54 protein-coding genes (2 of these 54 running past the window's edge) are annotated in these 55,148 nt (G+C 70.4%); 33 read left to right on the forward strand and 21 right to left on the reverse strand.

What is annotated here, in order from left to right:
* Together ACZ601_RS28885 and ACZ601_RS28890 are read left to right on the forward strand one after the other, a co-directional pair.
* Positions 1-310 carry the 3' portion of an SDR family oxidoreductase gene (locus ACZ601_RS28885; RefSeq protein WP_469543360.1) on the forward strand. 632 nt of this gene lie to the left of the window's left edge, so 310 of the gene's 942 nt are visible here — the last part of the coding sequence; its start codon lies off the left edge, out of view; it ends in the stop codon at positions 308-310.
* A 7-nt stretch (positions 311-317) separates the two neighbouring features.
* Positions 318-947 carry a nucleotidyltransferase domain-containing protein gene (locus ACZ601_RS28890; protein WP_469543363.1) on the forward strand — a complete coding sequence of 210 codons (630 nt, stop codon included), beginning with the start codon at positions 318-320 and terminating at the stop codon, positions 945-947.
* 7 nt (positions 948-954) lie between these two features.
* Here the strand turns inward: ACZ601_RS28890 and ACZ601_RS28895 are convergent, their stop codons facing one another.
* Positions 955-1,566 (reverse strand): TetR/AcrR family transcriptional regulator, encoded by a 612-nt coding sequence (locus ACZ601_RS28895; protein WP_469543365.1) that lies wholly within the window; start codon positions 1,564-1,566, stop codon positions 955-957.
* Positions 1,567-1,667: 101 nt separating this feature from the next.
* Here ACZ601_RS28895 and ACZ601_RS28900 point away from each other — a divergent pair, with 101 nt between their 5' ends.
* Positions 1,668-3,191, forward strand: coding sequence for an MFS transporter (locus ACZ601_RS28900; RefSeq protein WP_469543368.1), 1,524 nt, complete (start codon positions 1,668-1,670; stop codon positions 3,189-3,191).
* Between the two features lie 74 nt (positions 3,192-3,265).
* Here ACZ601_RS28900 and ACZ601_RS28905 read toward each other — a convergent pair whose 3' ends face one another.
* Entirely contained in the window at positions 3,266-4,054 is a 789-nt protein-coding gene (locus ACZ601_RS28905) for an SDR family NAD(P)-dependent oxidoreductase (RefSeq protein WP_469543371.1), read from the reverse strand.
* Between the two features lie 135 nt (positions 4,055-4,189).
* Between ACZ601_RS28905 and ACZ601_RS28910 the strand changes: the two genes are divergently transcribed.
* A complete protein-coding gene (locus ACZ601_RS28910) occupies positions 4,190-4,783 on the forward strand; it encodes a TetR/AcrR family transcriptional regulator (RefSeq protein WP_469543374.1) in 594 nt (197 codons plus the stop codon).
* Between the two features lie 40 nt (positions 4,784-4,823).
* Here ACZ601_RS28910 and ACZ601_RS28915 read toward each other — a convergent pair whose 3' ends face one another.
* The 4 genes from ACZ601_RS28915 to ACZ601_RS28930 form a co-directional block, all read right to left on the reverse strand.
* Positions 4,824-5,324 (reverse strand): GNAT family N-acetyltransferase, encoded by a 501-nt coding sequence (locus ACZ601_RS28915; protein ID WP_469543377.1) that lies wholly within the window; start codon positions 5,322-5,324, stop codon positions 4,824-4,826.
* 45 nt (positions 5,325-5,369) lie between these two features.
* Complete coding sequence (locus ACZ601_RS28920; RefSeq protein ID WP_469543379.1) at positions 5,370-5,780, reverse strand: hypothetical protein; 411 nt, start codon at positions 5,778-5,780, stop codon at positions 5,370-5,372.
* 288 nt (positions 5,781-6,068) lie between these two features.
* Entirely contained in the window at positions 6,069-6,689 is a 621-nt protein-coding gene (locus ACZ601_RS28925) for a Scr1 family TA system antitoxin-like transcriptional regulator (RefSeq protein ID WP_440575065.1), read from the reverse strand.
* A gap of 182 nt (positions 6,690-6,871) precedes the next feature.
* Positions 6,872-7,402: an NUDIX domain-containing protein gene (locus ACZ601_RS28930; protein ID WP_469543382.1), complete on the reverse strand. Its 531-nt coding sequence runs from the start codon at positions 7,400-7,402 to the stop codon at positions 6,872-6,874.
* A 217-nt stretch (positions 7,403-7,619) separates the two neighbouring features.
* Here ACZ601_RS28930 and ACZ601_RS28935 point away from each other — a divergent pair, with 217 nt between their 5' ends.
* Positions 7,620-8,093, forward strand: a complete 474-nt coding sequence (locus ACZ601_RS28935; RefSeq protein WP_469543384.1) for a YxiG-like protein — start codon at positions 7,620-7,622, stop codon at positions 8,091-8,093.
* Positions 8,094-8,524: 431 nt separating this feature from the next.
* Here the strand turns inward: ACZ601_RS28935 and ACZ601_RS28940 are convergent, their stop codons facing one another.
* Complete coding sequence (locus tag ACZ601_RS28940; RefSeq protein ID WP_469543386.1) at positions 8,525-9,388, reverse strand: hypothetical protein; 864 nt, start codon at positions 9,386-9,388, stop codon at positions 8,525-8,527.
* 387 nt (positions 9,389-9,775) lie between these two features.
* The gene (locus ACZ601_RS28945) at positions 9,776-11,443 is read right to left on the reverse strand and encodes a DUF6119 family protein (RefSeq protein WP_469543388.1); all 1,668 of its coding nucleotides are present in this window, start codon (positions 11,441-11,443) and stop codon (positions 9,776-9,778) included.
* Positions 11,444-11,721: 278 nt separating this feature from the next.
* Here ACZ601_RS28945 and ACZ601_RS28950 point away from each other — a divergent pair, with 278 nt between their 5' ends.
* Entirely contained in the window at positions 11,722-12,111 is a 390-nt protein-coding gene (locus ACZ601_RS28950) for a hypothetical protein (RefSeq protein WP_469543390.1), read from the forward strand.
* A gap of 562 nt (positions 12,112-12,673) precedes the next feature.
* On the opposite strand, the gene ACZ601_RS28955 is transcribed toward ACZ601_RS28950, so the two are convergent.
* Together ACZ601_RS28955 and ACZ601_RS28960 are read right to left on the reverse strand one after the other, a co-directional pair.
* Entirely contained in the window at positions 12,674-12,856 is a 183-nt protein-coding gene (locus ACZ601_RS28955; RefSeq protein WP_069742837.1) for a DUF397 domain-containing protein, read from the reverse strand.
* Complete coding sequence (locus tag ACZ601_RS28960; RefSeq protein WP_469543393.1) at positions 12,853-13,716, reverse strand: Scr1 family TA system antitoxin-like transcriptional regulator; 864 nt, start codon at positions 13,714-13,716, stop codon at positions 12,853-12,855. Before ACZ601_RS28960 ends, ACZ601_RS28955 begins: the two co-directional genes overlap by 4 nt.
* A gap of 239 nt (positions 13,717-13,955) precedes the next feature.
* Between ACZ601_RS28960 and ACZ601_RS28965 the strand changes: the two genes are divergently transcribed.
* The 3 genes from ACZ601_RS28965 (at position 13,956) to ACZ601_RS28975 (ending at position 16,087) form a co-directional block, all read left to right on the forward strand.
* A complete protein-coding gene (locus ACZ601_RS28965; RefSeq protein WP_469543396.1) occupies positions 13,956-14,318 on the forward strand; it encodes a hypothetical protein in 363 nt (120 codons plus the stop codon).
* Complete coding sequence (locus tag ACZ601_RS28970) at positions 14,315-14,845, forward strand: hypothetical protein (RefSeq protein WP_469543399.1); 531 nt, start codon at positions 14,315-14,317, stop codon at positions 14,843-14,845. The genes ACZ601_RS28965 and ACZ601_RS28970 overlap by 4 nt, the downstream gene beginning before the upstream one ends.
* Before the next feature lie 222 nt (positions 14,846-15,067).
* Positions 15,068-16,087, forward strand: coding sequence for a hypothetical protein (locus ACZ601_RS28975; RefSeq protein WP_469543401.1), 1,020 nt, complete (start codon positions 15,068-15,070; stop codon positions 16,085-16,087).
* Here ACZ601_RS28975 and hemC (ACZ601_RS28980) read toward each other — a convergent pair.
* Positions 16,074-17,006 carry a hydroxymethylbilane synthase gene (gene hemC / locus ACZ601_RS28980; RefSeq protein ID WP_469543403.1) on the reverse strand — a complete coding sequence of 311 codons (933 nt, stop codon included), beginning with the start codon at positions 17,004-17,006 and terminating at the stop codon, positions 16,074-16,076. The genes ACZ601_RS28975 and hemC (ACZ601_RS28980) overlap by 14 nt on opposite strands.
* A 98-nt stretch (positions 17,007-17,104) precedes the next feature.
* On the opposite strand from hemC (ACZ601_RS28980), the gene hemC (ACZ601_RS28985) reads away from it, so the two are divergent.
* Positions 17,105-18,019 carry a hydroxymethylbilane synthase gene (hemC, locus tag ACZ601_RS28985; protein WP_469543405.1) on the forward strand — a complete coding sequence of 305 codons (915 nt, stop codon included), beginning with the start codon at positions 17,105-17,107 and terminating at the stop codon, positions 18,017-18,019.
* Positions 18,020-18,202: 183 nt separating this feature from the next.
* Here hemC (ACZ601_RS28985) and ACZ601_RS28990 read toward each other — a convergent pair whose 3' ends face one another.
* Both ACZ601_RS28990 and ACZ601_RS28995 read right to left on the reverse strand, forming a co-directional pair.
* Positions 18,203-18,622 carry an HIT family protein gene (locus tag ACZ601_RS28990; protein WP_469543408.1) on the reverse strand — a complete coding sequence of 140 codons (420 nt, stop codon included), beginning with the start codon at positions 18,620-18,622 and terminating at the stop codon, positions 18,203-18,205.
* 170 nt (positions 18,623-18,792) lie between these two features.
* Positions 18,793-19,335 carry an SMI1/KNR4 family protein gene (locus ACZ601_RS28995; RefSeq protein WP_469543410.1) on the reverse strand — a complete coding sequence of 181 codons (543 nt, stop codon included), beginning with the start codon at positions 19,333-19,335 and terminating at the stop codon, positions 18,793-18,795.
* A gap of 110 nt (positions 19,336-19,445) precedes the next feature.
* On the opposite strand from ACZ601_RS28995, the gene ACZ601_RS29000 reads away from it, so the two are divergent.
* A complete protein-coding gene (locus ACZ601_RS29000; protein ID WP_469543413.1) occupies positions 19,446-19,631 on the forward strand; it encodes a hypothetical protein in 186 nt (61 codons plus the stop codon).
* Positions 19,632-19,638: 7 nt separating this feature from the next.
* Here the strand turns inward: ACZ601_RS29000 and sodN are convergent, their stop codons facing one another.
* The gene (gene sodN / locus ACZ601_RS29005) at positions 19,639-20,034 is read right to left on the reverse strand and encodes a superoxide dismutase, Ni (protein ID WP_469543414.1); all 396 of its coding nucleotides are present in this window, start codon (positions 20,032-20,034) and stop codon (positions 19,639-19,641) included.
* Positions 20,035-20,213: 179 nt separating this feature from the next.
* Here sodN and sodX point away from each other — a divergent pair, with 179 nt between their 5' ends.
* Positions 20,214-20,672 carry a nickel-type superoxide dismutase maturation protease gene (gene sodX / locus ACZ601_RS29010; RefSeq protein ID WP_469543417.1) on the forward strand — a complete coding sequence of 153 codons (459 nt, stop codon included), beginning with the start codon at positions 20,214-20,216 and terminating at the stop codon, positions 20,670-20,672.
* Here sodX and ACZ601_RS29015 read toward each other — a convergent pair.
* Complete coding sequence (locus ACZ601_RS29015; protein WP_440575054.1) at positions 20,576-21,205, reverse strand: CGNR zinc finger domain-containing protein; 630 nt, start codon at positions 21,203-21,205, stop codon at positions 20,576-20,578. The genes sodX and ACZ601_RS29015 overlap by 97 nt on opposite strands.
* Before the next feature lie 76 nt (positions 21,206-21,281).
* Here ACZ601_RS29015 and ACZ601_RS29020 point away from each other — a divergent pair, with 76 nt between their 5' ends.
* The 3 genes from ACZ601_RS29020 to ACZ601_RS29030 all read left to right on the forward strand — a co-directional run bounded on the left by ACZ601_RS29020 (position 21,282) and on the right by ACZ601_RS29030 (position 23,488).
* The gene (locus ACZ601_RS29020) at positions 21,282-22,058 is read left to right on the forward strand and encodes a class I SAM-dependent methyltransferase (RefSeq protein ID WP_469543422.1); all 777 of its coding nucleotides are present in this window, start codon (positions 21,282-21,284) and stop codon (positions 22,056-22,058) included.
* Between the two features lie 168 nt (positions 22,059-22,226).
* A complete protein-coding gene (locus tag ACZ601_RS29025; protein WP_469543425.1) occupies positions 22,227-22,715 on the forward strand; it encodes a SigE family RNA polymerase sigma factor in 489 nt (162 codons plus the stop codon).
* A complete protein-coding gene (locus ACZ601_RS29030; RefSeq protein WP_469543428.1) occupies positions 22,712-23,488 on the forward strand; it encodes a hypothetical protein in 777 nt (258 codons plus the stop codon). The genes ACZ601_RS29025 and ACZ601_RS29030 overlap by 4 nt, the downstream gene beginning before the upstream one ends.
* Before the next feature lie 73 nt (positions 23,489-23,561).
* Here the strand turns inward: ACZ601_RS29030 and ACZ601_RS29035 are convergent, their stop codons facing one another.
* From ACZ601_RS29035 to ACZ601_RS29045, 3 genes are read right to left on the reverse strand one after another with little or no spacing between them, the layout of a single operon-like run.
* On the reverse strand, positions 23,562-24,323 hold the full coding sequence (locus ACZ601_RS29035) for an amino acid ABC transporter ATP-binding protein (RefSeq protein ID WP_440575050.1): 762 nt from the start codon (positions 24,321-24,323) through the stop codon (positions 23,562-23,564).
* A complete protein-coding gene (locus ACZ601_RS29040; protein WP_440575049.1) occupies positions 24,320-25,270 on the reverse strand; it encodes an amino acid ABC transporter permease in 951 nt (316 codons plus the stop codon). Before ACZ601_RS29040 ends, ACZ601_RS29035 begins: the two co-directional genes overlap by 4 nt.
* Before the next feature lie 29 nt (positions 25,271-25,299).
* Positions 25,300-26,265: an ABC transporter substrate-binding protein gene (locus ACZ601_RS29045; RefSeq protein ID WP_440575048.1), complete on the reverse strand. Its 966-nt coding sequence runs from the start codon at positions 26,263-26,265 to the stop codon at positions 25,300-25,302.
* Positions 26,266-26,791: 526 nt separating this feature from the next.
* Between ACZ601_RS29045 and ACZ601_RS29050 the strand changes: the two genes are divergently transcribed.
* The 4 genes from ACZ601_RS29050 (at position 26,792) to ACZ601_RS29065 (ending at position 30,048) form a co-directional block, all read left to right on the forward strand.
* Complete coding sequence (locus ACZ601_RS29050; protein WP_469543433.1) at positions 26,792-28,048, forward strand: NAD(P)-dependent malic enzyme; 1,257 nt, start codon at positions 26,792-26,794, stop codon at positions 28,046-28,048.
* Positions 28,049-28,262: 214 nt separating this feature from the next.
* Positions 28,263-29,234 (forward strand): zinc-binding dehydrogenase, encoded by a 972-nt coding sequence (locus tag ACZ601_RS29055; RefSeq protein ID WP_469543436.1) that lies wholly within the window; start codon positions 28,263-28,265, stop codon positions 29,232-29,234.
* A 32-nt stretch (positions 29,235-29,266) separates the two neighbouring features.
* Complete coding sequence (locus ACZ601_RS29060; protein WP_311303269.1) at positions 29,267-29,476, forward strand: helix-turn-helix domain-containing protein; 210 nt, start codon at positions 29,267-29,269, stop codon at positions 29,474-29,476.
* Positions 29,476-30,048, forward strand: coding sequence for a Clp protease N-terminal domain-containing protein (locus ACZ601_RS29065; protein ID WP_469543439.1), 573 nt, complete (start codon positions 29,476-29,478; stop codon positions 30,046-30,048). The genes ACZ601_RS29060 and ACZ601_RS29065 overlap by 1 nt, the downstream gene beginning before the upstream one ends.
* A 93-nt stretch (positions 30,049-30,141) precedes the next feature.
* Here ACZ601_RS29065 and ACZ601_RS29070 read toward each other — a convergent pair whose 3' ends face one another.
* Both ACZ601_RS29070 and ACZ601_RS29075 read right to left on the reverse strand, forming a co-directional pair.
* Entirely contained in the window at positions 30,142-31,167 is a 1,026-nt protein-coding gene (locus ACZ601_RS29070) for a PadR family transcriptional regulator (RefSeq protein ID WP_469543440.1), read from the reverse strand.
* Position 31,168: 1 nt separating this feature from the next.
* Positions 31,169-32,026, reverse strand: coding sequence for a DUF4097 family beta strand repeat-containing protein (locus tag ACZ601_RS29075; RefSeq protein ID WP_469543443.1), 858 nt, complete (start codon positions 32,024-32,026; stop codon positions 31,169-31,171).
* A gap of 185 nt (positions 32,027-32,211) precedes the next feature.
* Here ACZ601_RS29075 and ACZ601_RS29080 point away from each other — a divergent pair, with 185 nt between their 5' ends.
* Complete coding sequence (locus ACZ601_RS29080; RefSeq protein WP_469543445.1) at positions 32,212-33,057, forward strand: hypothetical protein; 846 nt, start codon at positions 32,212-32,214, stop codon at positions 33,055-33,057.
* Positions 33,058-33,090: 33 nt separating this feature from the next.
* Here ACZ601_RS29080 and ACZ601_RS29085 read toward each other — a convergent pair whose 3' ends face one another.
* A complete protein-coding gene (locus ACZ601_RS29085) occupies positions 33,091-33,273 on the reverse strand; it encodes a DUF6104 family protein (protein WP_018535226.1) in 183 nt (60 codons plus the stop codon).
* A 1,046-nt stretch (positions 33,274-34,319) separates the two neighbouring features.
* On the opposite strand from ACZ601_RS29085, the gene ACZ601_RS29090 reads away from it, so the two are divergent.
* The 13 genes from ACZ601_RS29090 to fxsT (ACZ601_RS29150) form a co-directional block, all read left to right on the forward strand.
* Complete coding sequence (locus ACZ601_RS29090) at positions 34,320-34,931, forward strand: CU044_2847 family protein (RefSeq protein WP_469543449.1); 612 nt, start codon at positions 34,320-34,322, stop codon at positions 34,929-34,931.
* Between the two features lie 56 nt (positions 34,932-34,987).
* Positions 34,988-36,997 carry a VMAP-C domain-containing protein gene (locus ACZ601_RS29095; protein ID WP_469543451.1) on the forward strand — a complete coding sequence of 670 codons (2,010 nt, stop codon included), beginning with the start codon at positions 34,988-34,990 and terminating at the stop codon, positions 36,995-36,997.
* A 207-nt stretch (positions 36,998-37,204) separates the two neighbouring features.
* The gene (locus ACZ601_RS29100) at positions 37,205-38,227 is read left to right on the forward strand and encodes an AAA family ATPase (protein ID WP_440578312.1); all 1,023 of its coding nucleotides are present in this window, start codon (positions 37,205-37,207) and stop codon (positions 38,225-38,227) included.
* A gap of 7 nt (positions 38,228-38,234) precedes the next feature.
* A complete protein-coding gene (locus tag ACZ601_RS29105) occupies positions 38,235-41,708 on the forward strand; it encodes an SAV_2336 N-terminal domain-related protein (protein WP_469543455.1) in 3,474 nt (1,157 codons plus the stop codon).
* A 191-nt stretch (positions 41,709-41,899) separates the two neighbouring features.
* Positions 41,900-42,121 (forward strand): FxSxx-COOH cyclophane-containing RiPP peptide, encoded by a 222-nt coding sequence (gene fxsA / locus ACZ601_RS29110; protein WP_469543458.1) that lies wholly within the window; start codon positions 41,900-41,902, stop codon positions 42,119-42,121.
* Positions 42,122-42,446: 325 nt separating this feature from the next.
* Entirely contained in the window at positions 42,447-43,583 is a 1,137-nt protein-coding gene (locus ACZ601_RS29115; RefSeq protein WP_469543460.1) for an FxsB family cyclophane-forming radical SAM/SPASM peptide maturase, read from the forward strand.
* Positions 43,580-44,971, forward strand: coding sequence for an aKG-HExxH-type peptide beta-hydroxylase (locus ACZ601_RS29120; RefSeq protein ID WP_469543462.1), 1,392 nt, complete (start codon positions 43,580-43,582; stop codon positions 44,969-44,971). Before ACZ601_RS29115 ends, ACZ601_RS29120 begins: the two co-directional genes overlap by 4 nt.
* Positions 44,972-45,051: 80 nt before the next feature.
* Positions 45,052-48,045, forward strand: coding sequence for an FxSxx-COOH system tetratricopeptide repeat protein (fxsT, locus tag ACZ601_RS29125; RefSeq protein ID WP_469543465.1), 2,994 nt, complete (start codon positions 45,052-45,054; stop codon positions 48,043-48,045).
* A gap of 85 nt (positions 48,046-48,130) precedes the next feature.
* Positions 48,131-48,544 carry a CU044_2847 family protein gene (locus ACZ601_RS29130; protein ID WP_469543467.1) on the forward strand — a complete coding sequence of 138 codons (414 nt, stop codon included), beginning with the start codon at positions 48,131-48,133 and terminating at the stop codon, positions 48,542-48,544.
* Positions 48,541-49,479: an AAA family ATPase gene (locus ACZ601_RS29135; RefSeq protein ID WP_469543469.1), complete on the forward strand. Its 939-nt coding sequence runs from the start codon at positions 48,541-48,543 to the stop codon at positions 49,477-49,479. Before ACZ601_RS29130 ends, ACZ601_RS29135 begins: the two co-directional genes overlap by 4 nt.
* A 5-nt stretch (positions 49,480-49,484) precedes the next feature.
* Positions 49,485-51,494, forward strand: coding sequence for a hypothetical protein (locus ACZ601_RS29140; protein ID WP_469543472.1), 2,010 nt, complete (start codon positions 49,485-49,487; stop codon positions 51,492-51,494).
* On the forward strand, positions 51,484-52,773 hold the full coding sequence (locus ACZ601_RS29145; RefSeq protein WP_469543475.1) for a CHAT domain-containing protein: 1,290 nt from the start codon (positions 51,484-51,486) through the stop codon (positions 52,771-52,773). The genes ACZ601_RS29140 and ACZ601_RS29145 overlap by 11 nt, the downstream gene beginning before the upstream one ends.
* A protein-coding gene (gene fxsT, locus ACZ601_RS29150) for an FxSxx-COOH system tetratricopeptide repeat protein (protein ID WP_469543478.1) crosses the window boundary here: on the forward strand, positions 52,763-55,148 show its 5' portion. The gene runs 1,004 nt beyond the window's last position; the window shows 2,386 of its 3,390 coding nt (coding positions 1-2,386); its start codon is at positions 52,763-52,765; the stop codon falls past the right edge of the window. The genes ACZ601_RS29145 and fxsT (ACZ601_RS29150) overlap by 11 nt, the downstream gene beginning before the upstream one ends.

Here is a 55,148-nt window from a genome sequence, read left to right on the forward strand (position 1 = left end):
GACCTACGACCTGACCGGCCCGCGGGCGTTCACCCTCGCGGAAGCGGCAGAGGAACTGAGCCGGGCCGCCGGGCGGACCATCACCTATGTGCCGGAGACGCGGGAGGAGGCCTACGCCTCACGCTCGGGGTACGGGGCGCCGGACTGGGAGGTGGCGGGCTGGGTGACGTCGTACGAGGCCATCGCGGCCGGCGAGATGGCCACGGTCTCGGACGCCGTGCAGCGGCTCACCGGCCGGCCTCCCATGGACCTGGCCACCTACCTGAGGGAGCACCCGGACAGCTACCGGCACCTCCTCCTTCCGGGCTGAGGGCGCCGTGCGCACGGAAACCCCGTGGGGCCCCTGGGACCCGCTGTCCCTCCCCGAAACCGTCGGCCTGCTCGCTCCGCTGCCCGGCCCGTGGTGGATCGCGGGCGGGTACGCGGTCGAGCTGGCCGTCGGCCGCGCCTACCGCGAGCACGCTGACATCGATGTGCTCCTGCTGCGCCGGGACCAGCTCGCCGTCCAGCGGACGCTGCCGGGCTGGGAGTGGTGGGCCGCCGACCCGCCCGGCACGCTGCGGCCCTGGAACCCCGGCGAGATCCTGCCGGCGGACGTCCACGACATCTGGTGCCGGCCGGGGCCGGACGAGCCGTGGCGCCTCCAGTTCATGCTCGACGACGTGGCGGGCGACGACGTGTCGGGCGACGACTGGGTGTTCCGGCGCGACCCCAGGATCAGGCTGCCGCTGGACCGGCTGGGCGCGGTCTCGGGGGACGGCGTCCCGTACGTCGTGCCGGAGGTCCAGCTGCTGTACAAGTCCCGGTCCCGGCGACCCAAGGACGAGCAGGACTTCGCGGCCGTGCTGCCCGTCCTCGGTGAAGGTCAGCGCTCCTGGTTGACCGAGACGATCACCCTGGCCGAAGGCGCGGACCACCCCTGGGCGGTCCGGCTGCGGGCGGGCTGAGTCCGGCTCAGCTCACGTACGCACCCGCCCTCGCGGCTGCCGCGGCGGCGTCGGCGGCCCGGTCGGCGGCCGCCGCGTCGAGCGGGTCGCCGCTGGCCAGCAGTCGGTAGTAGAGCGGCGCGGAGACGGCACGGATCACCTCGTCCGGATCGGTGCCCGCAGGAAGCTCCCCGCGCTCGACGGCCTCGGTGACGCAGCCGGACCACTCCTTGATGCGGATCGCGTAGAAGCGGTGCAGCGCCGCCGCCGTGCGCTCGTCGCAGGTCGCCGCCGCGATCACGGAGCGGAACAGGGCGCCCTGGCGTGCGTCGGTGAGAGTCCTGAGCACGAGCCGGGCGTTGGCCCTGAGGTCCTCGTCCAGTGAGCCGGTCGCCGTGCGCGGGGAGGACTGCTCGGCCATGTCGTCCAGCAGATCCGCGATCAGCCCGGTGGGGCTCGACCAACGGCGGTAGACGGTCGTCTTGCCGACCTCCGCGCGGCGGGCGACATCGGCGAGATCCAGGCGGTCGAAGCCGTGCTCTGCCAGCGCGTCTCCCGCCGCGCGCAGGACGGCCTCCCGGACCCGGGCGGTGCGCCCGCCGGGCCGGACCGTGCCGGGTTCCACACCCTCAGACGTCATAACGGGTCTCCAGTTCCATTAATACCCTCTCCTCTGCTACGGTCGTCCCATCTTAACGGAACCACGGAACCGTTAACACCTCCATCCGAGGAAGGCCGACCATGTCCGCACCCAGCCAGACCCCGTCCCGCGCACCCCTTGGTGCCACGCCGCAAATGGACGCCGCTCCGCCGGACGCAGCTCCGCCGCAGAAGGACGCCGCTCCACCGTCGCAGCCCCGGATGACCGGCCGGCAGAAGCTCGTACTCGCTCTCCTCCTCGGTGCCCAGTTCATGATCGCGGTGGACTTCTCGATCCTGAACGTCGCACTGCCCGTCGTCGGTGAGGGCCTCGGCTTCGCTCTCGCGGACCTCCAGTGGATCGCCACCGCGTTCGCCCTGGCGGCCGCCGGGTTCACGCTCCTGTTCGGCCGGGTGGCCGACCTCGTCGGCCGCAAGCGCCTGTTCGTCGGCGGCATGATCGTCCTCGGCCTCTCCTCCGCGCTGGGCGGGCTGGCGACCTCCCCTGAGGTGCTGCTCACCGCCCGGGTCCTCCAGGGTCTCGCCACCGCGGCCGTCACCCCGGCCGGACTCGCCCTGCTGACCACGGCTTTCAAGGAGGGCCCGCTGCGCGAATGCGCCCTGGGCCTCAACGGGGCGCTGATGTCCGCCGGGTTCACGGCGGGCGCGATCCTCGGCGGGCTGCTCACCGATCTGCTCTCCTGGCGCTGGGCGTTCTTCGTCAACGTGCCCGTCGCCGCACTCGTCGTCGCCCTGGCCCCGTCCGTCATCACCGACTCGCGCCCGGCCGAACGGCCCCGGCTCGACGTGCCCGGAGCCGCGACCGTCACCGGCGGCCTGCTGCTCCTGGTCTACGGACTCACCCAGGCGGGCGCGACCGGCTGGACCACGCCCAGCACCCTGGCCGCGCTCCTGGCGGGCATCGCGCTGCTCATCGGCTTCTGGTTCGTCGAGAAGAGGGCCGCCGCGCCGCTCGTCCCCGTCCACATCCTCAAGCGCCGCAGCGTGATCTGGGGCAACGCCACCGGCCTGATCGCCTTCGTCACCGAGACCTCGCTGGTCTTCCTGCTGACGCTCTACCTCCAGGAAGTCCTCGGCTACTCGCCCCTCGCGACGGGGCTCGCCTTCGGCATCCTCGGCATCGGCACGGTCATCGGCGGCACCCTGGGCGGCCGGGCCGTCGGCCGGTTCGGCAACCGCACCACCATCGTCACCGGCGGCGTCGTCCAGGCGGCGGCCACCCTCTCCCTGGTCGCGCTCGGCACCTCCGGGACGTGGATCTGGCTGCTCCTGGCGGCCACGTTCATCGGGGGCATCGGCAACATGCTGATGATCGTCGGCTTCATGGTCACCGCCACCTCCGGACTCCCGGACGAGGAACAGGGCCTGGCCACCGGCCTCGCCACGATGACCCAGCAGGTCGGCATCACCCTGGGCATCCCGGTGATGAGCGCCGTCGCCACCGCCCGGATGTCCGCCCTGGGGGACACGGGCCCCGACGGGGTCCTCTCCGGGGTCGCGGTCGCGATCCTCGTCAACTCCGCGCTGGTGCTGGCCGGGGCCCTGCTCGCCGGCGCCTTCCTCGGCGGCCGACGAGCGGAGCGGGCGGCGGTCACACCGTCCTGATCGCGCCGCCGACCGGGCCTTCCGGGCACACCGTCCTGATCGCGCCGCCGATCAGGACTCTCCGGTCCCCCTGGTCACACTGTCTTGATCGAGCCTCCGTCGATGATGTGGTCCGCGCCGGTGATGCTGCCGACGCCGGGGGAGGCGAGCCAGGAGACGAGTGCGGCGACCTCCTCCGGGTCCACGAGCCTGCCGGTGACCATGCCCACGGCGGCCGGGAGACCGGCCAGGAGCTGCTCGTGCTCCACGCCCATGGACCTGGACAGCTCGGCCCCGTACCCGTCGGGACTCTCCCACATGGCGGTGCGGACGGGGCCGGGCGAGACGGTGTTGACGCGCACCCCCAAGGGGCCGAACTCCTCGGCCAGCGCCTTGCCCAGCGCGGTCAGCGCCGCCTTCGCGGTGGTGTACGGGACGGGGCCGGCGTGCGGGGTCCTGGCTCCGTTCGAGGAGATGTTGACGACGCAGCCGCGACTCTCCGTCAGGTGGGGCAGGGCCGCCCGTGTGGTGCGGACGGCGGTCAGGAAGTTCAGGTTGAACGCCCCGGACCACTGCTCGTCCGTGAAGCTGAGGAAGCCGCCCGTCGGGTCCGCGCCCGGGTCGCCGCCACCGACGTTGTTCACCAGGAGATCGAGCCCGCCGAGCTCGGCGGCGGCCAGGGCGATGAGCCGGTCGGGGGCGTCGGATGCGGCGAGATCCATGGCGACGCAGATCGCGCCGGTCTCCTTGAGCTCCGGTGTGACGGTCCGCGCCGCGCCGACCACGCGCATGCCCTCGCCCACCAGCGCGGAGACGGTGGCCAGGCCGATTCCCCGGCTTGCGCCGGTCACGACGGCGGTCTTGTCGGTCAGTTGCAGGTCCATGAGGCACCCCTCTGCCTAGATGGGTCGCGAGTGATGCAACAACCCTAGAACCTGCAACATGAATGTCGCAACTTGAGAACGACCGGCGACTGTCCCGTAGCCTGTTCGAACAGACACTGGGATGTGAGGAGCCTCGTGGACCGGAAGAGTCAGCAGCGACCGCTGCGCGCGGATACGGAGCGGACGGTCAGGGCGATCCTTGAGGCCGCCGAGCGGGTCCTCGGCGCCAACCCGGCCGCCACGATGGAGCAGATCGCCGAGGCGGCGGGCGTCGCCCGCACCACGGTGCACCGCCGTTTCAGCAGCCGCGAGGCCCTGGTGGCCGCCCTGCGGGAGTGGGCCGCCCGCCAGTTCCACGAAGCCGTGACGAGCGCCCACGCCGACAGCGCCCCGCCACTGGTCGCCCTCTACCAGGTGACCGCCAACGTCCTGCGCGTCAAGACCGGCTGGGGTTTCGCAATGGGCGCCACCACCCCGGAGGACCCCGAGGTGGCCCGCGTACACGCCGAAGTGCTCGACCAGTGCGAGCGGTTGTTCCGCCGCGCCCTGGAAGCCGGCGTCCTGCGCCCCGGCACGGACCTGGCCTGGGCGCGCCGCGTCTACTACGCCCTGATCCACGAGGCCGCCCAGACCCGGGCCACTGAAACCAGGAACGTGGACGAACTGGCCGCGCTCGTGGTCGACACGTTGTTGCGCGGCGTGGGGCAGGGCGGGCTGCTCAGCTCCTGAGAGGGCGGCGTGGCGCCGCTCATCGGTCCGGGCGAAGGGGTCAGCCCAGGCGTCCCAGGTGCCGCTCGGGAAACCTGTACTCCATGAGGAGGTTCTCGCCCTCGCCCTCCACCTGCCGGAACCCGGCCTTCTCCCAGGCGCGTACCGCCCGCAGGTTCCCCCTCGCGGGATCGACCGTCACACGCCGCCAGCCAAGATCCCCGCCCAGGTGCGCAAGGAGCACGCGAGCCGCATCCGGCCCCAGGCCCCGCCCTCTCGCCTCCGGCTCCAACACCACGTCGATGCCGCCTTCGGCCACTCCGTCCCGCCAGTACTGCGCGTACCCCACCGGGGTGTCCCCTGCCAGCACGAGGAAGGACTCCACACGCGGCCGACGCCTCCCCACATACTTCTCAGCCACCTCGGCCCGCGAGATCGGCACGCCGCCCCAGTGCTCAACGAAGTCCGGCGAAGCGAACCACCGGGCCAGCAGGTCCACATCACCCTCGGTCGTCGGGACAAGCCGGGTCAGCACCCCGTCGAGAACGACTCCATCGGCCATCGGCCACTCTCCGGTTCGGCTCGGAAGCGCACACAAGGCGGCAAGTCACGGCGTGCAGGGGGCGTCGTAGTAGCCAGGCTGTGCCACCAGGACTGAGCTGAAGAAATACCCCTGCTCTTCCTCAGGATCGTCGTCGGGGCCTTCTCCGATGGAAGCCAATCCGCCAACGCGCCGGACGACCTCCCGGGCCGGGAGCGCGAACACGTCCACGTCCTGGAAGAGCACTCGGTCCGTCTGGACGGACGGCCTCGCCAACTCGACGGCTTCGAGGGCGTCGCGGACGCAGTGGATGCTGATCATCAGCCCGCTGGGGCGGAAGACGTGCTGACCTGGCCGGTCGGACGCCGATACCGCGGCAGGATCACGGAACGAGTCCAGCGCCATGCCGGCCGCGTGCCGAGTCATACCGATCCGCAACGGGCCAACGCCGGTCGGCGGGGCGAGGTCGAAGTCCATGCCGGGCATGATGCCAAATTGGGTGCGACGCCGAGCGGTACCTTTCGTGCGAGACCATCTTGACCGCTCAACTTCCCGACTGGCTCCAGCGCGGCGCCGTTCTACGGCCTCATGCAGTTGGAAAGGTGTTCCCTGATGGTCGTGAATATGCGTGACGAATCGGGAGAACTCCGCGGCTTCGACCGGCTTCGACTGGCTTCGACTGTGTAGAACGCGATGGGGCGACTGTCTTGATCGGGTGTGCTTCGGACTGCTGCGCCGCGTCCTGCCGCCGGGGTGAAGAGGGGCCTACTGCCGGAGCGGGGTGTTGGTCCAGAAGGCGTGGGCCTTCTTCAAGAGCTCCTCGGCGGCGTCGCCGTACGATGCCGCACTGCTCAGCGCGGCGAAGGCTTTGCTGTAGAGATCGAGCTCGCTCTGATCCGTGATGTCCACGGCGGACGAGACGAGTTCGACGTGCACCCGGTCACGGTCGCCGTAGATGTTGAACCCAGGGACGGGGAACAGGTCCACCCGTGCGGTGGAAGGAAGGATCCCGAGCGTGAGCGAGGACAGATCGAGTTCTCGCACGAGGCGCTCGATCTGTTGTCCCATGACCTCGGAGCCGCCGATGTTCGTGTAAAGGGCCTGCTCCCCGAGGACGACGTCGTAATGGTGCTCGCCGTCGTACAGCACTTCCTGCCGCTGCATGCGCTTGGCGACGCCCGCCGGCACGTCGTCCGGGATGCCAAGGAAGTCGACGACCTGCCCGAGGATCACGGTGGCGTATGCCTCCGTCTGGAGCGTGCCCCAGATCATTGTGGGCACGTACGCTCTTCCCTCACGAGTGTCCCGATACCAGCGCGCGACGTCGTCCTGGGTCGCCTCGGTACCAGCAGACAGACGATCCGTCCACGGAACGGAACTGGTCATCGCATCCCTTTCTGAGTGATGCCGTCGGGACGGCTCGGTGGCGTTTGCCGTTTCGGTTGAGGATGGCGCCGAGGATCCGACCTCGTAAGGGCGGGAATCGGTCAGACCGCGTCGGTGCGGTCGGGCATCGGGAGGCAATACTCCGGGAGGACGGTCGGCCGAGGATGAGTAACGGAGCGCCTCTACTGCCAGCCGTCGAGGGAGACTTCCGGGCCGCCCGCGAGGTACCGGCGGAGGGCACTTGACGTGGTGCTCACAAAGTTCTCGGGGGTGGCGTCGATATCGACCCAGCGGACCTGGGAGTGCTTGCGGGGTTCGCGGTTTTCGGGTTCGCCGGTCCATTCGTGTGCGGCGAAGACAACCGTGAGGAAGCCATTGGGGGACTCAACGCCCCAGGCTCCGTGAATGATGTGCGCGACCTTGAGGGATACGGGCTTCACCGTGAGGCCGGTCTCCTCGTAGAGCTCGCGGACTGCCGTCTCAGTGATCGGCTCGCCCGGCTCGCTCTTGCCGACGGGCAGGTCCCACATCCCTTGGGCAAACTTGGCGTTCTCGCTGCGCTGGAGGAGTACGACGCGGTTGGTGGCCTTGTCGTGGACGATGACGGCTGCGACCAGCAGCGTCATGGAGTCGAGCGCCGGCTTGAGGGCTGGGGGGCGGTTGTCGGTCTGCTGAGCCACGGGTTCCCCTTCGGCGGGCAGGCTGTTGGGCATGTCAGGCAAGGGTTTCACGGGCGCGGCAGACCGATCGGCGGCACCGGAACGCGGTGGCGGTGCTGGCGGCGTGGCCGGCGACGGTGTGGGTCTCGCGGACATCTGAGCCCCGCGCCGCCGGACGGTCGCCGCGCTCCCGGCAACGGCTGGTGACGGCAGCGTATGAGCCATGTGAATCTCGTTGTTGAACGTTTCGTCAAGTGAGGTAGAACGCAGCATGGATACTGCCGTACTCGAACAGATGCTGGACGAGACCTTCGATCACGCGGTCGTCTACCACGGATACACCAACTACATGCGCGACTACGAGATCGTCGTCTACGCAACGGCTGATCCCCGTACCGGTATCGCGCCGGCCCACCTCCGGTACCTCTTTCGGTACTGCGTTGAGGCACGGTGCGAGACATCAGTGCCGGCGGAGACGTGGCGGGTCTCCTTGGATGACCGGCTCATCGACCATGAAACCGGTGTCGATCTTGACGGATACGTCTGGGGGGTGAAGTGGCATGCCCTGTACCCGGGGGCCAAGCCTCTGCCTGAGTCGGAGGCGACCCGCCGCTGGGCGAAGGCCGTCGGGACCGACTTCCACGAAGTACGCGTCGAGACGAACGCGCATCGCCTGACCTTGATCTTCTCCGACCTTCAGGTCAGTGAGGTCCCGGCTGGATACGCGCCCTTCGTCACCGAGTAGGGATCACGGGTCGTGGAATCACACGACCGGCGGGTGGCCGGATCGCTCAGGCTCCAGTCCTCGCGCGCCTTGCCGCACGCCCTCGTCATCACCCTGCGCTGTGCGCATCCACCCCCGGACGAAGAAGACCGCACCAGGCCCACCGGACGCCGTTGCGGGCGTCCGGTGGGCCGGGTGCGGTCGGGTAGTCGACGTGACCGGCGAAATCGCAGGTCAGACGATCTAACCGTAAATCAGGCCTTCTTGGTCTCCTAGTAATCGGCCAGGTCGGTGACCTGCGGGGATCTTCCCTGTGGGCCGCTGACCTGGCCCTTTGCTGTTGGCTGGTGATGGGGTACGACGGTCCTGATCGGGTGTCCTGCGGACTGTGTGCGGACTGCCCGCAGGGCAACAGGGTCAAAGGCTGCCTGGAGCCGACCGGGCTTACGTCATCAGCCTGGCGGCTCCACCGAATCAACAACCTCGGCGACACGGTACACACGCCATCCTTCTGCGCAACGCCACGTATAGACGTTCTCCAAGGAGAAGAAGCTGCCCAGCCAGATGGTGTGGATGTGGTCCGGGACTGTCGGCGCGTCGCTCGGAAGCCAGCCGCGTCTCAGCGCGAACCCAACACTGGTATGAGACGTGTCAGACCAGATGAAGAGGTGCTGCCGCTTGCCCGCACCTTTCTCGGCCAACTTCTTGATCTTGTTGGCGCCTGTAGTCGTGCTCAGAAAATCGTTGACGTAAGGCGAAACTGCATCGGCCGTCGCTCGGGCAACGCCAGTGGGCACGAAGCTTGATGGGAAGATGCGTCCTGCCAGGTCGGGCGAATTTTCAATCTGGTGTACGAGGTTGAGCCCGAGCTCGCGTGCGGTGTCGGCATCGCGCCAGTTGTCGGTCGAGGGCGGCCAGGCGTCCGCCTGGAAGAGATCAACGGGGTCCGCGCTGACCTTGGTTACGCCTCGCTCTTCAAGATCAACCAGGAACGCGAACACACGGCTCGACATCCCTTTGGCGATGGTTGCGCCGTGTTGGAACTGGACAGCCCATCCACAGCGCAACCCTTCATGGACCCGCCCGTCGTAGACTCGGTTGATCTGTTGCCACATCGCATTGGTGTCTCGATTCCGCTTGGACGAGACTTCCAAGACATCCGATACTTCGCCGTCCAGCCGGGGACCCAAGGCGAAGTCGACGAGCCCCGGCGCGCTCTGATCATCGAAGCGAATCCTCACCGTGCCCATCGTTACGTTCACGATGGCCTCGGCGATCAGCTCGTTATAGGTGGGCTGAATGATCTTTTTCGGCATGCTGTGGAGGATATCGGCGCGGGGCACTACCCGGCCGGCTGTCGGTCCCACTGGGGCTTTCGGTTGCGGCCTGTAGAATCTGCACACCTTGCCGCAGCAGAGGAATCCTGCCTCATCGCTTTGCCGAGCGCCGCATCCCGCCCCCGTGCCGGTGTACTGCGCCCATGAACGGGACCGTCAGCGAATTACGACGGGAACTGCATTTACCCTGTGGTAATGCTCATTTGCATGCGGTCGCCGGTGTCATCCTGTGCCGACAGCCTCCGCTGCGCTTGAATCGTCAGATATTGTGGCAGAAATCCGAGCCGAACCCTGGATTTCTCGATGTCTGCGCTCTGCGTATAGTCGTGAATGGGACCTCGCGTGACAGATCGAGAGGGTTGGATCTCATCGCATTTGAATTCGGGCGACAGTTGGAGTCACTTGCATTCTTCGCAGCTTGCGAACGAATCCTCGAAGATTAACTTTGCTGAAGGTAGGTAGATCCTGAGGGATCACCTTATTTCCCTCCACCGCGATTGCGTAGACAACCTTCTTTGGGGCCGACTTTGCTATCAACTCCATGGAGGGGTCCAGGTCAATAACCTTCTCGATAAAGGATCGGCGGTAGTCGATGTCGTCAGTGAGGATTTGGGCAGAAACAAACCCCTGCGAGAAAAGATGGCTCAATGTTTGACTGTTGCTGTACTTCTTGACGTGGATCAAGTACCCGTCGCGATGAAGGAGGTCGCAGGCTTCGATCTGGCTGCCCACCGAATTCAAGGTCTTTTTGTCCAGGCAGACAATGTCGGATCGACCATCTGATGCCGTTATGTTGTAATCTCCTTCACCGTACTTATCGTCATCATCTACGCTTTTTATCCAGTCCGCCAATTTTAGGTGGCGGGTCACGTCGTCTATGCTCGCAAGGTCTTCGTCCAACTGGCGAGCATAATTCTCAGCGAGCGCAAACCACTTCCCCAGTGTCAGTAGATATCTCTTTTCCTCTGATCCGGCTTCAAAAATAAGCCAGTTCTTCAGGGGGGTGGACTGACTGGCAGGGTTGCCATCGGAGTCAATGGCCATGACCTTGATGTCCTTGAGGGCGGTTCGCCCGAAAGATCCCCTGAAATTAGAAACGGCTTCGAGTAGTGCTTCAATGCGCATCTCTGTTAGGAGCCCCACGTCATCGCCCCGCTTGACGCGAATAGCGTGAACGTTCTCAATTGTCAAGTCGTCCGGTGGGGCAAAGGATAGAATAAAGGGATCGAGGCTCGCTACGTCCTCGTCCTGAGGTTCGCTCTGCTTTGTCGCACGTTCTTGGAACAGTTGCTGAACGAGGAGCTTCTCCAGCTCGACTGTAAGCTCATCCTTTGATCGGAGAGGTTCAAGTGCGTCGATAAAGCGCAGATCCTCTCTTGCTGCATTATCCGTTACGACATTGAGCATTTGCTTCAATACTCGGTGAACTTCCGTCAAATCGGTCTCGGTCTTGAACGCGATAGAGTCAGTCGCGACGACGGCTCCCAGGTCTGGAAAATCGAACTCCCCGTCGAGTTCGCCGACCATTCGCCGAATAAACTCACCTTCGAGTTCGACGTCGAAATCGCGAATTCCGGTGCGATTGGGAATCTGTACCGACTGGGTGCGGGCTGAGGGGTCGATTCGCCTGCTCCGAATTTCATTCAACGCAGCAGTGTTATAAGAGCGTGAGGCGAAGCGCAGGCCGAAGTTGGGCTCAATGGTTGACCACTCAAGAGTGGAACTTCCATAACCGAAGCATACGGCGAACATTCTTTCGTCCACGGGTAGGAACAGAATCAGCCTGTGCGAGATGCTTTTCACGTCGTTGAGTGGCGGGAAGACTTCTGCCAAAGAACGCGACCAAGGTGGGACGCCATCCGTTTTGGAGCTGAAGAACGCCCTGCAGCCCTCAGGCGCTCCGGCCGCAGGCTGGATCTCGGTCATTGCGGAATTGCCGGCAGTTCTGTATTGCGGGCGAAGTGCTTCCTGGGCTGACGCAGTTCCCTCTCGCAGCAGGTAGCAGTTGAAACGGAGTTTCGGTCGTTCGCTCATGATGCCCCCCAGGTTTCCTGGTCGTTCTACCATCAAGCGCCCCGTAGCAGAAGGTGGCGAGCCGAATCAGAACAATTGACCGATTTTAACTTGATCGTGCCAGTACGAAGATCCCGAAGCGAACTTGCAGGCGACTGCCGCTCGGTTCGAGGGCGCCCTGCCGTGGCGGGCGGACGGATCCGGCTCGCTGCCCTTTGCGGGGACTCGTCCAGCCGTCTTCTCCGCCCTTGTGCGCGCAACAGGCCCCCGCGTAGGGAAGTAGCTGCCACGATGGCTGCATGTCGATGCCTCCTGGAATGCCACTCCCCGCAGCGCTGATACCTGACTGCACCTCAGAGGAATCGCAGCGCGCTGCCTACGAGAGGGCGAAAGCCGAAAACGCCATCTTCGTGAGCGTCGCCCGCCAGGGCCTGCATTGGAAGGTGGTGCTTGATGTCATCAGCCGGCCACTCATCAGTGACGAAGCAGCCAACGTGCTGAAAGCTGCGATCGAGTCGCTGGTGGCTAGTGGTGTTGTGGCGGGTGGGGCCAACTTTGGGGCCGAGTACATCTCCATGTGGAAGATCGAGAGTGAGAGCAGGGCCCGTGAGATCGCTGCTGCTTTCCACGCTGCTATGTACGGCCTTCAGCAGCTACAGATCGCTGCCAACCCCACGGGCGGCACCTGAGTCCCGCCCGACTCAAGTCCGGCGAGTCGCTTGGTGGGGTGAGCATGGGGCGGAGACTTAGAGGGGCGCGGAAGGGCCTGATCAGAGCAAGACCGTGGCACGGACTAGCATTCTGCTAGCTCAGTTGCCTTTTGGTCTCACCTCATCTCGCTCGAACCCCAGGTCTGATCAGATCATGTCCCCAGATGCCTCCCTCCAGGGAAGAGCGGCTACTCCGATTCGTTCCACGCCTGCATCGGGGCGTGGATCCGCCGGTTCGTGCGGTCCTGCGTACCAGCGAGCACCTAGGTGTAGAACGCCTTCGACAAGGTCGACGCAGTGGTGGGGCTGATCGAGGCTGAGAGCATGGTGCGAGAGGGTGCGCACTGCCAGGCGGTGCGGCCGCGAGTGTTTCCTTGGCGGCGACCCTGCAGCCCCCTCCATGCGCGACTTGCCATTATCTGTGGAGGATTGCGCTGCTCTCCCGGACTCAGTGGAGAAATGCTTGAGGGGCCCCGGTACGCCCGTCAAAGACAGCAGAAGGCCCCCTCACGCAGAGAGGGCCGTCGGGGCGCTTTTGGCGTCACTTCATCGAGCTGATGAAGGCCGTCCAGGCCGGCCGGGAAGTGTTCAGCTCCGGACCGACCTCGTCCTTGTGCTTGGAGTCGCGGACCATGACCTGAGGCAGGTTGTCCGCGACCTCCACGCACGCGTCGTTGCTGGAGCCGCTGTAGGAGGACTTGCGGTAGGTCGGCTGCTCGCTCACTTGAACCTCTTCAGTACTTCGTGGATTCGGCCGGTGGAGTCGCGGGCGCTCAACGCCTCCTCGGCAAGGCGATCATAGACCCGCTGGTACTGCATGACCGTCGCTGTCTCCTCAGAGTAGCTACCCGTTCCGAAGCCTTCTGTGTACGTTGCCCGCCGGCCGCTGTTGAGGGTGAGAAGGGTGAACGATCCGCTGACGATGGCGGCCGTGTACGGCAGCACCCTCACGCTGATGTTCGGCTGCTCCTGCGCCTTCAGCAGGTGCTCAAGCTGCTCGCGGGCGACCTCGGGGTCCCCCATGTCGCAGTGGAGTACGGCCTCGTAGATGATCGCCGTCAGCCACGGCTGATGCTCTCCGCTCAGCACGCGGCGAGCACGTTCCATGCGCTGATCCACGATGTGCTGGATGCGCCGGGGATCGCCGGCTTGCCCGGCCAGTACCAGGGCACGGGCGTATCCCGGTGTCTGGAGAAGACCAGGGACTATCAGGCCGAAGTCGTAGAGCATCGTCGCCTCCGGGAGGCGACGGATGTAGGGCCTGGCGTAGTCGTTGACGTTCTCCTGGTTCAGGATGCGAACCAGGTTCACGAGGGAATCGGGATCGAGGCCAAGGGTTCCTTCGAGCTTCTGCGCCAGATCGGTGTCGGGCGGGACCTCGCCCGTCTCCACCTCGGAGATCCGGCTCTGCGACGTGTACGTGCGCTTGGCGACGTAGGTCTGATTCCAGGAGTGCGCCTTGAGCTCGTCGGCATCGCCCCTTTCCTTGACCTGCTGCTGGTGCCTCAGGCGGGCGTCCTGAACCATCCGCCCGATGTACTGCTCCAGCCCCTGGCTTGGGTCTACGTCCCTCGTCTTTGTCATATGCCGGATATCCCGATCGCCGCCCGGTACTCAACTCCTAGTGATCGTAGGGCTACTGGCGGCATCTTGGGAGGGCCGAAGGAAGGCAACGGATAGCCGGGACGCAGGAGAAGCCAGGAGCAGCTATGCCGCACCCCCCGAACGAGGCCCAACAGGCGCCAGCTCTGGACCCCGCAGCCGCTATGACCCTCGCTGACGAAACGCTGCGTCTCCAGCTCGGAACCACCACACTCCACGCGATGCAAGTCCAGGTCGCGCTTCTGGTGGAGCAGATCCGCTACTTCTTCAATGCCGGTCTTCCCGAGGACCAGGAGGAGGCCGATGCGCAGCGCCAGGAGATCCTCCAGCTCCTGGAGGAAGTAATCGCCGGGGATGACGCTGCCTGGCGTACGTGGACGCGCATGAGGGCGCTGGGCCGCGTTCTGCGGCGGCACGTTGCCCAGTACACCGACCGGAGGCTTGGCGAGGACCAGGAGCCGGGGAGAGTGTCGGCGGTAGCTCCTGCCAGTGGGGTGCCCATGGGCACCTACCGGGTTGCTGCCGTCCTGGAGATGCGGCGTGCTCAGCAGTGGCTGAACCGTTCGGCGGGAGGGCACCAATGATCGGGACGGCCGTCGTGGCTCGCGCGGTGAGCGACTACATGCACCGCCGCCCCGGGGAAGCCCTGACGCTCGCCCCGTTGTGGCAGACGCTCTCCCAGCACGCGAAGGCGGGGACCTGCCACCACCGGGGCGCCTGTCCGATCGTGACGGCCAGCCCGATCGTGCTCAACGAGCGCCAGGAAGTGCTGGTGCTCGGGGCCGGGCGCGGCACCGTAAGGATCCCCGAGGCGCGGTTCGAAGATGGTTGGGACACCCTCGCTGAAGCGGCCTCGATGCTGGCCCGGGCCCTTGGAGTCCATGAGCTGTGGACGCAGCCGGGTTGCGAGGACCCGGTCCAACTTCACGCAGCTCGCGCAGACGCTCAAGACGGTGAGCGCATGCGGGTCGCGGCCCGGTACCTCTTTCGCACGCATGCCGGCCTCTGCCACTTCGCTCCGGGCGCCCCTCAGACGTGGATGCCGCTGGCTCAGGCAGACATCGAGCTGTCCGCGCGGATCAATGTCCTCATCGCCGAGGTGCCCCTGTGAGCCGACAGGCGCCCGAGTGGATCTACCTCAGCGTTCTGGCGGGCCTCACGGTTCTGCTCGTCGTCGGAATCTGGGCAAGCCGATGAACGGCAGTCATGTGCTCACGACCTTCACCGTGACCCCTGCGCAGGCCCGCGCCGACGCGGCCTGACCCTGAAACTCCCGCCCGGTTGGTGTGTGACGGTCGCGGCCGAGCGGGTTCGTCCGAGCAGGAGAGCGCCGATGGCATCCGAACCGCACGACCTGGTGGGGGCCCTCACAACTGGCCCTCCCACATCACCGCACACCCCGCAGACCATAGGAGGAGCATTGCGCACCCCACGCTTATCGGTCCGGAACTACCTCGGCGGGCCGGCACTCACCCCCCAAGACCTCACGATGGTCTTTCTGATGCGCGAGGGCGACGACAGGGCGGCCAGCTCAATGCCCACGCGAACGGTGGGAGAGGCCGTCGAAGACGCGCAGATGATCGAGGACCTGGGCATGCGGTCCGTCAAGGTCTTCGCGGGTTCGCGCCTCCGGGACGGCCACGCCTCGCAGGCCACCTCTCCCACGGGGCTCATGGCCCGTACGATCGCGGCCGTGAAGAAGGCTGCGCCTGGGCTCGCGGTCATGACCGAGACGTGCGTGTGCTCCCACACCGACTCGGGTGAGTGCTGGCTCGCCAACGAGCGTGACGGCGGCGTGGACCTCGTGAGGACCACCGAGGTCTTGGCGGCACAGGCAGTGATGCATGCTGATGCGGGCGCCGACATCGTAGGGCCCGCGGGAATGATCCCCGGCTCGGTTCAGGCCGTCCGCGAAGCCCTGGACGGTTCCGGGCACCGTGACGTGGCGATCATGCCGCACCTCATCTTCGAGTCCGGGCTCTACCAGGGCTACCGCGCGACGATGGGGGCCACCCCTCAGTCCGGGATGCGGGCCTTCCAGATCAATCCGCGGAGGCCGGAGATGGCCGTGCACTTCGCCCTTGAGATGGTTCGTGAGGGCGCGGACATGATCCTTACGGAACCTGCGCTGCACACCGTCGACACCCTCGTCCGCCTCAAGGACAAGGTCCCCGTACCCGTGGTTCCGTTCTCCGTGTCGGGAGAGTACCTGCGCCTCACGGACCGCAAGCCGGACGGGGAACTCGACGTGAGCGGCCTGGTTGAGGCGTACACGGTCCTCAAGCGGGCCGGCGCCGATCGGATTATTACGTACGGTGCGATGGAAATCGCTCGCAGGCTCAAAGGGTCCTGATCGCCGAGAGGATGTTGGCGGCGCCCCGATTCAGCAGGTCTGCCGCAACGGTGAAGCCAAGCTTCTCCGGCTCGTCCGCCGGACCCGTGGCTTCTGCGGCAACCTGCTGAGTCCCATCGGTGGAGGTGACGGCTGCCGACAGGTGCAGCAGTCCGTCCCGCTCCACCCGTCCCCACGCGCCGACTGGCACGGAGCATCCGCCGTGCAGTTCAGCGAGCAGGGCACGTTCCGACCGCACACACGCATCAACCTCGCTGTTCCCGGTCGCAGCAAGGAGTTGTGCGGCCGGCGAGCCCGTACGTACCTGGATTCCGAGTGCGCCCTGCCCTGGCGACGGGAGGAAGAGTCGCGGGTCCAGAACCTCGTGGATCTCGGGCGCCAGCCCGAGCCGATTCAATCCGGCAGCGGCGAGAACCACCGCATCGAGCGCGCCCTTAGTGGTTCGGGCAAGCCGCCCAGGCACGTTTCCTCGGATCGGCACGACGTTGAGGTCGGGGCGGAGTGCGAGGAGCTGGGCCACGCGGCGGGGCGCGCCTGTACCCACGGTCGCCCCTCTGGGGAGATCGGCCAGGGTCGCCCCGCAGAGCACGTCACGTACGTCTTCACGCGGGCCAGGCGTGGTCAGCAGCGTTGTTCCTTCGGTAACGGCCGTAGGGAGGTCCTTCAAGGAGTGCACGATCACGTCGACTTTTCCCGTGACCAAGGCTGCTTCTTGGTTGGTGGAGAAGGCAGACCCGCCAGCCGTCTTCGCGACCTCCGCGAGCGTGGGCGTGACGCGGTCCTGGTCGCCGCCTTCGAGGATGACCTCGCGCTTGAAGGTAACTTCCGGGAACTGCCCGACCAGAGGTGCCAGCCATTCGCTGACCTGCGTCCTCGCCAGCTTGCTAGCCCTGGAGCCGATGCGCACTACGTCGCCCATTCAGGTCAACTCCTCGCGATAGCAGTTCCGTTGACTCGAAATCGTACTTGCACCAGAACCATGCAGATTCCGACACTTTGTCACCAAAGGAGAAGCTTGTGACGCTTCGCGTGGGCGCCCGCGCCTCGAAGATGTCCCTCATGCAGACGGCCCCGGTTTTATCCGCTCTCTCCGCTGCCGGCCCCACCACCCTGCGCCCCTTCGCCGAGGCGGGTGGAGATCGGTCGGTGAATCGGGCCGCACTGGAGGCGGACGGGGTTTTCTCCGAAGAGATCGAATCCGCCCTGCTGGCGGGCGAAATCGACGTCGCTGTTCACTGCCTCAAGGACGCGCCGACCATCGACACTCCCGGCCTGACAATGTCCGCTTACCTGCGGCGCGACGACATCCGGGACTGCCTGGTTGCCCGCGATCCCGATGTCACGCTGGCTACCCTCCCTGCTGGGGCGAGGGTAGCCACCGCGTCCCTGCGCCGGACCGCCGCACTGCGCATCCATCGCCCGGACATCAACGTCGTTCCGATACGTGGGCCGGTGGACGAGCGCCTCCGAGCGCTGCACGAGCCCGACAGCCGGATTGACGCGCTGGTCGTCGCCACGTGCTCCATGGAACGGCTCGGCCTGCCCCACCTGATCACCGAACGGATCAGCCCGGAGGTGATCTGTCCTCCGCTCGGCGCCGCGATCATTGCCTTCCAGACACGCGAGGACGACAGGGCCACGAGCGAGGCCATCAACTTCCTGCACGACTCGGCTACCGCCACGGAGGCGGAAGCCGAGCGCCTGGTACTCCGCCGGCTTGGTGGCTTCTGCAATGCCCCGCTGGCGGGGTACTGCCTAACGAACGGGGGACAGGACGCCGCCACCTACACGGTCCGCGCCAGATCCTTCACGGTGGACGGCGGTTCTTCGGTCGATGTTCGCCGTACCAGCAGCGACGCCAGGAAGGCGGCCCTGGCCGTCAGCCACGAGCTGACGCGCCTCGAAGCTCAGACCGTGACCGCCAAGTCTTGAAGGGAGTACTTGGAGGCCCAGACACTTACCTCTTCTGGGCCTCCAACGACCGCAAGTCAGATGGTCAGCAGAAGCATCTCGGCCGGCCCCGAGCGGCGGCCTCCCTCGTGGCTAGCTCTGTCCAGGAGAAGGGGACAGCAGATGTTCACCACTGTGGGCTCCGGCTCAGATTGTGTGGTGCGGTCAAGCCGGGTGAGTGGCCGTCATGGCGTTGGCGAGCTGTGTGACAGGGTCACCGACGATCCGGTGACGGGACTGTTGCGTGGGCCAGGTGGTGAACGCGTCGTCCGACCAGCGCGGAACCACGTGGAAGTGCAGATGAGGTATTGACTGCTCCGAGCCGGGGCCACTGGCGCTCAGGATGTTCACGCCGTCGGCCTTCAGCTCGCTCCGCATCTTCCCGGCAAGGCGCTGGACCAGCGTCATCGCGTGCGCCAGGACCTCCGGTGGAGTGTCGAAGATGTCCGTCCAGTGGGATGTCGGAATCACCAGAGCGTGCCCTGGCGCGAGGGGGTCCAGCGGAGCGAACGAGCTGACCACGGGCCCGCGCGTCACCCACCGGGCAGCGTCGTCCCGTATCAGTCGGCAGAAGGTGCAGTCCATGCGATCAAACCCTGTCAGAACCAGCACGGTGCCAGCCGACTGTTCAGGAACGATGGGAGCCCACGACTACTGCCTGCGAGCACTTCACAGAAGTTGTGCCAGAGCCCCACTGTGGGAGGGCACTCAGGATTCGAACCCTCCGCAATCTGCGACGGGTCAGTGCGAAGCGTTTAGTCCCACCAGTCGTTGCCGGTGTGCCAGCGCTGAACCCATTCCTCAAAGCCCCATGCCTGGTCACCCGGCACCGGGACGGCGCCAACGTCGGCGATCATCCAGATCTCGCCGCGGCGAGGACCAGCGGTCAGCAGGAGCCAGAACGACGGCCCGTCCTCAGCCCCAAGAACGATGGACCCCATGGTGAATACGGCGTTTATACGCGGGTCTTCGGGGTCCACGCATTCATCGTCCTCCCACGGCCAAGCTGCCAGCAGGGGGAACAGCTCGCCTGGCTGTCGAGGCCCAAGGTCCGGCCACGTGTCGGGCAGCCAGCCGAGCGGCTGGAGGCCGCCGTCACCGGCGGGGCCGAGGCTGCATCCGTTGCTGATCTCCGCGACGAACGCCCTGTACGGCTCCGGTAGGACCAGTCGGTGCTTTCGCTCCCATTCCGCGATGGCTTCATGTCCGAGCGCCGGCTCGCGCCATTCCGGCGGAAATGCGAACCTCAGGAAGTCGAGAGTGGCTTCGGCGGGACGCTCATCGCGTATGTCTGTCACGACGGCATGCTGTCAGAAGGCCTGGCACTCCGGATCGCAGCGGTCTTCCCTGGAGCTGCGCTGACCAGGCCAAGAAAATTGAACGAGCGCCCATCGCGGGCGGCGCGAGCGTGGAGCAGGTGCAGATTGCCCTCGGCCACGCGTCCGCCGTCATCACGCTGCGGATCTACGCGCATGTGTGGCCGGACGAAGAAGACCGCACCCGGCCCGTGACGGACGCCGTTGCGGGCGTCCGGCGGGCCGGGTGCGGTCAGGTAGCCGAAGTGACCGGCGAAATCGCAGGTCAGACGGTCTAACCGTAAATCAGGCCTTCTTGGTCTCCCAGAAGATCGTGTCGATCTCGGCGATCAGGTCCAGAGCCTTCTGGCCGGTCGCCGGGTCGTTCGAGCCCTTGGCCGCGGAGAGCGCCTTCAGGGTGTCGTTGACCAGCTGGTGCAGCTCCGGGTACTTCTCGAAGTGCGGCGGCTTGAAGTAGTCGCTCCAGAGCACCGAGACGTGGTGCTTCGCGAGCTCGGCGCGCTGTTCCTTGATCAGGACCGCGCGCGTGCGGAAGTCCGCGTCCTCGTTGGCCTGGTACTTCTCCTGGACGGCCTTGACCGACTCCGCCTCGATGCGGGCCTGGGCCGGGTCGTACACGCCGCAGGGGAGGTCGCAGTGGGCGCTGACCTTCACCTTGGGGGCAAACAGGCGGGAAAGCATGGGGCTGTCCTTCCTCGTGATCGTCTTCTCAGGTGGGACATTACTCCGTGAGAGGCGCGAAATTGTGGGTGCCCCCATGGGCTTAGGCCAAAAGTCCAGGGTGAGGATGGGCCCAGTGGCCGAATGTACGGAACGCTGTGGTGGACGGTGTACTGGACGGACGGGGAGGTGCCGGAGAGATGCGGGAGGTGCCGGAGTTGCCGGAGCTGACCGATGAACAGCCCGCGCGCGGGCTGGCGGCGCGGGTGCCGTTCCAGGTGGTGGAGGTGACGGGGCCCTCGATGGTGCCCACGCTCCACCATGGGGACTGGCTGCTCGTGCAGTACGGGGCGCCGGTGCGTCCCGGTGATGTGGTGATCCTGAGACACCCGTTCCAGCAGGACCTGCTGGTGGTCAAACGCGCCGTGGAGCGGCGCACCGGGGGCTGGTGGGTGCGCGGTGACAACCGGTTCGCGGGTGGCGACAGTACGGATTACGGGACCGTGCCGGAGGAGCTGGTGCTGGCCAGGGTGCGGGCGCGCTACCGGCCGCTGACGAAGGATCAGCGTTCGTTGCGCGGGGTGGTGGGCTGGGCGGTCTCCGCGCTGCGGCCCGTCTCGGCGGCGCGCTCCGTCTCCAGACGCTTGCGGGCCCGGTAGGCGGCGACGTTGGCGCGGGTCGCGCAGCGGTCGGAGCAGTAGCGGCGGGAGCGGTTGGTCGAGGTGTCGAGGTAGGCGTTGCGGCACGGCGCCGCCTCGCACAGGCCGAGCCGGTCCACGCCGTACGAGGTGAGGTGGAAGGCGAGGCCCATCGCCGCCGTGGCCGCGTAGCCCGCCGTGGCGTTGGACGGGTGGTCGGCCAGGTGCATGTGCCAGTCCGGCTTTCCGTCCGCGTCCCGGAAGTCGTGGCCGGAGATCTGCGGGCTGACCGGGAACTCCAGCAGCAGGGAGTTGAGCAGGTCCACGGCCAGCGTCTCGTCGCCGCCGTCGGCCGCCTCGAAGACCGAGCGGAGCCGGGCCCGGACGGACCGGAAGCGGGTCACGTCCGCGTCGGTCGCCCGGCGGGCGGCCTGCCCGTTGACACCGAAGAGCTCGCGCACCGCGTCGACCGTGGTGAGGGCGTCCTTGTTGCGGGCCGGCTCCTCGGTGTTGACCAGGCGCACGGCGTAGTCCGAGTAATAGGCCAGTTCCACTTGTAGTCCTTACGGCGTCGGTCTAAGGTCGGTTCGGACGATGATGTAATGGGCTGCTATGGGTCCAGGGTATTACATGGGAGGGGTTCGGGTGACGGAGTCAGCGCAGGGTGCCGACTGGAGGTCCTGGCAGGAGAGCTGGGACCGGCAGCAGGAGTGGTACATGCCCGACCGCGAGGAACGCTTCCGCGTGATGCTCGACATGGTCGAGGCCCTGGTGGGTCCCGAACCCCGGGTGCTCGACCTCGCGTGCGGTACGGGAAGTATTACGGACCGGCTGCTCCGGCGGTTCCCCAAGGCCACCAGCACCGGGGTCGACCTCGATCCGGCGCTGCTCGCCATCGCCCGCGGCACCTTCGACGGCGACGAGCGCGTCACCTTCGTCACCGCGGACCTCAAGGACCCGCGGTGGCCGGACGCGCTGCCGCACGGCTCGTACGACGCGGTCCTCACCGCCACCGCCCTGCACTGGCTGCACAGCGAGCCGCTCGCCGTTCTCTACGGGCAGCTCGGCGGCCTCGTCCGGGACGGCGGGGTGTTCATGAACGCCGACCACATGACCGATCCGGACACTCCCCGGATCAACGCCGCCGAACGCGCCCAGCGGCACGCCGTCATGGACCGGGCCAAGGCCGGCGGCGTCCTCGACTGGGCGGACTGGTGGGCACTGGCGGCGAAGGACCCGGTGCTCGCCGCGCCCACCGCCGAACGATTCAGGATCTACGGCGAGCACGCGGACGGCGACACGCCCTCCGCCCGCTGGCACGCGGACACCCTGCGCGCGGCCGGCTTCGGTGAGGCGCGGTCCGTCTGGGCCTCGCCCTCGGACAGCCTGGTGCTCGCGGTGAAGTAGCGGCACCCTCCGAGGTGGGGCGGTGCGGACCATGGTCCGGGCCGCCCCTCAGCGTTTTTCGGCCGGCGCCGCAACATTTTCCGTCCGGCGCCGCAACCCGCCCGGCACCCCGCCGCACTGGAAGGGTGAGACGGTCCGCACCAGCGGACCCGGAGAGGGGCGGTGACGATGCGGATCGATGATGATGCCGCGCTGCACGCCTTCGTCGAGAGCAGACGCACCGCGCTGTTCCGCAGCGCGTACCTGCTCTGCGGCGACCGGTACGAGGCCGAGGACCTGGTCCAGACGGCCCTGGTCAAGGTGGTGCTCGGCGGACGGCGGCACGGGCGGCTCGACAACATCGAGGCGTACGCGCGCAAGACCCTGGTCAACACCTTCATCGCCTCCCGCCGCCGGTTCTGGCGGCGGGAGCAGTCGTACGGCGAACTGCCCGAGCGGGCGGACCACGCGCCCGACACGGACACCGGCCTCGCGGTCCGGGCGGCACTCGCCCGGCTCACCGCCAGGCAGCGGGCCGTACTGGTGCTGCGCTACTGGGAGGACCTGAGCGTCCAGGCCACGGCCGCGCTGCTCGGGATGCGGGAGAACACGGTCAAGAGCCACGCGGCTCGGGGGTTGGCGGCGCTGCGCGCCGAAATGACGGAGGAGAAGGTATGAGCGACGTGCGTGAGCTGCTGGGGCGGGCCGCGGAGGACGCGGGGCGGCCGGTCATCAGCACGGAAGCGGTTTACGCCAAGGCGGCCCGGGTGCGGTGGCGCCGCCGGGCCGGGATCTCCGCGGCGGCGGTCTGCGCGGTCGCCGCCGGGGCGTTCGTGGTGCCGGGGCTGTCCACGGGGCAGGAGCAGAGCCCGCGGACCTCCTCTGTGGCGGCGCCGGGCAAGCTCGGCGGCGACTCCGCGCGGGCCGGGAAACTGGCCGGGCTGCTGCCCGCGGGCGTCGGCTCGGTGAAACAGGTCTCGCTGGCCGCCATCATCAAGTACGCCACGCCCGCCCAGGCGAAGGAGCACCTGTACGGGCCGGTGGACGGGCAGTTCGCGGTCCGCAGGGACGGCGGCGTCGGCTATCTCGTCATCGGGCTCATGAACGCGAAGATGCTGGACAAGAAGCTCGGGGGAGGGTCGCGGGACACGGATCTGTGCGCGGCCCTGCCGGGGGAGCCACACCGTACGGACTGCGTCCGCGAAGAGCTGCCGGGCGGGCGGGTGCTGACCCTCTGGAGCGACTCGATGGACTACGGGGACGGCACCCCGCAGTGGGGTCCCGAGCTGGTGGGCCGTCTCTCGCTCCCGGACGGCGGTGAACTGGCCGTACGGGACAGCACCGGCTTCGAGGCCGATACCGCCCAGGGGCCGCTGCTGAAGGCCCCGCCGCTGACTCGGGCGCAGCTGCGGACGCTGATGCTCCGCCCGGAGCTGCTGCCGGAGAAGTAGCGGCGGACGGGGGAACGGGGGAGAGGGCGGTACCGGCCTGTAGCCGGTACCGCCCTCTCCCGTTCCGGACCCGCTACAGCACCTTGGACAGGAACGACTTCGTCCGGTCGTGCTGGGGGTTGGTCAGTACGTCGCGCGGGTGGCCCGATTCGACCACCACACCGTCGTCCATGAAGACCAGCGCGTCCCCGACCTCGCGGGCGAAGCCCATCTCGTGGGTCACCACGATCATCGTCATGCCGTCCTCCGCGAGGCCGCGCATGACGTCCAGTACATCGCCCACCAGTTCCGGGTCGAGGGCGGAGGTGGGCTCGTCGAAGAGCATCAGCTTCGGCTCCATGGCCAGCGCGCGGGCGATGGCCACCCGCTGTTGCTGACCGCCGGAGAGCTGCGAGGGGTAGTTGTTCGCCTTGTCGGACAGGCCGACCCGGTCGAGCAGCTGGGTCGCCCGCGCGCGGGCGACCGCCTTGGACTCGCGCTTGACCTGGACCGGCGCCTCCATGACGTTCTCGATCGCCGTCATGTGCGGGAACAGGTTGAAGCGCTGGAAGACCATGCCGATGTCCCGGCGCTTCAGGGCGACTTCGCTGTCCTTGAGCTCGTAGAGCTTGTCGCCCTTCTGGCGGTACCCCACCAGCTCGCCGTCGACGGAGAGCCGGCCGGCGCTGATCTGCTCCAGATGGTTGATGCACCGCAGGAACGTCGACTTGCCGGAACCGGACGGGCCGATCAGACAGAAGACCTCGCGCGGGGCGACCTCCAGGTCGATGCCCTTGAGGATGTGTGCGGCGCCGAAGGACTTGTGGACGCCCTCGGCCTTCACCATGGCGGTCATGCCATGCCTCCGTTCGGGCGGCCCAGTGACAGCAGGTTGGTCCGGATCTTCTGCATCGGGGTGGGCGGCAGACTGCGGCTGGAGCCGCGGGCGTAGTACCGCTCCAGGTAGTACTGACCGATGCTCAGCACCGAGGTCATGATCAGGTACCAGGCCGCGGCGAGGAAGTACATCTCCACCGGCGCCCCGGACGCCTGCCCGATGTCCTGCGCGTACTTGAAGAGTTCGTAGAACTGCACGGCGGCCACCAGCGAGGTCGTCTTGAGCATGTTGATGACCTCGTTGCCCGTCGGCGGCACGATCACCCGCATGGCCTGCGGGATCACGACGCGACGCAGGGTCTTGGCGTGGCTCATGCCCAGTGCGTGGGACGCCTCCGTCTGGCCCTCGTCGACCGAGAGCAGACCGGCCCGGCAGATCTCCGCCATGTACGCGGCCTCGTTGAGGCCGAGGCCGAGCAGCGCCGTCAGCAGCGGCGTCATGAAGCTCGACCAGTAGTCCTTGTAGATCGGCCCGAGGTTGATGTACTGGAAGACCAGCCCCAGGTTGAACCAGACGAACAGCTGGACCAGGACCGGTGTTCCGCGGAAGAACCAGATGTAGGACCAGGCGATCGATGAGGTCACCGGGTTCTTCGACAGGCGCATGACGGCCAGCAGGATGCCGCCGACCACGCCGATCACCATGGAGAGGGCGGTCAGCAGCAGTGTCTGGCCGACCCCCTTGACGATGCGGTCGTCGAAGAAGTAATCGGGGACCGCACCCCAGTTGATCTTGCCCTGGCTGAATGCGTAGATGATCGCGACCAGGGCGGCGATGGCGATGACCGCGGAGACGTACCGGCCGTAGTGCCGGACCGGGATGGCCTTGATCGCCTCCGGTCCGGCCGCCGGGGTGGGGGGTGCGGGCGGCTGCTCGTCCGGGCCCGACTTCTCGATGTCAATCACGGCTGATGCCCTTCAGCGCCGGAGCCCGGTCACGATCCGCCGTTCAGCTTGGCCTCGGTGACCGCACCGGCCTCGACGCCCCACTTGGCGATGATCTTCTCGTACTCGCCGCTCTTGATGATCGCGTCCATGGCCGCCTTGACGGCCTTGGTGAGCTGGTCGTTGCCCTTGGCGATGGCGATGCCGTACGGGGCCGCCTCGACCTGGTCACCGACGATCTGGAAGTCCTTGCCGCCGCCCGAGGTCTTCACCGCGTACGCGGCGACCGGGAAGTCGGAGGAGCCTGCGTCGGCGCCGCCGGAGCGGATCCGGGTCTGGGCCTCCAGGTCGTTGTCGTACGGCTCGATGGCGATCTTCTTGCCGCCCGTACACTTCTTCGACTCGGCCTTGGCCAGGTCGTGCGAGACGGTGTTGCGCTGGACGGCGATCTTCTTGCCGCAGAGGTCGGACCAGCTCTTGATGCCCTGGTCGTCGCCCTTCTTGGTGTAGATCGAGACGCCGGCGGTGAAGTAGTCGATGAAGTCGACTCCCTCACCGACCTTCTTCTTCGTCTCGGGGTCGATGCCCTCCTGGCGCTCCTTGCTGTCGGTCATCGCCGACATGGCCAGGTCGTAGCGCTTGGAGCGCAGCCCCGTGACCAGCGTGTCGAACGTGCCGTTCTCGAACTGGAACTCCACGCCCAGCTGCTTGCCCAGGGCCGCGGCGAGATCCGGGTCGATGCCGACCGTCTTGCCGGACTTGTCCTTGAACTCGACCGGCGGGTAAGCGATGTCCGAGCCGACCTTGATGACGCCCTTGGACTTGATCTCAGGGGGGAGGAGGTCGGCGGGGGAGGCGGCGGCGCCGTCGCTCGCCTTGGTCGAGGCGGAGTCGCTGGAGTTGTTCTTCGTCTGGTCGCCACAGGCGGTCAGCAGCATGGTGCCGGCGACCGCGATGGCGCCGACCGCCGCGATCCGGGACTTCGCGGTCGTGCGTCGAGTCTTGCGTGCGGTCATGATCGGATTCCTCCGGCAGATGAGGGTGGTGTTGCCAGGCGGTGTGGCACACGTCGTCGGGTGTCGCCGCCGTGTGCGATTACGGCATCTTGCCATTCGGACCAGCGCATTCAGGGGGCCGGTCATGTCAAAATCGGGTAACGGGCGATCCCCGATCCTCACGAGGCCGGTACACCAGGGCCGGACCTTCTATGGGGTTTCTTTCCCGCGACCGCAGAATCTGCGGCGCGTCTCGGACAGCGGACACTCATTCTTCGTGTGGCGGACATTGTCCAGATATTGGGCTATGGGTCAGATCACCGAGGGGGTATGGACTCGTCCATGACCCGGTCCGTCCGGTATGAAAGACGTTTACACCCCTCATCCGGGGCTCAGGGCGCGTGTGCGGCGCGCCCGCGCGTACGTACCTCTCCCTCTGCCGGGGCGGACCAACCGCCCGGCGCAGGGCACGTACGCGGTGCCCGCCCACCCCTCCTCAACCAGGAGTGGCCACCCTCAAACGATGAAGACTTAAGGGGTCAACACCATGGCAGCGGAGATCGTCAATCCTCGCAGCGACAGCAGTACAGACAGCAGTGCAGGCAGCAGTACGGACAGCAGTACGGACAGCATGGGCAGTGCGACCGATGAGCCGTTCGATCCGGCCTTCGCCCTCCACCGGGGCGGGAAGATGGCCGTGCAGGCCACCGTCCCGATCCGGGACAAGGACGACCTCTCCCTCGCGTACACGCCCGGTGTGGCGAAGGTGTGCAGCGCGATCGCGGAGAATCCCGAACTCGTCCACGACTACACCTGGAAGTCGCAGGTCGTCGCCGTCGTGACGGACGGCACCGCAGTGCTGGGGCTCGGGGACATCGGACCCGAGGCCTCCCTCCCGGTGATGGAGGGCAAGGCGATCCTGTTCAAGCAGTTCGGCGGGGTCGACGCGGTGCCGATCGCGCTCGCGACCACCGACGCGGACGAGATCGTCGAGACCGTCGTCAGGCTCGCCCCGTCCTTCGGCGGCGTGAACCTGGAGGACATCTCGGCGCCGCGCTGCTTCGAGATCGAGCGCAGGCTCCAGGAGCGGCTCGACATCCCGGTCTTCCACGACGACCAGCACGGCACCGCCGTGGTCACGCTCGCCGCTCTGCGCAACGCCGCGAAGCTGTCCGGGCGCAGCCTCGGTGATCTGCGCGCCGTCATCTCGGGCGCGGGTGCGGCCGGGGTGGCCATCGCCAAGTTCCTGCTGGAGGCGGGGCTCGGGGATGTCGCGGTCGCCGACCGCAAGGGCATCGTCAGCCGGGACCGGGAGGACCTGACGGAGGTCAAGCGGGAGCTGGCCGAGCTGACGAACAAGGCCGGTATCTCCGGGCCGCTGGACACCGCGCTGGCCGGCGCGGACGTGTTCATCGGCGTCTCCGGCGGTACGGTCCCGGAGCCGGCCGTCGCCTCGATGGCGCCCGGTGCGTTCGTCTTCGCCATGGCGAACCCGAACCCCGAGGTGCACCCCGACATCGCGCACAAGTACGCGGCCGTCGTGGCGACCGGGCGCTCCGACTACCCGAACCAGATCAACAACGTGCTGGCGTTCCCCGGCATCTTCGCGGGCGCGCTCCAGGTGCGGGCGTCCCGGATCACCGAGGGCATGAAGATCGCCGCGGCGACCGCGCTCGCGGACGTGGTGGGCGACGAGCTGGCCGCGGACTACGTGATCCCGTCGCCGTTCGACGAGCGGGTCGCCCCGGCGGTCACAGCGGCCGTCGCCGCGGCGGCGCGGGCGGAGGGCGTGGCCCGGCGGTGATGTGAGATGGGTGCGGGGTCCGGGGCCGAGCCTTTCGGGGGCGCTGCCCCCGGACCCCCGCTCCTCAATCTCCCCCAGACTTCGTCCGGGGGGACCCCCAGGGGGCTTGTTTTCGGCCGCTCGCCGCACGGAAGGCGGGGGTGATTCCGCCTGAGCCCCGTGTCACACCCGTGGCCGGTTACGCCGGGCCGCCGCCCGGCCTATCGTCGGCCCCATGTTCGCCGCCTACGCATCCCGCATCGACCGCGACCACCCCCTCAACGGCCTTGAGCTGGGCGAACGCCCGGCTCCCGGTGCGCGTCCGGGCTGGACCACCGTCAACGTCCGGGCCGCCTCCCTCAACCACCACGACCTCTGGTCCCTGCGCGGCGTCGGCCTCGCCGAGGACAAGCTGCCGATGATCCTCGGCTGCGACGCCGCCGGGACCGACCAGGACGGCAACGAAGTCGTCCTGCACTCCGTCATCGGCCAGACCGGGCACGGGGTCGGCCCCGACGAGCCCCGCTCCATCCTCACCGAACGCCATCAGGGCACCTTCGCCGAACAGGTCACCGTCCCCACCTGGAACGTGCTGCCCAAGCCGAAGGAGCTCACCTTCGAGCAGGCCGCCTGCCTGCCCACCGCCTGGCTGACCGCGTACCGGATGCTCTTCACCAACGCCGGGGTGCGGCCCGGCGACTCCGTGCTCGTCCAGGGCGCCGGCGGCGGGGTCGCGACCGCCGCGATCGTGCTCGGCCGGGCCGCCGGACTGCGGATCTACGCCACCAGCCGCGACGAGGCCAGGCGCGAGCGGGCCGTCGAACTCGGTGCCATTGAGGCGTACGAGCCCGGCGCGCGGCTGCCCCACCGTGTCGACGCCGTCATCGAGACGGTCGGCGCCGCGACCTGGTCCCACTCCGTCAAGTCCCTGCGCCCCGGCGGCACGCTGGTCATCTCGGGTGCCACCAGCGGCGACCGGCCCGCGCACGCCGAGCTGACCCGGATCTTCTTCCTGGAGCTGAAGGTCGTCGGCTCGACCATGGGATCCAAGGACGAGCTGGAGGACCTGCTGGCGTTCTGCGCGGCCACCGGGGTGCGCCCCGTCATCGATGAGGTGCTGCCGCTGGACCGGGCGCGTGAGGGCTTCGAACGCCTCGCCTCGGGTGATCAGTTCGGCAAGATCGTGCTGACTGTCAACCAGGATTGACATGCCGGGTCGTGTCAATGTAAGTTGACACCATGACCGAAGCAACGGAACTCGCCGCACGCGCCGGCGACCACGACCCCCGGGTGGGGCTGCGGTCGGTCGCCGCGCTGCGGCGGCTGCTGGAGCAGCTCGAAGCCGTACAAGTCAGAAGCGCCCGCGCCAAGGGCTGGTCGTGGCAGGAGATCGCGGCCGAACTGGGCGTCAGCCGCCAGGCCGTGCACAAGAAGTACGGGAGGCATTGATGTTCGAGCGATTCACCAAGGGTGCCCGCGCCACCGTGACCGGAGCCGTCACCCATGCGGACCGGGCCGGCAGCGGCCCGGTCACCGAGGAGCATCTCCTGCTCGCCCTGCTGGACCAGGAGGGCAGCCGGGCCTCCTTCGCCGCCGCCTCGCTGGGTCTCACGGACCGCAGGGCGTCGCTGGAGGCCGCACTGGCCGACGCGCGCAGGCGCGGCGGCATGACGAAGGCCGACGCGGACGCCCTCGCGGGTATCGGCATCGACCTCACCGCGATCGTGTCCCGTATTGAGGAGGCGCACGGCGAGGGGGCCCTGCGGAGCGAGCGTGCGGACCGCCGTAAACGGATCGGCGGCCGGTTCAGCCGCGGGGCCAAGGGGATCCTGGAGAAGTCGCTGCGCATCGCGCTCGGCCGAGGGGACAGGTTCATCGGCGAGGAGCACGTCCTGCTCGCCCTCGCCGCGTCCCCCGGCGTCGTCGCCGATGTGCTCGCGGAGCACGGTGCGAGTTACGCGGCGATCGAGCGCGCGCTCTACGGGGAGGGCGGGGCGCAGCAGAACCGCCGGGCGGGATGAGCGAAGGGCGGCCCGGGTCTCCCCGGGCCGCCCGCCGTCTCCCGTCGTCCCCCGTCGTCCCCTGTGTCCCCCGTCGTCCCCCGTTCCGCGCCTCTACTCCGTACCGCCGTCGGGGTCCTTCCGCAGCAGTGCCCCGATGTGGGCCGCCGCCGTCGACAGGTGGCGGCGGGCCTCCGCGAGCTGCTCCTCCGTCACCCCCCGGTCCCTGGCCGCGTCCCGGATGTCGTCGCGGAAACGGTCGAGCAGCCGGTCCAGATCGCGCGCCGGGTCACCCGTACCGCCCGAGTCCTTGCCCCAGTCGGGGTCGGCCGCAGCGGGATCCGGCTTGATGTAGGGAGGCCAGCCGCCGGTGCGGGCGATGCCGCCCAGCTGGCCGGTGATCTCCGCCAGTCCCTCCCGTACGCCGGCCGGCCAGTCGCCGCGGGCGAAGTGCTCCTGGACCTGGCGGGCGGCGTTCTGCATCTGCTCGCGTGCCCGGTCCTGTGCCTCCTTGGCCTGGCGTCGGGCCTGCTGGGCGTCCTCGCGGGCGCGGCGGGACTCGTCCTTCGCCCGGCGGGCCTGCTCCTTCCACTCCTGCTTGGCCTTGCGCAGCTCCTCCTTCGCGGTCCGCCACGCCTCCCTGTCACTGAGGTCGGACAGATCGCCGAGTCCGCCGAAGTCCCCGAACCCGCCGAAGGGGGACTCCTTGCCGGCCTTCCTGCCCGGACGGGAGCCGGTGGAGCCGGTGGTGTGCCGGGACTCGTCGGCGGCGGCGCGCATATCGCTGCGCAGCTTGCCGGCCGCTCCGCGCACGTCGTCGCGGATCTCGGCGGCCAGCTCGGAGACCGACTCCCGGATCTCCAGCTCCAGATCGGCCAGCTCGCCGGTGCGGCCCGCGAGTTCGGCGCGGCCGGCGTCGGTGATCGAGTAGACCTTGCGGCCGCCCTCGGTGGCGTGGGTGACCAGGCCCTCCGCCTCCAGCTTGGCCAGCCGCGGGTAGACCGTGCCGGCCGAGGGCGCGTACAGCCCCTGGAAGCGCTCCTCCAGCAGCCGGATCACCTCGTAGCCGTGGCGCGGCGCCTCGTCGAGCAGTTTCAGCAGGTAGAGGCGCAGGCGGCCGTGGGCGAATACGGGGGGCATGTCAGAGCACCTTTCCGGTCGGCTCGCTGTCGTGCGCGTCGTCCTCCACCGGTGGGCGGCGGAGCAGGGCGATCGAACCCGAGACCGTGGTCGCCTTCAGTGTCCCGGTCCCGGAGCCGAGCGTGCCGGTGATCCGCTTGGACCCCCACTGGCCGTTGACCCGCAGGTCCTCGAAGCCGTTGGAGACGGAGCCGCTCGCGGTGTTCGCCTCCACCTTCGCGTCCGCCGGGTGCGGCAGCCGGATGGCGACCTCGCCGGAGACGGTGGTGAGCCGGATGTCGGTGGGCTTCCCGTTCGGGTCCAGGTCGAGCACCATGTCGCCGCTGACCGATTCGGCCCGTACGGATGCCCCGGCGCCCTCGACGACCGTCAGATCGCCCGAGACCGAGTGGAAGCGCAGATCACCGGTGACGGCCTGGGCCTCCACGTTGCCGGACACGGTCTCCGCGCCGACCGGTCCCGCGAGTCCGACGAGGGTGGTGTCGCCGGTGACGCCGCGCACGTCCGTACGGCCGCGGATCCCGGAGACGAAGGCCCCGGCGCCGACCACGCCGACCTCCACGGCCGATCCGGCCGGGACCGCGAGGGAGACGGCCGCGTGCCGGTGCCAGCCCTTGCGGTCGAACCACTTGAGGAGGCCCTGCCAGGCCAGGTCCTCGTAGGTGACGGTGAGGACGCCGTCCTTCTGGGTCACGATCAGCGGTGGTCCCTCGATGCCGGTGACCTCCAGCCTCGCGGTCGGTTCATCGGTGCCGACGACATTGACCGTGCCGTTGACGATGCGCACGCTGAGCGCCGTCACGGGTTCGTCGAAGGTCAGCTTCTGAGGCTCTGCGATGGCCCACGTCGACACAGGCATGGATCTGACCTCCCGGGGAGCGCGGCTGACGCAACATATCGCGTCTCTTGCAGAACACGATATATCGCGGATCGGGGAAGTCAAGACAGGCCGGGTGGTGACCGGGAGGGTGGCCGGGGTGAAGCTGATGGGCCAAATCGCATCAAAGCGTGATGAATCGATCCGATCTGTCTTACGGTGAGGGCATGGACGCGACATCACCCGTGGGCGCACTGCTGCTCTGCCGGGCCGGAGCAGAGGCCGTACGTCCCGTCGCCCACCTGCTGCGCGAACCGATGCTGCTCGCGCCCGCCGGAGAGGGGTGGAGCGTCCTCGTCCCCGGAGGAACGCCCTGGAGGGACCGGCCCGAGCGGGGCGCGGGGGTGGCGGCCGAGCCCGTTGACCGGGTGCTGGGCGGCTGGGCCACCGCACTCGCGGTCGGCTCCACCTGGCCGGTCCTCGCGCTCTGGTGGGACGGCGACCGGGCCGGATACACCCTGGCCGCGGGGTTCCGCCGGCCGGTCGGCTACGTCTGGCTCGCGGACGGCACGCCGGTGGGAGAGGACGAGGCGATGCGTACGTTCGCCGAGCGGCTCGGCCTCGATCCCGTACTGGACGTCCAGGTGCTCGAAGGTCTCACCCGCCCCGATCCGGAGGCGGACGCCCGCACCCGGCTGCGCGGGCTGCTCGCCGTCCTCACCCGCACCGGCCTGACGCTTCCGGCCGGGCTCGACCCCGGGGACTCCGCCGCCGCGCTGACCGCCGGAGCCGGCGGCGGGCCGGCGGTCGAACGGATCGCCTGGACCGGCTGGCGCGACGCGGTCATGGTCGAGCTGGACGCGGTCGAGAACAGCCGCGCCGGACCCTGGATGCGTGGCCCCAGGGCCCGCGCCCTGGCAGGCGCCCAGCTGGCCGCGGGGCTCCCGCTCGCCCTCTGGGGAGCCGGCCGGCGCAGCGGTGGCTGGGTCTTCGCCGGGGCCCTGCTGATGGTGCACGGCGCGCTCGGACTCGCGTACGACCGGGTCAGGGGCGACGGGGCGGAGGGGCCCTGAGCGCCCCTTGTCGGTCGTCCTCGTTTCCGGTGATCAGTCCTCGTCGTCCTCGTCGTCCAGCCGGGCCAGCCAGGTGGCGAGGCGCTCGACCGGCACCTCGAAGTCGGGGTTCAGATCGACGAACGTACGCAGCTGCTCGGCGAGCCACTCGAAGGTGACCTCCTCCTCGCCTCGCCGCTTCTCCAGCTCCTCGATACCGCGGTCGGTGAAGTACATGGCACAAGTTTAGTGAAGGGCGTGGGCTCCATACGCCCAGGTCGTACGGCCGGGGCTCCGCACGCCGGGGTCGTCCGGCCGAGGCCTCCGCACGCCCAGGCCGTCCGGCCGGCGCACGCCCAGGCCGTCCGGCCGGCGCACGGGCGGTCAGGCGCACGTTCACCTCGCACTGTGCGGCCTCGTCCAGGACGCCACCGTGCGCATCCGTCAGAACGGGACCGGGTATGCCGTCGATGAACGCGACGGGGCCTGGGGAGCGGCTTCTTCATCGCGCCGAGCTGGATCCTGACGTGCTCCCATGCGCCGATGCGCGGAAAGGGGGTGAGGCGGTGGTGCCGGTGCCGGTGCTCTGTCGATACGGCGGCCACCGCTCTGGGGTGACCGGGTGTGCTCGGGCGGCTGCCGCGGGGAGCTTTCTTGCCGGACGGCCCCGGCCTGGACCTGGGGCCTCGGCCGGCCGGCGACGTTCTGGTCCGCAGGGCTGGCTCGTCCTCTTCTACGACGATCCGGTTACGCGAGCAGCCACCCCACGACCTGTTATAGAGGTCACTGCGGTGACGCACGTTCGGCGGACCCGAGGAAGAACGATGACGAAAGGAGGCAGGCGACAACGGCTGCGGCCCCCTGCTGTGAACAGGAGGCCGCGTGCCTGCCCAGTAGCTCCACCGGCTGAAGGAGAGAACCATGGGGTGCACACCCGAGCCTACGGGTGATCCGGAACGCACGTCGACCCTGCCCGCACTCCGCCGTGACCTGCGGTCCCTGGCTCGTACCGCCAGTCATGGACTGGTCTACGGCCTGACGTCCGCGGTAGGCGGGGCCATCGTGACCGGTCTCGTCTGGTGGAACCAGCGATGATGTGCCGGGCCCGCCGCTTTCCCGGGCGGCGGGCCCGGCAGCTCCGGGCGAGCGGCCCCGCCGGCCGTCCCGGGCAGGTGCGTGTCGGCCGAGAACCGGCTCGCCCTCCCCGTGCGTCATGGTCCGTGTGCCTTACGCCGGACGTCTACGCCCGTTAATCTGCGGGTAGTTGGGGAACGGGGGGTGTCATGGGTGACAGTGGGGCCCGTATTACGCGCATTGAGATGCCGGACGGCACGCCGGTCTGGGCCCGGATCTCCGGAGCCGAGGAACTGGACGGTCCCGCGCCCGGCTCCGGGCCGACGTACACGGACACCGGGTTCGGTGACATCGCCGACCAGGTACAGGCCCGCGTCGAGAGTCTCCACTCCGTGGTGACCAGCGTCGCGCGCTCGCTCGCCGTGCCGCTGCGCGCCGTGCGGCCGGACGAGGTCAGCGTCGAGTTCGGGATCGAGCTCACCGCCAAGTCGGGCCGGATCGTCGGACTCCTCGCGGACGGCGAGGCCAAGGGAGCCATCAAGGTCACGCTCACCTGGAACGGCGGCGGACCCCCCGTCGACCCGCCCCCGCCGGCCCCCGTGCCCACACCCGTACCCGTACCCACGCCCGTGCCCACACCCACGCCCGTACCCGCGCAGGCCCCCGCGCCTCCGGCGTCCGTGCCGCCGGTTCCGTTCGCGCCTCCCGGGGCTCCGCCCGCCGCGCCGGCGCCCGCGCCCCCCGGCCCGCCCGCCGGTGCGTCCCCCGGCGCCCCGGCGTATCCGGACGGCGCGGGCGACACGGACGGCGGCGGGACATGAGCCCGGACGGCGACGGGGGCGCGGACGGGGGTCCGGGGCAGCCGGAGACTGCGCTCATGGGCCTCGTGCACGACGCCACCGTGCGCATCCATCGCCCCGGTGCCGGGTATGCCCAGGACGGACCCGGCGGGGAGTTCCTGGGGAGCGGCTTCTTCATCGCCCCGAGCTGGATCCTCACGTGTGCGCACGTGGCGATGCGGGGGGAGGGGGGCGTGGTGAACGTGTGGTTCAAGGAGGACCGCTACAGCACCGAACTGAGCGAGGTGCCCGGCAAGGTCGTCGTCGCGATGCCCGGCGCCCGGCCGCAGGGAGCCCCCGGCTGGCCGGCCCCCGACCTCGCGCTCATCAAGCTCCAGCGGCCGGTCGAGCACACCTGCGTGTACGTCACCGAGCGCTCGGAGGCCATGCTCCGCAGCCGGGAGATCCACTGCGTGGGCTGGGCGCCCTCGCAGGGCGGCGGGCTGCTGAAGCGCAGCGGCGTCTGCGTGGTGAAGGGGGCCTACGGCGCCTCGGACGACGCCGAGCAGGTCGTCCGGCTCGACGGGGACTGGCTGGAGCCCGGCATGTCCGGCGGACCCGTGGTCGATCTCGCCCGGGGGGAGGTGGTCGGCGTGATCAAGTCGCGGCTCGACAACCACCAGGGCGGAACAGCCGTGGGGATCGAGCGGCTGCGCACCCTGAAGGTGCCGTCCGCGCCCGTCGAGACCGAGGCCGACGACATCTACCAGTCCGTCTTCCACGCCCACGACCGCTACCACGCGGACCGGCACAACAGCCCGGCCAGCACCGAGCGGACCTGGGCCGACGTGCAGAGCGAGCTGGTGTACCCGCCCGGCGGTGTCCTCGGCCCCAAGCGGCGGGCGGACCTGCTGGGGCGGCTCGCCGAGTTCCCGCCCCCGGTCAGCACCCGCGGCCTGCTCGTCCTCCTGGACGCGCTGCCCGGCGTCCACTCCCGTGACCACCGCCCGGCCCCGCGCGGCTGGCGGGACGGCCTGGGGGCGCTGTACGACACCCGTGCCCGCGACCGGGACGCCCCGCTCGAACTGGTCCTGCGCTACTGCATGGGCGTCCTCGCCGCGGAGCGCCCCTTCGACGTGCCCTCCACCAGGACCGCCGCCAAGTCGCTGTGGGAGTGGGTGAAGCGGATCGCGGAGGAGGAGCTGTCCCGGGACTTCCGCCGGCAGCTCGCCATGGAGTGGGCGGCCGTCCGGCTGCGCCTGGAGGAGAACCGCCGCCGGGCCGTCACCCGGACGGGCGGGACCGGCCGCCCCGGCGAACGCCCCTGTGTACTGCTGGCGCTGGAACCCCAGGGCTGGGCCCGGGACCGCTACGACTGGCGGATCGGGGTCGCCCGCCACACCGGGGAGATGCTGCCCGTCGACGAGGACAGCCAGGGCGCCGCGCTCGACCCGCTGCCGGACCGGCTCGCGGCCGCGCTGACCGAGGCCTTCCGGCAGTGCGACGAGCCCGGCAGCCCCGCCCTGCTCCAAGTCGCCGTCACGCCAGCGCTGTTCGGCCTCGACGTCGACCGCTGGACGCTCCCCTCGGACGGGCTGCCGCTCGGCGTCGTACGTCCGGTGGTGCTGCGCAGCACCGTCCACGGGCCGGCCGAAGAGCGCCTGGCGCGCTGGAAGCTCGCCCAGGACAGCGGGACACGGGCCGAAGTCGTCGACTGCGAGAACGAAATGCGGGTACGAGTACCGGAGGTCGCGCAGCTGTGCACCCTGGCCCACGAGAGCGTGCCGGTGCTCTGCCGGTACGGCAGCCGGCCGGACCCCGAGATCACGGCCGGGGTGGTGCGGGTGCTGGAGACCGGCTTCGGCGTGGCCCTGCTGCAACGGCGGCCGACGGAGACCGACACGGTCTGCCGGGAATTCCACCGACGCGTGACCGAGGCCGTCTCCGACGCCCGGTCCCGTGACGTGCTGCCGCTGAAGATGCTGGAGCTGAGAAGGGGAGTGAGTGCGGAACGCCCCGAGACGTACTGGTCCGATGGAATCGCCCTGTTCTATGACGATCCGCACCATCCGCTGCCCGGTTCGGACGAGTTCCTGGAGGCGCCGTGAGACGAGCTCTTGGAGGCGTCGTGAGGCGAGGTCTTGAAGGCGCCGTGACCGGACGCGCCGGACTTCACAGGGAAAGGACCCCTGAGGACCGTGCCGGTCCTCTTACGAGGGGTGCGCCCGATCGCTACGGTAAAACACGTTCGACGGCTGCCGTCTCCTGCGGACCAGCCGCCGTACCCGGCGGACGAGTGACACAAGGACCACGCTATGAGTGAACCCACTGAGTGGCTCATCTACCGAGGGATCGGCGAACCGCACGACGGTTTACCGCAGTTGCCGCCCCCGCCGCCCTGGCGGGACTTCTCCGGCGGCCGCGGTGCCCCAGCGGACGGGGACGACTCCGCTGACCGCCGGCTCGGCATCCCCGGGCGCATCGCGGAGGAGCACCGGCCGGGCGCCGAGGAGCTCGAAATGATCAACGCCGCGCTGTATCTGCGGCGGCCGCTGCTCGTCACCGGGGACCCGGGGGCCGGCAAGAGCACGCTGGCCCACTCCGTCGCCCGGGAACTCGAACTCGGCAAGGTGCTGCGCTGGCCCATCGTCAGCCGCTCCACGCTGCTGGACGGCCTCTACCACTACGACGCGATCGCCCGGCTGCAGGACGTGCAGATCGCCTCCCACACCGCCGCGAACGACGGCTCCGGAGCCGACTCCGCCCAGAACGTGGGCAGTTATATCCGGCTCGGCCCGCTCGGCACCGCCCTGCTGCCCTCGGACCGGCCCCGGGTGCTGCTCATCGACGAGCTCGACAAGAGCGATATCGACCTGCCGAACGACCTGCTCAACGTGCTGGAGGAGGGCGAGTTCGCCATTCCCGAGCTGGAGCGGATCGTGGACCGGCTGCCCGACGGCGAGGCGGACGTGCTGGACCACGACGGCAACAAGGTGCGGATCAAGGGCGGCCGGGTGCAGTGCCGGGCGTTCCCGTTCGTCGTCCTCACCAGCAACGGCGAGCGGGACTTCCCGGCCCCCCTGATGCGCCGCTGCATCCATCTGGAGCTCGACCGCCCCGACCACAAGCGGCTGGCCTCCTTCGTCAAGGCCCATCTGGGCGAGGAGGCGGCCCGCTCCAGCGAGGACCTCATCACCCGCTTCCTGGAGCGCTCACGCAGCGAACTCCTCGCCACGGACCAGCTTTTGAACGCCATCTACCTCACCCACGCCGCTGCGCCGGCCGGCCGCGACCGGCTGGCCGAACTGCTCATCCAGCGGCTCGACCGGCCGAGGTGAGGCACTGATGCCCGGGGCGGACGACGCCGTCACGCCGCCCGGTGCGGCCGGGGCCTCGGAGCCGTACGACGGAGAGCTCCTGCAGGCGCTGGTGGCCCGGCTGCGCGGGGCCGGGCTCGACCCCGATGTCGAGCAGCTCTGCGACGCCCTCTGGCTGGCGAGCCGGACCGGTGCGCCCGGCGGCCCGGCGGAGGAGGGGGACGGGCCCGGGGCGACGCCCCCGGACGTCCCGGCTGCCGGTGAGCAGTCCGGCCCGGGGGGGCGGGAGCGGCCGGGCGCGAACGGCCGTCGCGTCGCGGACACCGGCCGGCCCGATGACGGCCCCGAACCGGGGGACGGGCCGGCCGCCGACGGACGCATCGCCCTGTACCCCGACCCCGGCACCCCGCGCTCCAAAGAAGACCGGGACGGAGACGGCAGCGACGAGGGCGGCGCGCCGGACCGCCGCAGGACCCCGGCCGGTCCCCGTGGTACCGAACTCGCGCTCGGCGTACCGGCCGCCCCGGTCCTGCCGGCGCCCCTGGAACTCACCCGCGCGCTCCGCCCGTTGCAGCGCTACCGCCCGGTCTCCGCCCCGCTGCGCCGCACCCTGGACGAGACGGCCACCGCCGATCTCAGCGCCCGCGCGGGCGGCATGGTCATGCCGGTGTTCCGTGGCGTCGGCCGGGGCGACGCCATCCTCCAGTGCGTCATGGACGCCTCGTCGTCCATGCTGGTGTGGGACCGGATGTTCGGCGAACTCCAGCAGATTTTCGGCCAGTTGGGCGCCTTCCGGGATGTGCAGGTGCGCTATCTGCACCAGGGCCCGGACGGTGGCTGCACGGTCAGCCGGAGCTCCGACCCCGCCGCGGCCCCGCTGCACTCCGCAGACCGGCTCAGCGATCCGACCGGGCGCCGGGTCACCGTGATGATCAGTGACTGCGCCGGGCCGCTCTGGCACAGCGGACGGGCCCACCGGCTGCTGCACCAGCTGGCCCGGCAGGCCCCCGTCGCCGTGCTCCAGCCGCTGCCGCAGCGCATGTGGAGCCGCACCCGGCTGCCGGTCACCTTCGGTTCGCTGTCCCGGGGTGACGGCCTCGCCGGAGCCACCCTGCTGAAGGTCACGGAGGACGCCGGAACGGGCCCCGCCGTGCACCCCGGCGCCCTCGCCGTCCCGGTCCTCCCGCCGGCGCCGGACGCGCTGGCGGCCTGGGCCAGGCTGCTCTCCGGCACCGGTGCGGCACGGATCTCGGGAGCGGTCGGCTGGGTGCGGGCCGACCAGCCCCCGGCGGCCGTCCAGCGCTCCGGCGCCACCCTGTCCTCGCTCCAGCTGGTCAGCCGCTTCCGGTCAACGGCCTCACCGGCCGCCGGACAGCTGGCCGTCTACCTCGCCGCGGCGCCCCTCTACCTGCCGGTGATGCAGCTCGTGCAGCGCACCATGCTGCCCCAGTCCGGCCCCTCCGAACTGGCCGAGGTGCTGCTGAGCGGACTGCTCTCGCGCACCGGCGGCGCGGGCGGCGGGCGCGGCCAGTGGTACGCGTTCGAGCCCGGCGTCCAGGAGGCGCTGCTCGGTCCACTGGGCCGGGACGAGGCACTGCTCGTCCTCAAGCACTGTTCGCAGTACATCGAGACGCGGTTCGGCAAGGGCGGGCCCAACTTCCCGGCCCTGGCCTTCGCGCAGCTCGGTGACGCGGGGGCGGACGACTCCGCGTACGCCGCCGGGCACGCCGGTACGGGCACCGGATACCGGGAGCCCGACGAGGGCGAGGAGAAGGACGAGAGCGACGACAGCGAGGAGATCGAGGCGGACGGGGCGGCCGGGAGGCGCGGAGGCCCCCGCGTACCCCATGCCTTTGCCGAGGTCGCAGCCCGCGTACTGGAGCGATTCATGCCTGTACCCCCCAGATTCGTGATCCCGCCGAAGCCCCCCGTCCCCGGGCCGCCGCCCCCCGGCACCACCTCAGTCGTGGAGCGGGCCGGTGAACTGGTGCGGCAGTTCGACGCCGACAAGATGGTGCAGCGCCTGATCGACGCGGTCCAACTCCTGCGCGGCGCCACCGAGAACGGCCCGCGCCAGTCCGTCGACCCCGGACTCTGGGCGGAGTACGCGCGCTGCGTCCTGCGGCTCTGGGAGGTGCAGGGCGGCGGCGAACTGCTCCGCGAGGCCGAGCGCGCCGCGGAGCGGGCCGCCGCCGTTCCCGGTGCGGTACGCGAACGGGCGGTGCTGGCCAAGGTCCTGCACGCGGCGGCCGACGACCGGCGGCGCCACGGCGACCGGCGCGGCGCCCTGGAGCTGCTGCGGCGCGCCGACCGCGAGTACACCGCCGCCTGCGCCGCCCCCGGCCTCGCACCGGCAGAGGCGCTGCGGCTCACCCTGGAGCGGGTGCGGGCCCTGGAGGCGCAGTGGCGGCTCGACGGGGACAGCGCCCTGCTGCAGAGCGCCTGCGGGATGCTGGAGGCCTTCGCGGACGCCTGGCCCGACCAGGAGAACCGGCCGGCCGCACTCCCGCTCCAGCACGGCCGGACGCTGCTGAAGCTGGCCGGCGCCACCGAGGACACCGAACAGTCCAGGGAGTTCGCCCGGCAGGCCGCCCGTTCACTGCGCACGGCCTTCGCCCAGGGCGGCCGGCACACCATGGGCACCGAGGTCCGCATCGTGCTGGACCTGGTGGACGCGCTGCTGGCCTCCGGCGAGGAGCCGGACGAGGCCGCGACCCTGACCGGGCAGGCCCTGGAGACCGTACGGGAACAGCGCCAGCGCGCCCAGCTGCAGACCAGGGCCGGACGGGTCCGGGTGGCCCGCTACGAGCACACCGGCGACCCGGACGAGCTGGTGGCGGCCGCCGACTGGTTCGCACGGGCGGCCCGGGGCATCCCCCGGGACTCCCGCGCCCACACCGACCTGCTCGCCGAATGGGGCGGCACGCTGCTGCGCCGCGCCGAACTCCCGGACGGCGCGGCGCACATCGGGGCCGCGGTGCGGGTGCTGCGCGACTGCCGGACCGAGACGCCGGCCGGCGGCCCGCACCAGTCGGAGCGGCTGCTGATGCTCGGCCGGGCCCTGATGCTGCGGCACCGGGCGACCGCCGACCGGGTCGACCTGCGGGAGGCCGAGTACCTCTTCGGGCTGGCGGCTCAGGAGGCCGCGGACCCGCTGACCGCCGCGCGCTGCTGGCTGGAGCTGGGCCGGGCGCTCCTGGAGGCCGCCGACGCGCTGGCCCGGCCGACCCGGCGCGACGAGGCGGCGGAGGCCTTCCGCTCGGCCGCCGCAGCCGCCGCGACGGCGGAAACGGAGCTGGAGAGTCCGCAACAGCTGCGGGAAGCCGTCGAGTTGGGTGCTACAGCCAACCACTGGCGGGGTATGACCTATGAGAGAGCGGGACGTCCCCGGGCCGCGCGAGAGGCCTACCGGGCGGCCCGCCTTGAGTGGCGCAAGCTGCCGGACGGCGGCGGAGCCGCGGGCGACCGGACCGCGGAGCGGCTGGCGGAGCTGGAGCGCTGAGTGCTCAATGGCGAGCACCCGGCACGGCCGTGCGGCCGGACCGGGCCGGCGCGGGGCACGACCGGCGCGCGACCGGCGCAGGGCGGTGGCACGGGCAGCGGTACGAAGCGGGTCAGGGACGCGGGACCGGCGGTGCGCGCTCAATGGCGAGCGCGGCACGGGCGGCCCGGTGCTGAGTACGGGGAGGCGTGATGAACGAGTCCACACGTAGTGAAGGGGCCGGGGCGGCGGTGCCCGCCGACACGGGCGACGGTACGTCCGGAGCCGCGGGCGCGCTGCCGGATCTGCTGGGTCTCGATCTGGAGACCCTGCGGACCCTGCACCACCCGGTGCTGGCCGAGGTGGTCGCGGATCTGCGCTCCCGGGCGGAACAGCCCAGGGAAATGCTCTGGGGGTTCAACAACGCCTTCTGAGCGGGGCGGCCCCGCAGCGCCCCGGCCCGGACCCGCACGGTTTCGGCCCGGGACGCGGCCGATCAGGACATCATCGTCCGGAACGAGTCTGCCCGCGCCGGGCGACGGGGATACTCACCCCGCGCCGGTACCGGTAACAGTCCCGGCAGACGTACAGCACGGGGGTGCCGGAGTGGTCCGACGGGCGACGCCGCAGAGGGAGCAGCGGTACGCGGACGGGAGCGGTGGGCCGTTCCCGGGTGCCGCGCGTCCGACCGGGCCCGCACCGCGTCCGGAACCGGCCGGCGCGCGCCCGCCCGGACCCGTACCGTTCGGGCAGTTCATCGTGAAGGTGCACGGCCGCTGCAACCTCGCCTGCCGGTACTGCTACCTGTACGAGGGCCCGGACCGCACCTGGCGGGACCGGCCCGCCGCCGCCGCGCCCGCCGTCCTGGAGCGCACCGCGGACCGGATCGCGGAGCACGCCGCCGCCCACCGGCTGCTCCGCGTCGCCCTGGTCCTGCACGGCGGCGAACCCCTGCTCGCGGGCCCGGACCGGCTGGCCGCCCTGGCGGACCGGGTACGGGAGCGGGTGCCCGCCGGCTGCACCGTCCACGCGACCGTGCAGACCAACGCCACCCTGCTCACCGACGCGGGCGTCACCGTGCTCGCCCGGCACGGCATCAGCGTCGGCATCAGCCTGGACGGCGGACTGGCCGCCCACAACACCCAGCGCACCGACCACGCGGGCCGCCCCTCCTGGCCCGCCGCCGCACGCGGTGCCCGGCTCCTCGCGGACCGCCACCCCGACGCGTACGCGGGCATCCTCACCGTCGTGGACCCCCGCACGGACCCCGTCGAGATGTACGAGTCACTGCTCGCCCTGCGCCCACCGGCCCTGGACCTGCTCCTGCCGCACGGCAACTGGACCAGCCCGCCGCCCGGACTGCCGGACCCGGCGGGCATCCCCCTGGGCCCGGGTTCCGGCCGCGCCACCCCGTACGGCGACTGGCTGTGCGCTGTCTTCGACCGCTGGTGGCCCGCCGCCCGGCGGGAGACCCGGATCCGGCTCTTCGAGGAGTGCGTCGCCCTGCTCCTCGGCCTGCCCGCCGCCACCGAGTCCCTGGGCCTGGACCCCGTCAACGCGGTCGTCGTCGAGACCGACGGCTCGATCGAACAGGTCGACTCCCTCAAGTCCGCCTACGACACGGCCGCCGCCACCGGACTCGACGTCTTCCGGCACACCTTCGACGACGCCCTGCGCCACCCCGGCGTCGCCGCCCGCCAGGCCGGCGCGGGCGCGCTCGCCGCCGCCTGCCGGGCCTGCCCGCTGCTGACCGTCTGCGGCGGCGGCCACTACGCACATCGCTACCGCGCAGAGAACGGCTTCATCAACCCGTCCGTCTACTGCGCCGACCTCGAACGGCTGGTCCGCCACGTTGCGGACCGGCTCGCCGACGCAACCGCAGGAGACCCCCCATGAGCCCCGCCATCCCCGAGCGCGTACTGCGCGAACTCGGCCGCACCGAGGGCGACACCGACTCCCTCGGCCTGCTCGTCCGCGACCAGGACACCCGCCGCCTCGTCCTCCTGCGGGCCCTGCTGGACGCCGCGGCCGCCGCCCCCACGACCGTGTGCCCGCCGCCTCTGCTCGACCGGCTGCGCGAGGACTGGGCGCTGCTCGAAGCCGCCGAACGCGCCGACCGGGCCGCCGCGCGCACCGTGCTGTTCCACCCCATGACCGGCCCCTGGGCGCAACGGCTCCTGGGCGGCCTCACCGGCAGCACCGCCGCGGGCCCGGACCTCCACACCGACCTGGCCCACCTCGGCGCCCTCGCCACGGCGGCCGCGATCCGGGCCGCGCTGCCCCGCACCGCCCGGCTCACCGCCCGCGAAGGACTGCTCCCGCTGCCCACGCTGGGCGCGGTACGGGCCGACGACGGACCGGTCGAACTCACTTACATGGACGGCGACATGACGGTCCGCCCGTCCCACGCCCCGCCCCTCTCGGTGCGAACCCTGCCGGACGGCACCATGAGCTCGGCCGACCCCCGCTGGCTGCCGGTGCTCACCCTCCCGGCCGTACTGCCGGGCGCAGGCCCCGTATCCCTGGACGACCTCGACCCGTACCGCACCCGGGGCACCGGGCTCGAACGCCACGGACTCAGCGCCGCCACCCACATCGACGACCACGAACGCAAGGCCTGGACCGAATCCTGGTCCGGGGTCGAACCACTGCTGCGGGTGGGCGGCGAACACCGGCTCACCGAAGCGGCCGTACTGCTGCGCTGCCTCGTCCCGCTCGGACCGCCGCCCGGCTCCGGGCCGGACGGCCGGGGCGCGGCCCACTGCAGCGGCACCCGGCGCGAGGCGTTCGGGGCGGTCCTCAGCAGCAAGCCGGCGACCCCCGCCTACTTCGCCTCGACCCTCGTGCACGAACTCCAGCACACCAAGCTCGCCGCGCTCGGCGCACTCGTCCGGCTGCACCACGAGGACGCCACCCCCCGCCACTTCGCCCCCTGGCGCTCCGACCCGCGGCCCTTCGACGGGCTGCTCCAGGGCGCCTACTCGCACCTGGCGCTGGCCGACTACTGGCAGCGGTTCGCGCTCGGCGCGCGCCGGGTCACCCACCGCGATCTGGCCTGGGCGGAGCACGCGCGCTGCCGCCAACAGGTCGGCGCCGTACTGCCGGTACTGGCCGGCTCGGGCGCGCTCACCGCGGAGGGCCGGGTGCTCGTCAACGAGATGATCACGGTCTACCACCGTCTGGAGGATTCGCCGCCACCCACGGGTCACCTGGCTCGCGCGGAGGCCTATGTCAGCACCGCCAAGGTGATATGGCAGCAGAGGAACGGATCACCCGGGAGCTGAGCGGCCAGGTGATTCCAGCCGGAGCGAAAGGCTCCGGTGTATGTTGACACAGCTCGCAACGAGGTCAGGGAGACGGTTGAATGCCCGGAACGCGTAAGCAAGTTGGAGCAACCGGGGCGCAGACCGTCACCCTCAGTTTCGCCGGTTTCAACCGGGCCTGGGCGGCGTGGATCGCGGACCGGCTGGAGCGGCGCGGGGTGACGGTCGTCCAGCAGCGCTGGGACCCGCCGGTCGAGGTGCCGCTGGAGGACGCCCTGCGGGACCTGATGCTCTCCCGCGGCCGGATCCTGGTCCTGCTCAGCGACTGGTACTTCCAGGTCGGGCCCCGCGGCCACGAGGAGTGGAACCGCGCCCTGCGCGAGGTCGTCGCCCCCGACCCGGACCGCTTCGCCGCGGCGTCCGTCACCACCTCGGCCCTGCCCGGCGCCACCTCCGTCTTCGGCGCCGCGGACCTGACGAACGTCGGCGCGGACGAGGCCGAGCGCCGGCTTCTGGTACGGCTGGGACTGCCCACGGACCCGCTGCCCGAGGCCGCGGAGGCGCGGCCGGGCCCGCGCTACCCGGCCGACACCCCCGAGGTGTGGGGCGGGGTGCCGCGCCGCAACACCCGCTTCACCGGCCGCGAGGAACTGCTCAGCAAGGCCTACACCGCACTCCAGGACGCCGGCGCCGGAGCGGGCGTCGTCACCCTGCACGGCATGTCGGGCGTGGGCAAGACACAGCTGGCCGCCGAGTACGTCTACCGGTTCGGCTCCGAGTACGACGTGGTGTGGTGGGTGCCCGCCGACCGGCGCGCCCTCTACCGCCAGAAGCTCGCCGAACTCGCCCCGGAACTGGGCCTGTCCACCGGCGCCGAGTACGGGGAGCGGCTGCGCGCCGTACGCGACTCGCTGCGCCGCGGTGACCCGCACTCCCACTGGCTGCTGGTGCTGGACGGCGCGGACGAGCCGGAACAGATCTGGGACCTGGTGCCGACCGGCCCCGGCCATGTCCTGATCACCTCCCGCAACCCCGAGTGGGGCGAGCACAACAGCAATCTGGTCGAGGTGCCGGTCTACGAGCGCGATGAGTCGGTCGCCTTCATCCTCCGCCGGGCCCCGCGCCTCACCCGTACCGAGGCCGACCAGCTGGCCGAGGCGCTGGAGGACCTCCCGCTGCTGCTCGACCAGACCGCGGGCTGGCTGAACGACTCCGACATGTCGGTCGAGGAGTACATCGAGCTCCTCGGCGGCGGCATCGACCAGGACGTCGTCAAGGTCTCCGCCGACTTCCCGCTGGCCTTCCAGACCGCCTGGTCGATACTGCTGAACAAACTCCGGGACACCGTCCCCGAGTCCGTCGACCTGCTGCGCCTGTGCAGCTTCTTCGCCCCCGGCTCCATTCCGGTACGGCTGCTGAAGGAGATGCCACCGGGCGAACTGCCCGAGCAGCTCTCCGGACTGATGAACGACCCGCTGCTGTGGAACAAGGCGATCAGTCAGCTGCGCCAGTACTCCGTGGTCCGCCTGGAGTCCCACGAGTCAGTCATCGACGAGTCGTCCTCCGGCGAGTCCATCTACCTGCACCGCATGGTCCACCAGATCGTCCGCAAGGACATGCCCGAGCGCGACCGCGAGGAATTCATCGACGTGGTCCGCCGCGCCCTCGCCTCCGCCGACCCGGGCCGCCCCACCGACACCCGGCTGTGGCCCGGATACGCCGAGATCACCCCGCACCTCAAGTGGGCCGACGTGCTGCGCAGCACCGACCCCGCCGTGCACTCCCTGGTGCTCAACTGCCTGCGCTACATGTACCTCTCCGGCGAGTACCGGGCCGGCATCAAGCTGGGCTCCCGCGCCATGAAGGCCTGGAGTGAGCTGCTGGGCGAGAACCATCCCCGGGTCTGGGACCTCAGCTACAACTACGCCAACCTGCTGCGCGCGGTCGGTGACTACGCGGGGACCGAGGCGATCGAGCGGGCCGCCGTCGACCACCTGCGCGCCGAGCGGGGCGCCGAGGACCTGGAGCACCTGCGCGCGGCCGGCGGCCTCGCGGCCGACCTGCGCGGCCTCGGGCGGTACGAAGAGGCGCACGAGATGTCCGGCTGGATCCTGGCCTCGTACCGCGAACTGCTGGGCGACCAGGACTCGCGCACGCTCAGCGCACAGAACAACCTCGGTACGTCCCTGCGCCTGCTCGGACGGTACGAGGAGGCGCTGGAACTCAACCGGCGCACCATGGAATCGCGCCGCCAACTGCTGCGCCCGCGCCACGGCTGGACCCTCTACTCCGAGATCAACTACGCCATCGACCTTCGTCTGCTCGGGCGATACACAGAGGCGGAATCGATTCAGGGCCAGAGCGTTCGCGTGAACCGGATCGTCATGGGGCCGGACAACCCGCAGACCCTGACCGCCGAGCACAACCTCGCGCTCTGTCAGTACCGCTCGGGCGAGCGCGGCAATGCTGCCGCGCTCTTCACCCGGGTGCTGGAGCGGGGTGAGCGGGTGCTGGGTGAGGACGATCCGCTCACCATGATGTTCGCGGCCAGCCAGAGCTTCTTCGCCCGCGAGCACGCCGACATCGACCAGGCCCGCGCCATAAGCGAGAAGGTCATGGAGGGGTACGCGGACATGCTGGGCGACCAGCACCCCTATGCGGCGGGCATCCGCGCCAACCACGCCCTGATCCTGCGCAACGTCGGGGAGCGGGACCAGGCGTACCACCTCCTGGAGGAGGCCCTCGCGGACATGGGCCGGGCGGTGGGCGAGAACCACCCCTGGACGTTGGGCTGCGCGGTCAACGCCGCGGCGCTGCGCAATCTCGTGGGCGACCCCGAGTCCGCCGCCGTGCTGACGGACTCGGTCATCGCGCGGGCCACCGAGGTCCTCGGCAGGACCCACCCGCTGACCCTCACCGCCCGCATCGCGCACGCGGCCGATCTGCGCGCACTTCGCGAGCGGCAGCGGGCGGAGAAGGTCGAGGTGGAGGCGCTCGGTGATCTGGCGGCCACCCTGGGGGCGCAGCACGTCCACACCATCTCGGCGCGCTCCCGCAACCGGCCGTTCTGGGACTTCGAGCCGCAGCTGATCTGATCAGCCGGTCCGAACCCCAACGGCGGGTGAGCGAGCGTCAGTAACCTTGCGGGACAAGCTGGTTAGTGATCCATGGGGGGCGCGTATGGCTGTCGTTGTGGGTTCTGTGGCACCGGGGGAGGACGGTCCGATACCGGTCGTGGTGGACGCCGAGGCGTACATCTCGACCGGGGCGCCCGCCACTGACGTGGACTCCCTGTACGACAGCGAGGAGACCCGGGCCGCGTCCGACGCGGCCCGGCGCGCCCTGGGGGCCGCCGGCGATCTGTACGGGGACGGCCTGGACCTCGCCCGCCGGTGCGCCTCCCAGGCCATGCGCAGACTCGGTGACCTGGGGCAGGGGCTGCGGCCCGACGAGATCGAACTCCAGGTCGGTATCACCTTCGAGGCCGGGATGGCCGCCGTGGTGAAGGCCGGTGGGCAGGCACAGATCCAGCTCACCTTCCGCTGGCAGCCGGGACGCGAGGAGCGCGCCACGGCCACGGTGACGCCTTCATGAGCGAGCCGGACCGCGCGGTCCCGATCCTCCCGTACAGCCGCGTCGTCGGGCAGGACGAACTGAAGCTCGCGCTGGAGCTGAACTTCATCGCCCCGGGCATCGGCGGCGTCCTGATCGCGGGACAGCGCGGCACGGCCAAGTCCACCGTCGTACGCGCCTTCGCGCTGATGACCGGCGGCCGGCTGCCCGTCACCCTGCCGATCAACGCGACCGACGACCGGGTGCTCGGCGGCTGGGAGCTGGACGCGCTGATGCGCGGCGAGGCGAGAAGACAGGCCGGTCTGCTCGAAGAGGCCCATGTCAAAGGGCTGTTGTACGTCGACGAGGTCAACCTCCTGGACGACCACATCGTCAACATCATCCTGGACGTGGTCTCCACGGGAGTGCTGTCCGTCCAGCGCGAGGGCATCGACACCGAGACCCATGTCTCCTTCGGGCTCGTCGGCACCATGAACCCGGAGGAGGGCAGCCTGCGCGCCCAACTGCTGGACCGCTTCGGGCTGATGGTCACCGCCGCCGAGCTCGACATCGAGCAGCGGCACCGGATGATCACCACCGTGCTCACCTTCGAGGAGGAGCTGGCAGTCGACGGCTCGGCCTGGCTGCGGGCCGCGCACGCGGAGAACGGGCAGCTGCGGAGACGGCTGCTGGCCGCCCGCGACCGGCTCACCGGCGTCCGGCTGGAGGAGGACATCAGCCGGCTCTGCGCCGAGGCGGCCGCCCGGTCAGGGGCCGTCGGGCAACGCGGTGACCTCCTGGTGGCCAAGGCGGCCCGCGCGCTGGCGGCCAGGGAGGACGAGCGGCGGGTGGAGCCCCGGCACGTGCGCCGGGTGCTGCCGCTCGCGCTGCGCCACCGCAGGCCCGAATCCGCGCACGGAGCGGAGTTCGACTGGGGGCCGGACGAGTACGGCGCCCTCGACGGCCTGTTCGGCTGAGCCGCGTGTCCGCCCGGCCGCCGCACGCCCAGGAACCGCGGGAGCGGGACGACGCCGCCCACCGGCTGCTGACCGCGCTCGTCTGTTCCGCGCTGGAGCCGGCCCTGACCGGAGTGCTGCTCTTCGACCTGCCGCCCGAGCATGTTCCCGCCGTGGCCGGGGTGTTCGCCGAGGTGCTCGGCGCGGCCGCCGGCCGCTCGCCGGGGGCCGTGCCCCGCACGACGCTCGACGCGGCGACCGCCGAAGAGGACCTGTGGCTGCGGCCCCTGGTGCGACGGGGCGCGGAGGGCATCGGTTTCACCCTCGGGCCCGGACCGCTGGCCGAGACGGCGGACAGCCCGCCGCTCGTCCTCGTGCCCGACCTGGCCCGGCTGAGCGTCCCGGGGATGCGGGCCGCCGTCCAGTTGCTCGGCGCGGATACCGCGACCCTCGAACACTCCGGCATCCGGCGCCGGTGGACGCCCCGCGCCCGGTGGCTGGCGTTCTGCCGGGCCGAGGACGCCGCGCACATCTCGCCGCACCTCCTGGACCGCTTCCCCGTCCGGCTCGGCGTCCCCGGCCTGGGCCCCCTGCCGGGCCACGAGCCGCTCGGCCCGCTCCCCGCCGCCTGGGCCGCCGCGCTGAGCCCGCGCACCCCGCGCCGCCCCACCACGCTCAGCGACGGGTTCGCCGCGTCGGTGCTGGAGCACCTGGACGACCGGGAGGGCCTCGGCCACCGCAGAGCGCTCGCCCTGGGCCGCATCGCCCGCGCCCTGGCCCGGCTGGACGACGCCGAGGAGCGCGAGCGGCCCGAACCCTCCGCCGAGGGCGCCCCGGCCACCCTGGCCCCGGCCACCGACGCCCCGGCCACCGACACCCCCGACGCCCCGGCCACCGACACCCCCGACGCCCCGGCCCCCGACACCCCCGTCCACGTCACCCCCGCCCACGTCGGCCGGGCCGCCCGGCTGATCCGGCTGCGGACGGCCCACCGGCCGCCGGTGGCACCGCCGGAGTCCGTCCCCGCGGAGGAGCCGCCGCCCACTCCCCGGACCGGCCCGTACCGGCCGGCTCCGGACCACCGCACCGGACCCGAACCGGCCCCCGAAACAGGCCCGTTCGTCCGGGAGCCGGAGACCGCCGTCCCGCTCGGCCCGGCGCCCGCCGGGGGCGAGGTGCCCGGCGACTTCTCCCCGTACCCGGAGGACGGTGCGGGGCCGGGCCCTGACGGGGCGACGCTGCGGATTCCCGCCCGGCGGGCAGCGGGCGGCCGCGCTTCGCGCGGTGCCGTCGTCGGGGTGCGGCGCGCCCGTGACCTGTGGGACCTCGCCCCGGTCCGCACCGCGATGGAGGCCGCGAAGTACCGGGCGCTACGCGGCAGCCGGGGCCCGCTCGTGATCGTCCCGCAGGATCTGCGCGGCTATGTCCGGGCGCCGGAGCCCGTCCGGCTCCTCACCCTCGTACTCGACCACACCTGCCGGGGGGACTGGGACTGGAACCCGGCGCTCGAACCGTTCCTCCAGTGGGCCTACGTCACCCGGGCCGCCGTCCACGTCGTGGAGGTCGGCGCCCGTAGGGCGGCGAACGAACTGCGGGCCGGTTCCTTCTCCGCCCGGTCCACCAGGGACCCGAGGATCGCCGCCGCACTCGCACGGCAGGGCGGCCGCGCCACCCCGCTCGCCCACGGACTCGACCAGGCCGGCAGCGCCCTGCGCCGGGCCTTCCGGCACCATCGCACCGGACTCGTCGAGGCCATGCTCGTGGTCGTGACCGACGGCCGGGGCAATGTGCCGCTGACCGCGAGCCGTACCGGACGCCGGGGGAGCGGACCGGCCGGGCGCACCGGCACCACCGACGCGGTGCGGGCAGCGGAACGGATCGGCGCCCTGGGCCGAGGGCGGCTGCACAGCGTGGTGATCGACCCCGGACGGCGGCCGTACACCGCACTGCCCGCCGAACTCGCGGACGCGCTCGGCGCCCACGTGATCGCGGCGCGGGCCGAAGAGGAAGAGGAGGGGGCCGGCCGTGCGCGATGACCCCCGCAACGTGATCCGGCGGCTCGGCCGGCTGGCCGGACAGGCGCTGCCCGTCCCGCGGACTGCCGTGCCGGCCGGCGCACGGACCGGCACACCGCAGGGGCTCGGCGCGGTCGCCGTCGACGCCGGACAGTCACCCGGCACGGGATACGCCCGGCTCCGGGTGCGGCGCCAGCACTCCTCGCCGGGGCTGCCGGAGGCGTACGGCTTCGAGGCCTGGTGCCACGGGGTTCCGCCGCTCCCGTACACCTCGGGCGACGGCCAGCGGCGCCCGGCCGCGATCAGTCTCGGCAACGCCAGGCCCGGCGGCGAGCCGCCGTCCGAACTGCTCCGCTCCATCCGCCGCTGGTCGCAGAACCAGACCCCGCTGACCGGCTGGATCAACCGGTGCCGACAGGTGCACGGCGACAGCCTGCAGCTCGTGATACTCGACCAGACCGGCTTCGACCTGCCCTGGGAGGCGCTCACCCTGCCCCCGGCGCCCGAGGCGGGGCTGCCGGGCGGAATGCTCGGGACGCTCGTCGATCTGGCGCGCTGGTTCGACGCGGTCCGTGGCGGCGACGACTTCCCGACCGGTGTCGCGGCCCCGGCCGGCGCGGTGCTCGGCTACTTCCACCCGGACATGCGCTCCGACCGGGAGGTCTTCCACGGCTACGAGCACCGGCCGCACTCCGGCATCGTGTCCTTCCTGCGGAGCCTGGACGAACACACCGCGGACCCCACCGGCCTGGTCTACATGGGCTGCCACGGAACCTTCGACCAGGAGCTCAGCAAACTCACCCTGGCCGATGTGACCTGGGCGGAGTACCACGACCACGGCATGCGCCTGCTCGGCCGGGACGGTTCGCTGGTCTGCCTCAACGCCTGCCACTCCGGCCGCTTCCTGGACCACGACGGGGACGGCAGACAGTACCTGCGGGGCTTCACGGAGGTCTTCCTCGGCAACGGGGCCGGCGGCTGCATCGTCACCGCGGGCAAGGTCGGTGACGCGGAGGCCCGCGAGCTGATCCGCCGGCTCGTCGAGACGGTGACCGAGGACCCGGACCGGCCGGTGGCACGGGCCCTGCGGGCCTTCCGGTCCGGGGCGCACGAGAGGTTTCTCGCGGAGGGCGGGGTGCCGCTGATGGTCAGGGACGACGGCACGTTCGACGAGCGGGGGCAGCGCAACGCCCTGCGGCTGCTCTACAGCCTGATGTTCCAGTACTACGGGCACCCGCTCAGCACCCTGCACCTCACCGGCCGGCCCCCGCGCACGGGAGGGGGCCCGGGTGAAAGGTGACGAGCGGCCGCTTCTGATCGAGCCCGTAGTGGGCTGGCTGAGCGAGGTCGGACCCGGTGTGGTCCAGTGCGTCGGCGTCGACCTGCGCGGCCCGCTGAACGCCCGCAACGAGGAGGACAGCGAGGCGTGGCCGTACGAGGAGGAGGAGCTCGCCTTCAGCGTCTCCCTGGACGGCGCCCCGCACTTCGTCTGCGAGGTGCTCGACGACCCGGGACTCGTACTGCACCGCTTCGGCGGTACGTACGGCCCGGCCAGATTCCTCGTCACCGCGGGCGCCGCGACCGGCCCCGGCGTACTGCGGCTGACCATCTCCAACCAGTGGGGCGCCCCGGTCCGCCGGGCCGAACTTCCCTGCCTCATAAGGGAGTCAGCGGAACCGGACGGGGTGCAGGCCGGGCTGTACGCGGTGCGTCCGCCCGACTCGGAGGACGTCGACGAGACCGTGGGCGCCGTACCACCCGACCGGGACGGCTGCCCGGCGACGACCGCCCGGCGCCCCCGGCCGGAACCGTTCGCCCCGCCCGCTCCGTCTACGCCCGCCCCCTCCGCAGCCGGCACCACCATCACCCTCAGCTACGCCGACTCCGACCGGGCCTGGGCGGCATGGACCGCCGACCGGCTGGAGCGGCGCGGGGTGACGGTCCACCGGCAGCACCGGGACCCCCTGGCGGGCGAATCCCCGGCGGACACCCTGCGGGCGCTGGCCCGTACCGGCGGCCGGGTCCTGCTCCTGCTCAGCCCCCGGTACGTCCGGCTCACCGACCACGGCCGCGAGGAGTGGGACCTGGCCCTGCGCGAGGTCGTCGGCCCGGAACGCGAGCGGTTCGCGGCGATCTGGTTCACCCACACCGCCCCGCTGCGCGGCGCGATCTCCCTGCTGGACCCGCTGGAGCTGTACGGAGTCGGCGCGGACGACGCCGAGCGCCGGCTGCTCGAACGCCTCGGGCTGCCCACCGGCCCGCTGCCCGAGGACGTCGCCGCCAGGCCCGGCCCCCACCACCCGGCGCACACACCCGCGGTGTGGGGCGGGGTGCCGCGCCGCAACACCCGCTTCACCGGCCGCGAGGAGCTGCTCGCCGGGATCGGCGAGGCCTTTCACTCGGGAGCGGCCGGGGCCACCGTCACCCTGTGCGGGATGCCGGGGGTGGGTAAGACGCAGCTGGCCGCCGAGTACGTCCACCGGTTCGGCTTCGAGTACGACGTGGTGTGGTGGGTGCCCGCCGACCGGCGTGCCGCGACCCGCCAGAGGCTCGCCGAACTCGCCCCCGAACTCGGCCTGTCCACCGGCCCGGAGTACGGGGAGCGGCTGCGCGCCGTGCACGAGTCGCTGCGGCGCGGCGAACCGTACGAGCGGTGGCTGGTCGTGCTGGACGGCGCCGACGAACCGGACCAGATCCGGGATCTGGTACCGGCCGGCACCGGACACGTACTCATCACCTCCCGCAACACCGCGCAGGTGGGCCGGGACGCGCCGGTCGAGGTGCCCGTCTACCGGCGCGAGGAGTCGGTCGCCTTCATCCGGCGCCGCGCCTCCCGGCTGAACCGCGCAGAGGCGGACCGGCTGGCCGAGGCGCTGGAGGACCTGCCGCTGCTGCTCGACCAGACCGCCGGCTGGCTCACCCACCTGACGCTTCCGGTCGAGGAGTACCTCGAACTCCTTGAGCACCCCCGGGAGAATGACGTCGTCAAGGTCTCGGCCGACTACCCGCTCGCCTTCCACACCGGCTGGTCGGTCCAGCTGACGGAGCTCAGCGAGAGCGCCCCCGAGTCCTACGAACTGCTGCGGCTCTGCGCCTTCTTCGCGCCCGGCTCCATCCCGGTACGGCTGCTGGACGGCGCCGCCCTGCCGGGCCCGCTGACGGACGACGCCCGGCGTGCGCGTGCGGTGCGCCATCTGGTGGACCGCTCCGCCGTACGACTGGAGGCCGACCCGGATCCGCTCGCCGCGGCGGACGGCGAGGCGATCCAGATCCACCGCATGGTCCACCAGTTCGTCCGGGGCGGCATCGCTGGGAGCGACCGCCAGGTCTACCGGGAAGCGGCCCGGCGGGCCCTCGCCGCAGCCGACCCCGGCGACCCCGCCGACATCCGCAACTGGCCGGCCTACGCCGCGCTCACCCCCCACCTCAAATGGGCCGAGGTGCTGGAGAGCGAGGAGCCACCGGTACAGCGGCTGGTGCTCAACTGCCTTCGCTTCATGTACCTTTCGGGCGAGTACGGCAGCGGCGTCCGGTTCGCCGCCCCCGCGATGGAATCCTGGCAGGCACTGCTCGGCCCGGCCCATCCCCGGATCCGGGACCTGCGCCACCACTACGCCAACCTGCTGCGCGCCCTGGGCGACTACACCCGCAGCGAGGCGGTGGAGCGCACCACCG

This window comes from Streptomyces sp. NPDC104307 (genome assembly GCF_055584045.1).

What these genes read in the sequence shown, in the direction of transcription:
- ACZ601_RS28895 (WP_469543365.1), bottom strand. Translation starts at nt 1,566, where the DNA reads ATGACGTCTGAGGGTGTGGAACCCGGCACGGTCCGGCCCGGCGGGCGC.
- ACZ601_RS28900 (WP_469543368.1), top strand. Translation starts at nt 1,668, where the DNA reads ATGTCCGCACCCAGCCAGACCCCGTCCCGCGCACCCCTTGGTGCCACG.
- ACZ601_RS28905 (WP_469543371.1), bottom strand. Translation starts at nt 4,054, where the DNA reads ATGGACCTGCAACTGACCGACAAGACCGCCGTCGTGACCGGCGCAAGC.
- ACZ601_RS28915 (WP_469543377.1), bottom strand. Translation starts at nt 5,324, where the DNA reads ATGGCCGATGGAGTCGTTCTCGACGGGGTGCTGACCCGGCTTGTCCCG.
- ACZ601_RS28920 (WP_469543379.1), bottom strand. Translation starts at nt 5,780, where the DNA reads ATGGACTTCGACCTCGCCCCGCCGACCGGCGTTGGCCCGTTGCGGATC.
- ACZ601_RS28925 (WP_440575065.1), bottom strand. Translation starts at nt 6,689, where the DNA reads ATGACCAGTTCCGTTCCGTGGACGGATCGTCTGTCTGCTGGTACCGAG.
- ACZ601_RS28930 (WP_469543382.1), bottom strand. Translation starts at nt 7,402, where the DNA reads ATGCCCAACAGCCTGCCCGCCGAAGGGGAACCCGTGGCTCAGCAGACC.
- ACZ601_RS28935 (WP_469543384.1), top strand. Translation starts at nt 7,620, where the DNA reads ATGGATACTGCCGTACTCGAACAGATGCTGGACGAGACCTTCGATCAC.
- ACZ601_RS28940 (WP_469543386.1), bottom strand. Translation starts at nt 9,388, where the DNA reads ATGCCGAAAAAGATCATTCAGCCCACCTATAACGAGCTGATCGCCGAG.
- ACZ601_RS28945 (WP_469543388.1), bottom strand. Translation starts at nt 11,443, where the DNA reads ATGAGCGAACGACCGAAACTCCGTTTCAACTGCTACCTGCTGCGAGAG.
- ACZ601_RS28950 (WP_469543390.1), top strand. Translation starts at nt 11,722, where the DNA reads ATGTCGATGCCTCCTGGAATGCCACTCCCCGCAGCGCTGATACCTGAC.
- ACZ601_RS28960 (WP_469543393.1), bottom strand. Translation starts at nt 13,716, where the DNA reads ATGACAAAGACGAGGGACGTAGACCCAAGCCAGGGGCTGGAGCAGTAC.
- ACZ601_RS28965 (WP_469543396.1), top strand. Translation starts at nt 13,956, where the DNA reads ATGCAAGTCCAGGTCGCGCTTCTGGTGGAGCAGATCCGCTACTTCTTC.
- ACZ601_RS28970 (WP_469543399.1), top strand. Translation starts at nt 14,315, where the DNA reads ATGATCGGGACGGCCGTCGTGGCTCGCGCGGTGAGCGACTACATGCAC.
- ACZ601_RS28975 (WP_469543401.1), top strand. Translation starts at nt 15,068, where the DNA reads ATGGCATCCGAACCGCACGACCTGGTGGGGGCCCTCACAACTGGCCCT.
- hemC (WP_469543403.1), bottom strand. Translation starts at nt 17,006, where the DNA reads ATGGGCGACGTAGTGCGCATCGGCTCCAGGGCTAGCAAGCTGGCGAGG.
- ACZ601_RS28990 (WP_469543408.1), bottom strand. Translation starts at nt 18,622, where the DNA reads ATGGACTGCACCTTCTGCCGACTGATACGGGACGACGCTGCCCGGTGG.
- sodN (WP_469543414.1), bottom strand. Translation starts at nt 20,034, where the DNA reads ATGCTTTCCCGCCTGTTTGCCCCCAAGGTGAAGGTCAGCGCCCACTGC.
- sodX (WP_469543417.1), top strand. Translation starts at nt 20,214, where the DNA reads ATGCGGGAGGTGCCGGAGTTGCCGGAGCTGACCGATGAACAGCCCGCG.
- ACZ601_RS29020 (WP_469543422.1), top strand. Translation starts at nt 21,282, where the DNA reads ATGGGAGGGGTTCGGGTGACGGAGTCAGCGCAGGGTGCCGACTGGAGG.
- ACZ601_RS29025 (WP_469543425.1), top strand. Translation starts at nt 22,227, where the DNA reads ATGCGGATCGATGATGATGCCGCGCTGCACGCCTTCGTCGAGAGCAGA.
- ACZ601_RS29030 (WP_469543428.1), top strand. Translation starts at nt 22,712, where the DNA reads ATGAGCGACGTGCGTGAGCTGCTGGGGCGGGCCGCGGAGGACGCGGGG.
- ACZ601_RS29035 (WP_440575050.1), bottom strand. Translation starts at nt 24,323, where the DNA reads ATGACCGCCATGGTGAAGGCCGAGGGCGTCCACAAGTCCTTCGGCGCC.
- ACZ601_RS29045 (WP_440575048.1), bottom strand. Translation starts at nt 26,265, where the DNA reads ATGACCGCACGCAAGACTCGACGCACGACCGCGAAGTCCCGGATCGCG.
- ACZ601_RS29050 (WP_469543433.1), top strand. Translation starts at nt 26,792, where the DNA reads ATGGCAGCGGAGATCGTCAATCCTCGCAGCGACAGCAGTACAGACAGC.
- ACZ601_RS29055 (WP_469543436.1), top strand. Translation starts at nt 28,263, where the DNA reads ATGTTCGCCGCCTACGCATCCCGCATCGACCGCGACCACCCCCTCAAC.
- ACZ601_RS29060 (WP_311303269.1), top strand. Translation starts at nt 29,267, where the DNA reads ATGACCGAAGCAACGGAACTCGCCGCACGCGCCGGCGACCACGACCCC.
- ACZ601_RS29065 (WP_469543439.1), top strand. Translation starts at nt 29,476, where the DNA reads ATGTTCGAGCGATTCACCAAGGGTGCCCGCGCCACCGTGACCGGAGCC.
- ACZ601_RS29070 (WP_469543440.1), bottom strand. Translation starts at nt 31,167, where the DNA reads ATGCCCCCCGTATTCGCCCACGGCCGCCTGCGCCTCTACCTGCTGAAA.
- ACZ601_RS29075 (WP_469543443.1), bottom strand. Translation starts at nt 32,026, where the DNA reads ATGCCTGTGTCGACGTGGGCCATCGCAGAGCCTCAGAAGCTGACCTTC.
- ACZ601_RS29080 (WP_469543445.1), top strand. Translation starts at nt 32,212, where the DNA reads ATGGACGCGACATCACCCGTGGGCGCACTGCTGCTCTGCCGGGCCGGA.
- ACZ601_RS29085 (WP_018535226.1), bottom strand. Translation starts at nt 33,273, where the DNA reads ATGTACTTCACCGACCGCGGTATCGAGGAGCTGGAGAAGCGGCGAGGC.
- ACZ601_RS29090 (WP_469543449.1), top strand. Translation starts at nt 34,320, where the DNA reads ATGGGTGACAGTGGGGCCCGTATTACGCGCATTGAGATGCCGGACGGC.
- ACZ601_RS29095 (WP_469543451.1), top strand. Translation starts at nt 34,988, where the DNA reads ATGGGCCTCGTGCACGACGCCACCGTGCGCATCCATCGCCCCGGTGCC.
- ACZ601_RS29100 (WP_440578312.1), top strand. Translation starts at nt 37,205, where the DNA reads ATGAGTGAACCCACTGAGTGGCTCATCTACCGAGGGATCGGCGAACCG.
- ACZ601_RS29105 (WP_469543455.1), top strand. Translation starts at nt 38,235, where the DNA reads ATGCCCGGGGCGGACGACGCCGTCACGCCGCCCGGTGCGGCCGGGGCC.
- fxsA (WP_469543458.1), top strand. Translation starts at nt 41,900, where the DNA reads ATGAACGAGTCCACACGTAGTGAAGGGGCCGGGGCGGCGGTGCCCGCC.
- ACZ601_RS29120 (WP_469543462.1), top strand. Translation starts at nt 43,580, where the DNA reads ATGAGCCCCGCCATCCCCGAGCGCGTACTGCGCGAACTCGGCCGCACC.
- fxsT (WP_469543465.1), top strand. Translation starts at nt 45,052, where the DNA reads ATGCCCGGAACGCGTAAGCAAGTTGGAGCAACCGGGGCGCAGACCGTC.
- ACZ601_RS29130 (WP_469543467.1), top strand. Translation starts at nt 48,131, where the DNA reads ATGGCTGTCGTTGTGGGTTCTGTGGCACCGGGGGAGGACGGTCCGATA.
- ACZ601_RS29135 (WP_469543469.1), top strand. Translation starts at nt 48,541, where the DNA reads ATGAGCGAGCCGGACCGCGCGGTCCCGATCCTCCCGTACAGCCGCGTC.